This window comes from Myroides marinus (genome assembly GCF_900109075.1).
Taxonomy (GTDB): Bacteria; Bacteroidota; Bacteroidia; order Flavobacteriales; family Flavobacteriaceae; genus Flavobacterium; species Flavobacterium marinum_A.
The window spans coordinates 1-57,671 of record NZ_FNYS01000013.1 but is presented as its reverse complement, the minus strand read 5'-3'; the positions used below and the strand labels follow the sequence as shown (position 1 = coordinate 57,671).

Below are 57,671 nucleotides of genomic sequence, written 5' to 3'. Positions count from 1 at the left end.
TCATGAGTTTTCAAAACAAGATAAGCACAATCTTTTAAAAACTGGTAATATGGGTAGAGTAGTGGAACTAACACATCCTACTACTAAAGAGAAGATTCCATCCGTGGTAAGTGTGGACAGACTCACTAATAACCTTGTAGTTACAAGAGTTGAAAAAATGCAACTACCTAAGGAAGTAAAAGGAATTATACTTAGTGAAGAACAACTTCAGACTTTGAAAGAGGGTAAACCATTACTTGTAGAGGGAATGACCTCAGCCAAAGGAAATCTATTTAATGCAGAAATTCAGTATAATGCAGCTAAGGGACATATTGAGTTTTTATTTGATAATACCAACAAACAATCGCAAGCACAGAGTCAAACATCAAATCAATCTCAGTTATCAGATAATTTGAAAACCTTTAGAGGAAAAGAACTTACTGATAAAGAACAAGCAGAATTATTAGAGGGAAAATCGGTTTATATCAAAGATCTTATTGACAAAAGGGGTAATCCTTATCAAGGCTATGTGACGTATAACAAAGAAACTAAGAAAGCTGATTTTTCTTTTCAAAACCCAATCAAAGAAGAACAATCAAAAACTCAGTCGAAATCGGAAAAACAAACGGATGAGCCTAAAAAATCAAAAGGGCGTAAAATCTAACCTTGAAAACTATGATTGTAATTCTTGCAGAAAAACCAAGTGTAGCTAGGGAGATAGCTATGCTTGTTGGAGCCAAAACAAAAAAAGATGGATATATAGAAGGCAATGGATATTGTGTTACTTGGGCTATTGGTCATTTAGTTTCACTTGCCATGCCTGAGGATTATGGGTTTCAAGGTTTTAAAAGAGAGGCTTTGCCAATCTTACCAAGGTCATATTTGTTACTTCCAAGAAAGATTAAAAAAGTAAACAAATATACTTCTGATCCAAGTGCTTTAAAACAGCTTAAAGTCATTGATAGACTCTTTAAAAGGTGTTCTGAGATTATTGTAGCTACTGATGCAGGCAGGGAAGGAGAGCTTATCTTTCGCTATATCTACCAGTATCTAAATTGCGATAAGCCTTTTAAAAGGTTGTGGATAAGTTCACTAACTGAAAAAGCTATTAAAAATGGTTTACAGAATCTAAAAGAAGGAAGTGAATTTGAAGGACTTTTTAGAGCTGGCCACAGTAGAAGTAGAGCAGATTGGCTTGTAGGTATAAACGCCTCACAAGCACTAACAGTTTCAATGAATGACTCAGTGTATTCAGTTGGTAGAGTACAAACTCCAACGCTCAGTCTTATCTGTAAACGGTACTTGGAGAATACTTCTTTTAAAAAGAAACAGTACTATCAAATAGAGCTTCAACACTCACAGGATGGTGTTTTATTTAAATCATTCTCAAACGATAAATGGGATGATAAACAAAGGGCAGAACAAACGTTTAAACTCATTCAAAAACAAAGTGAAGTTAAAATACAAAAAGTAGAAACCAAGACAATCAAGGAAGAGTCCCCACTTCTTTTTGATTTAACCTCACTTCAAAAAAGAGCCAATGAACTCTTTGGATTCTCAGCAGATGAAACACTCAGTATTGCTCAGAGCTTGTATGAAAAGAAGTTTATAACCTATCCAAGAACTTCAAGTAAATACATTCCAGAGGATTTATGGTCTGAGGTTGCTAATCTATTAAAGGTTCTCTCTGATGATAGTAGATACAGTAATCTTCTTTTAAAACTAAAGCTATCAAGGCTTAATAAGAAGATAGTTAATGATGTAAAGGTAACGGATCATCATGGACTATTAACCACAGACAGACTTCCTTCAGCTATTAGCGCTAAAGAAGAGAGTATTTATCATTTGATTGCTCAAAGAGTATGGGAAGTGGTATTTGAACCTTGTGTAAAAAAGCAAACAGAGGTAACTTTAAATATTTTAGATTATGAGTTTAGTTTTAAATCGTCTTCAATAATAGAGTTTGGATGGAGAGAAGTAAGAAAGGAGTTATCTACCAATGAAGAGGTAGTAATAGATCTACCTGATTTAAAACAAGGAGATAAACTAAAGATAAAAGAAGTTAAAACTCTTGAGAAATCAACAAGACCAAAAGCTTTATATTCAGAGAGTACACTTTTATCAGCTATGGAAAATGCCTCGAAAGAGGTCGAAAATAAGTCACTTCAAAGTGTCATTAAAGACGTTGGAATTGGAACAGCAGCAACAAGAGCGTCTATTATTGAAACGCTTTTAAATAGGGATTATATTATAAGAAAAGCCAAGTCACTTGTTCCAACAGAGAAAGGACTCAAAGTATATGAAATAGTCAAGGATAAGCTTATCTCAGATGTACTGTTAACCGCTAAATGGGAATCAGCTTTTAAAGATATTGAAGAAAATAAGATCAATATGGAAGATTTCCACAGACAGATTGAAGATTATACTTCAGAGATAACATCGGAGCTTTTAGCTATCAAGCCAGTCACAGAAACAGATGATCTATCTTGTCCAAAGTGTAAACAAAATACACTTCAATTAAGAGAAAAGGTCGTTAAATGTTTGGATACTGATTGTAATTGGGTGTTGTTTAGAGAGATTTGTGGCGTTAAGCTCTCCATTGATGATATCACAGATTTACTTGAACAGGGGAAAACCAAACTGCTAAAAGGATTGATAAGTAAATCAGGAAAGAAATTTGAGGCTTATATTAACCTAAAAGAAGATTGTACTACTGGATTTGAGTTTAAAAGTAAGTAATTAAAACTAAATATACCAAAAGAAGTTATCTAATTCAGATAACTTCTTTTGGTATATACTAATCAAAGAATGATTAGCTATTTCTAAATATATGACCATTTTCATAGGTATAATCACCCATAAATAAATCTCTAGCAAAGCTCTCATAATCAAAATATGATTTTACAAAATCAGATAAATCATAGCATTCATCAATGATTTGATAAGCGAAATCTTCTTCACTATTGTAATATCCTTGATAATCATCTTCAAATGATTCAAATAATGAGTCTATATCATCAGAATCAATATTTGGATTACTAATGCTTATCCAAGCTGAAAAAGCTTCTAAGGTTTTATAATCTAAATCTGATACTTTTTCAATGATTGAAAAGATATTTTCTGAAAGACTATTTTCAGAGATTAATTCAGAAGGAATGTTTTCCCAATCTTGAAACATAAATTCAGGATCTGTTTCATCAGCGTGTAGTTCTGAGCAGAACTCATAAAACTCCTCAATAGAACTAAAGTTATTAAGCTCTATCCATTGTCCTTTAATTGAACCATTGTTATACTTAGCATAAGTACCAACATAAACTTTTGAGTGCATTAAATTTTCCAAGATAAATAGTTTTATGACCTTAGGGTCTGGTTAATTTCATGGCACTTATGTTTTGATTTTTAGCTATGAGCATGTTTTACAAAATAAATACGCTCATAGGATGAGGAAGATTTATTGCAGTAATCCATAGGACTTGAACTTACAATGGCTAAAAAGCTAAAAAACTTTGCCAATTGAAATACCAGTGCTAAGTCATTGACTAATACTGTCTGAATTTTAATACTTCTTATGTTTGTAGTTAATTTTAAATTTAAATAAAATGAATAAAGGAGTATTATTTCAAGAATACAAGGGGTGTTATGATAAAGCTCGGTCGAGAAATACTGTATTGACTGAATCAGAGAAAAAAAGGAAAAAACTATTTCTTTGGATAGGTGCTATTTTGGGAGCAATTGTAGGTTTTTTCTTTGCTAGAACTTATTTTAATGAAGAGCCGTGGTCATATCAAGGTCTTATTACTCAGCTCGGAAGCTTTGGATTTATTTTTCTATTACTTTATTCTTTCGATGTACATAAAGCAATTAAGGTATTTAAGAATAATTGGATAGAGAATTTGAAAGGTATACTTAAAGGGGATTGGAGAACCCAATGTATGAAGAAAGATGAGCAAATTAACTTTAAAGAAAATTTAATTAAACATAAGATTCTATTAAATGGTAACGAGCAAAAGAATCATGAAATATTAGAGGCAGATATACAGTGTTTTTTATCAATTACAGGAAGAAAAGCATTAGGGTTTAAAGAAAATTTTAGTGTAAATACTAAGATCATAGTATTTTTTATGGGAGGTTTATGGGCTACATATATAAAAGATATTAGTGAAAATAACTCTTTACTAAACGCAATATTTATCAGTCTTATGTTATTAGTTCTAATACTTGCTTTTCGGATATATATTAATAGAGTAGTTTTAGATGAAGCACGCGAATGTTTGGTTATTTGTGATGAACTGACTGAAATTAAGAATGATATTATAAGAAAAGAGAACTAAATTAAATGAAGGCGTCATAAGACGCCTTCATCTGCAAAAGAGTAGTAACTCTCAGAAGTAATTATTAAATGGTCCAAAAGAGCTATATCAAGTATTTGACTTGCTTGTTTAATCTTTTGTGTGATTTGTCTATCTGCATCACTTGGTTGTAATTTTCCTGATGGGTGATTGTGTACTAAGATCATAGCTGTGCTCTTAGTTTTTAAAAGAGCTGCAAATATCAATCTAATATCTACTATTGTTCCAGTAATACCACCTGATGATATCTCAAGTACACCAAGTACTCTATTATTGTTTGAAAGCATAAGTACTTTAAATTGCTCTAATAGTTCAATTTTATTCTCATCCCATGCTTTTAAAGCTACTTCAAAAGCAGAATAAGAAGAGTCAATTCTTGGTCTTTGTGATGCTTTAACTTTAGATTTGTAGATTAGTTCTATCTCTGATGCCACTAACCAATTGCTGTTTAAAACTGTAGATTCCATAATATTATATTTTTAAATTAATTATGGAGCAGCTATAGGTAATGCTTAAGCAAGCTCAAAAAGCAACGCAATAAAGCGAAGACAAGGTCAAGCATTTATGGGGGAATTTTTTGGAAGCGAACCGCGGAGTATTACCTTGCTTAGTGAGATAATTGATAAAAAATAAAACCCTATCTAAGAATAGATAAGGTTTAGTAAGTTTATTGTTTTTCAAGTTTAGAAACTTCTTCAATTATAGAAAAGTATTTATTCCATAATTCTTTACTAGCATTTTTCCCTGTTGGATTTAATTCATCATTGTAAAAGTATATACGGTATATTTCTCCCTTATCATCTCTTTGGATCCCATTCTCTCCATAAGCTAAAGAGATTAATTTATTTTCTGTTAATCTTTTATACTCTGTGTAGAGAGGGAGTTGTTTTATTAAATCTTCATTTAAAGAATTAAAATCGGATTGATTTATACCTAGTGGCTGGTATTCTCTATTAAATGCAATCCATTGATTTTTTTCATTTTTCATTATACCGTAAGGTAAATTGATTCTAAAGAAATTGTTTAACATAACTATTTAATTAAGGTTAATTTAGTTCTATAAACATATATAAAGATTTTCAATTTCTTCAATTATATTTTAAATCACTTCTTCTTATTAATCAAATGAGCTAGTTCAGGATCGTTCTCAATGCGTTTTAATTCTGATTCAATAATTGATTCAACATCAAGCTTCACTTGTTTGTAATTTGCTTGAATTGTTTCATTTAAGGTATTATTACCATGAGCATTTAAGAACGAAGTTATCTGAGGTATCTTTTGATAGGATTTCATTTCTTGACTGACTTTTTCATTATCAACCACTATTTCAGAGTGAAATATCTTTTGCTTTATTCGCTCATCAAAATTATCAGAGACTGCCCCTACAAACATTCCTTGGGTAAGAGTAGAAATTTTAGAAGCAGGAATAAGCGTATCAAGTTGAGTAGAGAAGGAGGTAGAACGGTCGTTTCTATTAATGGATATACTTTGACGCTTTTGAAGTATTTTTCCAAAGCGTTCTGATAGTGCTTTAGCTGTATCTCCAACTACTTGACCTGAGAAGATATTTCCGACTGTATTTTGAATAACCTTACTTTCTTTATCTCCATAATCTCTGTTAAGTTGAGAGAAATCTTGAAATCCTAAGCACACCGCTACTTTATTACTACGGGCAGTAGCAATAAGATTGTCAAGTCCTCTAAAGTAGATTGTTGGTAGCTCGTCAATGATAACAGAACTTTTAAGTTGACCTTTTTTATTGATGAGTTTTACAATACGTGAGTTATAAAGTCCAAGAGCAGCAGAGTAAATATTTTGACGATCAGGATTGTTTCCGACACAAAGTATTTTAGGTGCTGCTGGATTATTAATATCTAATGAAAAATCGTCTCCTGTCATTACCCAGTATAGTGAAGGTGAGATCATACGAGACAGTGGTATTTTAGCCGAAGCTATTTGCCCTTGTAATTGATCTTGTGCTCCACCTTCCCAAGCATCCATAAAAGGAGAGAGGTAGTTCTCTAAATCAGAATAGGAGGTAAGGATAGTAAATACATCAGCATACTTCTTATTTAAAAGTTCAATAGCATGAGGGAATGTACAATACTTACCATTTTGATAAATCTTCAAAAACCAAATAATAGCTGCTAAAAGGATGATTGGAGACTCAACAAAAAAGTCTCCTTGTTTTTGTATCCACGAGCGGTTAAGGTTAAGCATAATGGTATAGGCTGATTCATAGGCATCAGATATATCTGTCATAAACGATGGGTTAATCGGATTACAACGATGACTGAGACTTGGATCATCAAAGTTTATAACATAGAACTTGGGAACAATAGCGTATTTATCTTTGTGTAATAACAAGTGATTATAAGCTATAGTTGATAAGTCATGAAACTTAAAATCGTAAATGTACATGGAAAATCCCTTTTCAATTTGTTGTTTGATAAAGTTATTTACCACAGCATAGGATTTACCAGAACCAGGAGTACCAAGTACAATAGTTGCTCTAAAAGGATTAACAATGTTTATCCAACCACTATTCCATTTTCCTTTGTAATAGAACCTTGAAGGAAGGTTAATGGAGTATTCATTTTCAATAAGGCGAGTCTCTTGCATAAAACTTTCATTCTCAAAGTTGAACACATCTTGCATGAGGTTATCGTTTAAGAGCCTACTAATCCAAGCGCCAGATACCAAAAGTAGGATATAACCTAAGAAGGTACTTAATATATAGAGCATAGCGCTCCAAGAATGTCCAAAATCAAGTAAAAAGAAATTGAAAAAGAACAGATTAAAACCAACTGTAAAAACACCTATGATTTTAGAGACTGTAATCTTTTCATGTTTTACGCCTTTGCCTCCCCACAGGCTTAAAGAGAGTAAAACCAAGCAAAAAAGTTTAGTATAAAGTAAATGAGAAAACAGTCCTGCTGTTTGATTAAAGTTAATTAGTATTCTATCTACAACAGTATGTGTTATTCCAAGGTTTAAAAAGAAAGAATAACAATACCAGTATAAGTGCATAAGCATTATTATAATACTTACTGCTCGCATAAATGCTAAGATTTTAGCAAGCGCTTTTAAATCGTCTTCTGATTGCATAGTTTATTAAATTAAAGGTTAACTATTAAAAATAGAGGAGATTGTAGCGTGAAGTATTTAATGGAATAGAAAGGTGGTAGTTGGCTTAAAATAACAAAATGATAAAGCGTTAACTTCTCAAAGTATAATTCTACCATCTAATGCCAAGTTAAAAAAGGATAGTGTTTTATCAGCTATTTTGACAAGAATCAAGATAAGAAACTATGCAAACTACCATTAAAAACAAAGGAGGAAGGAAACTTAAATCCAATCCTAAAAAATACAGACATGTTTTCAGACTCACCGAACCTGAAAATGAGAGACTGCTTGCTTTGTTTGCATCATCAGGAATGACAAACAAAGCAAGCTTTCTTGTTTCTATGCTTTTAGATAAACAAGTTAAAACAGTCAAAGTAGATGTAGCAGCACTGCAATATCAAGCTACACTTACTAAACTATTTAATCAATTTAGAGCAGTAGGAGTGAACTACAATCAAATAGTAAAACTCTGTAACCAATACTTCTCTGAAGTTAAAGCAAAACAATCTATTTCAAAACTTGAAGAATATACCAAGGATTTATCCAAGTTATGCTATTATATTGTCAAGCTAACCAAAGAGTTTGAAGACAAGCACTTAAATACTAATCTATAAGTTATGATAGCTAAGATTGGTAAAGGAAGTAATCTTATAGGAGCTTTGTCCTACAATCAATTAAAAGTTGATAAAGGACAAGGTTCTGTTTTGTTTACAAATAATCTACCAGAACCAAATAACACTTCAAACTACATCACTCAACTTTATAAACACCTTGAGCCTTATCTACTTTTAAATAACAAGACAGAGAAAGTTGTAAGACATATTTCTTTGAATCCGAATCCCAATGATAAATTAACAGACGAGACCTTAAATGAAATAGCGAAGCAGTATATGAATAGTATGGGCTATGAAAATCAACCTTACATTGTCTATAAACACAGAGATATAGAAAGAGAACACATTCATATCGTAACAGTCTGTACAGATTTAGAAGGAAAGAAAATTGATGATAAATATGATCATTTAAAATCAATGAAAGTTTGTCGTGAAATTGAAAAGCATTTTAACCTTACTTCTTCTGTGAATCAAGCAAACAAAGAATCCAAACAAATTCAATTTAAACCAGTTGATTATACTAAGTACAATCTAAAAGCTCAAATAGCTTCAGTTATGCGCTATTTACCTAAGTATTATCATTATGATAGCCTAACAAGTTACAATGCTTTATTATCACTCTTTAATATCAGAGCAGAAAAGGTAGAAGCCTTTTACAATGGACAACCAAAACAAGGTTTAGTGTATTTTGTCTTAAATGAAAAAGGGGAGAAGGTAAGTAATCCTTTTAAGGCATCACTATTTGGAAAAAATGCAAGCTATCAAAATCTTGAAAGTCACTTTAAATCTTCAAAAGAAAACTTAAAAAACTCCCCAAGTAAAGCGGGTTTAAAACATACCATTAAAATAGCTTTAAATACAGCAAAGTCATTACAAGAATTTAAAGAAGAACTTTTAAATCATGGAATAAACCTTATTATCTTCCAAAACAAAAACAATCGTATCTATGGTGTAACTTTTATCGACCATAACTCTAAAAGTGTCTATAAAGGCTCTGATTTAAGTAAAGAGTTATCAGCTAATATACTGAATCAAAAGTGGAGTAGGACAGAAGATCATACCAATTCAATTTTAATACCTTCTCAACAGATTAAGATAAATGAATCTATTGAATTACATCCCATATTTGAGTACCTAAATCTTGATACCACCAATTTTAATAATAATGAGTTTATACCATTATTCAATCTTTTAAACAATAACCAAGAGTTAGATTATGAGGAGTTATGTTTTGAACAAAAAATGAAACGAAAAAAGAAAAAAAGAAATTTATGAGATAATATAGTATTGAATTTTGGTATTATCCTAAGTTCATTTAAGAAGAGTTGAGATAGTTAATCTCTATATTAGACATTTAACTCTGTAAAATAAATTAACTTACAGAATTTTGCTTTTTTTTGAGACCTTTACAGGGTAGTAATTCAGTAATGTCTCTTTTTTGTGTTATAATCTTTCTTTAATAAATGTGGGACTTAAAAAAGTTTATTTAAGTTACTTATTTAATTCAATTTATAATTTTTTACATTAATTTCATGTAACATACCTAAAACAATTATTAACCTAATCTAAAGGGATGTGTTATATTTACACTATTAAAATATTCTATTATAAATATAAGGTAATAAACCAATGAATAAGCAACAACTAGCCGCTAAGATTTGGGCATCAGCCAATCAAATGCGTTCTAAAATAGAAGCAAACGAATACAAAGATTATATATTAGGTTTTATTTTCTATAAATACCTATCAGAAGCACAGATAAGATTTACCCTTAAAGAAGGTTTTTCTCAAGAAGATATTAGAAACCTTTCAGAAGAAGAGGGAGAAACAATGAAATACATTCAAAAAAATGTAGGGTATTTTATTGCGTATGAAAATTTATTTTCAACTTGGATTGAGATGGGAAGTGATTTCGGTGTAGCAAATGTACATACTGCTTTGTCTGCTTTCTCTCGTCTGATTGATCCTGTACATAAAAAGTTATTCGAAGGAATTTTTGATACCCTACAAACGGGATTAAGTAAATTAGGTGAAAATGCCAATGCACAGACAAAAGCAATTAGCGATTTATTATACTTAATCAAAGACATCCCAATGGATGGCAAACAAGATTATGATGTGTTAGGTTTTATCTACGAATATCTAATCAGTATGTTTGCTGCAACTGCTGGTAAAAAAGCAGGTGAATTCTATACACCACACGAAGTGTCTCAGTTGATGTCAGATATTGTTGCCCATGAATTACAAAATCGTGCTGAAATACAGATTTATGATCCTACAAGTGGTTCGGGATCTTTATTAATTACTATAGGTAAAAGTATTGCGCGTTATATGGATAATGCAAACAATATAAAATACTATGCACAAGAATTAAAACAAAACACTTACAACTTAACACGTATGAACTTAGTGATGCGTGGTATTTTGGCAACCAATATTGTTACTCGTAATGCCGATACTTTAGAAAGCGATTGGCCATATGTTGACGAAAACAACCAATTTAATCCGTTGTATGTAGATGCTGTAGTATCTAACCCTCCATACTCTCAAAAATGGGATCCTGAGGGTAAAGAAGATGATCCCCGTTATCAAAATTATGGATTGGCTCCTAAATCTAAGGCTGACTTTGCTTTTCTTTTACATGATCTTTACCACTTAAAACCAAAAGGTATTATGACCATCGTCTTACCACATGGGGTTTTATTTAGAGGAGGTGAAGAAGGAACCATTAGAGAGCGTTTAATCGAAAATAATAATATCGATGCCGTAATTGGTTTACCATCAAATATTTTCTTTGGTACTGGTATTCCTACGGTTATTTTAGTAATTAAACAAAAGCGTGAAGGTAACGACGTTTTAATTATTGATGCATCTAAAGGATTTGAGAAAGTTGGTAAAAATAATAAATTACGTACGTCTGATATTAAACGTATTGTAGATACTTACGTAGAGCGTAAAGATGTGCCGAACTATGCAAAAGTAGTATCTAAGCAAGATCTACGTGATAACGAATATAATCTAAATATTCCTCGTTATGTAGACAGTAGCGAGAAAGCAGAGAGTTTTGATATTTATGCCACGATGTTTGGTGGTATTCCCCAACAAGAAATAGAAGAGTTAAAAGTGTATTGGGAAGCTTTCCCAACATTGCGTGATCAGTTGTTTGAAACGGTATCACCAGAAATGGCTCAGTTAAAAGCTGATGATATAACAACTACCATTCAATCAAATACAGAAGTACAAACATTCAATCAAAAATATTATGATGCGCTTAGTTCTTTCCCTTTACATTTAAAGACAAGATTAATCGATGGGTTAGAAAATGTTAGTATTGGAAAAGAAGAAGCTGCTTTGAGTACCGAAATATTTGATCGCATCAATCAGGTTCCATTAATTGATAAATATGTAGCTTTTCAAATGTTAAGCAATCAATGGGAAACCATTGCTGGAGATATTGAGATTTTACAAACAGAAGGAATACAAGCAGCTAAAATTGTAGAACCTAATTTAGTCATCAAAAAGAAGAATAACAAAGAAGTCGAAGTACAAGACGGTTGGAAAGGACATATTTTTCCGTTCGAGTTGGTACAAGAAGTGTATTTACAAGATGAAGTAGAAGCTTTAGAAACTTTACAGAATCAAGTGGTAGAGCTTACAGCTGAAATTGACGAATTGTTTGAATCTTTATCTGAGGAAACTAAAGATAGCGATTTAACCAACGAAACAAAAGATAAATTAGTAGCTGGTGAATTAACAAAAGCTGTAAAAGAAATTACTGCCGATATTAAAAAAGGAATTGTTTACGGAGAAGATGATGACGAAAAAAAATTGGTACGCATTAGTAAGTTACAATCAGAGCTAAAGACAGTTAACAAGAAAGTAACCAATCAAACAGCGGCTTTGCATTTACAAACTAAACAGCTAATTGAAAACCTATTAGACGATCAAGTGACTAATCTATTAGAGCAAAAATGGATTACACCTTTAACAGTCAATTTAAACGAAGTTCCTACTAATAAGTTAGACGAGTTATCGCAAAAAATTAACCATTTAGTTACGAAGTATGAAACCACATTGTTAGAAGTAAATGAGCAATTAAAAGAAAGTCAAACTGCTTTAGCAACCATGATGGACGAGTTAACAGGATCAAATCATGATCTTGAAGGTATTAAAGCATTACAAAATTTATTAAATATTGAATAGTATGGAGCAAAATAAAAAGGTGCCTTCTATTCGATTTAAGGGGTTTGAGGATGAATGTGTATTTAAAGTTTTGGATTCAATCGCATATTTTTATAAAGGAAAAGAACATTCATGGAAAGATATAGATGAAAAGGGGATATATAAAGTCATATTATATGGAAACCTTTACACAAACTATGGAATGATAATATCCGATGTGATTTTGAAAACAAATTATATATCAGAAAAGACATTTTTTGGTAAAAAAAATGATGTGTTAATTCCTAGCTCAGATACTACCCCGATAGGGATTGCTAGAGCTTCAAGTTTAGAAATTGATAATGTAATTTTGGGAGGTGATATAAATATTATTAGACCAATTGGAATAGATGGGAATTATCTTTCACTTAATCTTAATTCAAATAAAAATAAATTAATCAGTTTAATTAAAGGATCTACAGTTAGACATATAGATAATTCAGATTTAAAAAAAATTGATTTATATATTTCTGATTCCATTATTGAACAAACCAAAATCGGTAATTTCTTTAAAACAATAGACGATCAAATCAACGCACAGGAACAAAAGCACCAAAAGTTGGTGAACTTGAAAAAGGCAATGCTCGAAAAAATGTTCCCAAAAGAAGGTGCTGATGTACCCGAAATTCGTTTTAAAGGTTTTACTGAGAAATGGAAAGAAAAGAAGTTGGGGGATTTCGGAAATGTTGCTATGAATAAAAGAATCTTCAAAAGTGAAACATCAATAATTGGTGAAATACCTTTTTATAAAATTGGTACTTTCGGTTCTATTCCAGATTCATATATTACTAGAGAAAAATTTCTTGAGTATAAATCTAAATATCATTATCCACAAAAAGGAGATGTTTTAATCTCAGCCTCTGGAAGTATTGGACGGTTGGTTGTTTACCAAGGCAAAGAAGAATATTTTCAAGATTCAAATATTGTTTGGTTAAACCATGGAGGAAAATTAAATAATAAATTTTTAAAACAATTTTATTTAATTGTAAAATGGAATGGATTAGAAGGAAGTACTATAAAGCGATTATATAATAGTAATATATTATCAACTAATATATCAGTACCAAGGGTTGAAGAACAACAAAAAATAGGGGAGTACTTTGAAAAATTAGATAACCTAATCGAACAAAGCCAAGAGCAAATCAAAAAAATCAAAAACATCAAACAAGCCTTATTGCAAAAAATGTTTGTTTAAGAATATCCAAAAACTACTAAGCGTATGACAACTTTTACATCTGAATTGGCTTTTGAAGAGGCACTGGTGCAGAGTTTGGCCAATCAAAAAGGTTGGGAAAATAATATTTTAAAAAATGTTACCGAAGAAGATTTAATTAAAAATTGGGCTGATATACTATTTGAAAATAATAAAGACATTGATCGTTTAAACGATGTGCCTTTAACGGATAGTGAAATGCAACAAATTTTAACGAAGATACAAGAGCTACGTACACCACTTAATTTGACTGGTTTTATAAATGGTCGTACTGTTACCATTACCAGAGATAATCCAGCTGATGTGTTGCATTTAGGTAAAGAAGTAAGTTTGAAAATGTACGATCGCCGAGAAATTTCAGCAGGTCAAAGCCGTTATCAAATTGTTCAACAACCACGATACAAACGCAAGTCAGATTTACGTAACGATCGTCGTGGAGATGTATTGTTGTTAATTAACGGGATGCCTTTAATTCATATCGAGTTAAAGCGTTCAGGTGTACACATAAGTCAAGCAGTAAAACAAATTGAAAAATATAGTTACGAAGGACATTTTACAGGAATATTTTCACTTATCCAAATCTTTGTGGCTATGACCCCTGAGGAAACGCTATATTTTGCCAATCCAGGCGTGGATGGTAAATTTAATAGCGATTACCAATTTCATTGGGCAGATTTTAACAATGAACCTATAAACGATTGGCGTAGTATTGCTTCTCAATTTTTATCTATACCTATGGCACACGAATTAATAGGATTCTATACCATTGCTGATGGTACAGATAATATTTTGAAGGTGATGCGTAGTTATCAAATTTATGCAGCAAGTGCCATTTCTTCTCGTGTAGCTCAAACCGATTGGAATAAGCCAGATATTCGTGGCGGATATATTTGGCATACTACGGGATCGGGAAAAACTATGACGAGTTTTAAATCAGCTCAACTTATTGCATCTTCTAAAGATGCTGATAAAGTGATCTTTTTGTTAGACCGTATAGAATTAGGTACACAATCTTTAGAGCAGTACCGTGCATTTGCAGACGAAAGTCAAAGTGTACAAGCAACTGAGGATACTTATGTTTTGATTAATAAATTAAAAAGTAAAGATCCAGCAGATACCCTAATTGTTACATCTATTCAAAAGATGAGCAATATTGAAGACGATACCGAAGGGCTAAAAAGTCATGATTTAGAAATCATGCGAAGTAAGAGAATTGTAATCATTATAGATGAAGCACACCGTACTGTTTTTGGCGATACGATGCTACCTACAATTAGAAAAACTTTTCCAAACGCTGTGTTTTTGGGTTTTACAGGTACACCAATTCAAAGTGAAAATAGCCGTAAAGATTCCGATACATCTACCATTTTTGGTAACGAATTGCACCGTTATAGTTTAGCTGATGGAATTCGAGATAATAACGTTTTAGGATTCGATCCATATAAAATTTTAACGTATAAAGACCGTGATTTACGTCGTGCAGTAGCTTTACAAGAAGCTAAAGCAATCGATGAGGCAGATGCGTTAAGTGATCCTAAGAAAAATGAAATCTATAGCAGATTTATGAATCCAGCTAAAGTAAGAATGGCAGGAGATTATAATAGTGCAGGTAAGTATCAACGTGGGATTGAAGATTACATAAAAAGTATTCAATACGAGAGGGAAGAACATCAACGTATTGTAGTTAAAGATATAAAGGAAAATTGGGTTACTTTAAGTAGAAATAGTAAGTTTCATGCGATATTTGCTACAAGTAGCATTGCAGAATCTATTGAGTATTTTGCTTTATTTAGACAAGAATTTCCAGAATTAAAAATATCAGCGTTGTTTGACCCAAATATAGATAATAATGCAGGGTTTCAATTTAAAGAAGAGGGACTGGAATTAATCTTAGAACATTACAATGCGCTATACTCTAAAAATTTTAACATGAGTTCTCACGCTTTATTTAAGAAAGATATAGCCAATCGTTTAGCACATAAAAAGCCTTACGATAGAATAGATACTAAAACAGAAGAGCAATTAGATTTATTAATTGTTGTGGATCAAATGTTAACGGGATTTGATTCAAAATGGTTAAATACGTTGTACTTAGATAAGAAATTAGAATACGAAAACATCATACAAGCATTTTCACGTACTAATAGATTGTTTGGTATAGAGAAACAATTTGGCACTATCCGTTATTACCGTTATCCACACACTATGGAGCGTAATATAGATCGTGCAGTTAAACTATATTCAGGCGATCGTCCATATGGTTTATTTGTAGAGCATTTAGACGAAAATTTAGACCGTATTAATTTCATTTTTAACGAAATTAAACTATTGTTTGAAAATGCAGGTATTTTTGAATTCGAAAGACTTCCAGATGATGTAAGTGAACGTGCTAAATTTGCGAAAATGTTTAAAGATTTAAACAGCATTTTAGAGGCGGCTAAAGTTCAAGGCTTTTATTGGAGTAAATTAGCGTATGTATTTAACGAAGATAAACCAAAACTAAAAAAAGTTATTGAAGTCATTTTAGATGAACGTACTTACAATATACTTTTAGCACGTTATAAAGAACTATTTCAAGAAGGTGATGGTATAGGAGGTTCTTCAGATCAAGTTCCTTTTGAAATCGATAATTATATCATGGAAATTGATACAGGAGTTATTGACACGAATTACATGAATAGTCGTTTTGAAAAATTTCTGAAATCATTAAATCAAAGTGAGTTAACGCAAAAGCAAAGTCAAGCTATTTTAGATGAGTTACATAAGTCTTTTGCGACATTGAATCAAGAAGAGCAAAAGTTTGCAAACATATTCTTAAATGAAGTGCGAAGTGGAAATGTAACCTTAGATCCGAATAAAACTTTTAGAGATTATATTTCTGATTATCAATTTAAAGCAAAAAATGCGTATATCAATAAATTGGTTGATGCGATTGGAGTTGATGTAGTAGCACTTAAAAATCTAATGAATACATTTAGATCTGAAGCTAATTTAAATGAATATGGACGTTTTGATGCATTAAAAGAGACTGTTGACCGCGAGAAAGCTAAGGTTTATTTTGAATCATTGGAAGGTACAACTTTGCCTCCTTTCAAAATAAGTATTCGAATAGATACACTTTTGAAAGAGTTTATCTTAAAAGATGGGTTTGATATAAATTAACTCTTATTATTGAAGAACTAAGCTTTTATTTTATTTGTAAGTCTTTAGTAGATATATTGCCCTTCGAATTATGTGTTCACATTTTGAGTACTTTTAAAACAAATGAGCAGCTAAGTTAAATATAAAAGCCTGCAAAATTAATCAATTTGCAGGCTTTTGTCTTGTTTTGAATCCTATATAAGGTAATAATTTTAATTATGTTGTGGAGAAAGTTTGAACTGACAAATAACTCCATTAGATACCCGTTTTTAGTTTATATAATATATTATTTATTATCTCATAAAGTGCAGCTTTTGATTTAAATTCTCTTTTTGGAAGTGCTAAATGAGGTACTATATTTAATTATATACTATTTTTGTGGAGTACTTGTTACACTAGGTTGTGTTTTGTTTGTTGAGCGACACAAATTTCTATAACCCTTATTTATTTTACAAAAGTCAAGACGACTTCAATAAGTTGTGCTTATAAATATTTTGATAAGTAATTGATTTTTTAGTAATTTTATTCTAATATTAAAAAATTAAATTTCATGACTAGTAAAATTATCGGCTCAGGTAATTGTATTCCATCATTAAAGATTACGAATTCTTACTTTAACAATCACAGTTTTTTAGATACAAATGGTTTAATTTTAAAAGATAATAATTATATCATTCAAAAAAAACTTCAACTAATTACTGGTATATCTGAAAGAAGATATGCAAACAATTCTCAAGTTTCTTCTGATTTAGGATTTATCGCAGCTCAAAAGGCTATCGAAGATGCTCAGATTGATCCTGAATCTTTAGATTACATCATTTTTGCTCATAATTTTGGCGATGTACATCATTTTAGTAATCAAATGGATAGTGTTCCTAGTTTAGCAGCAAGAGTTAAAAACAGATTGAAAATTAAAAATATTTTTTGCGTTGCTTACGATTTATTATTTGGTTGCCCAGGTTGGATTGAAGCATTTATTCAGGCTAATTCATTTATAAAATCAGGATTAGCAAAAAGATGTTTAGTAATTGGAGCAGAAACATTATCTCGTGTTGTTGACGAACATGATAGAGATACGATGATATATTCAGACGGTGCAGGAGCTATAGTTATAGAGGCTACGGATGAAAACAAAGGTATTCTTTCTCATATTTCAGCATCACATACGTTAGAAGAATTAGATTATTTATATTTTGGGACATCAAATAACAAAGACAAAGAATGCACAAATAAGTACTTGAAAATGAATGGTAGAAAAATTTATGAATTTGCTTTAACAAATGTGCCTTCTGCTATGAAAATGTGTCTTGATAAAGCAGATGTTGAAATCAAAGATTTAAAGAAAATAATCATTCACCAAGCGAATGAGAAGATGGATGAGGAAATTTTAAAGAGGTTTTATAAACTTTATGACTATCCAATTCCCGATCATATTATGCCAATGGTTATAAGTACATTAGGAAACAGTTCTGTAGCGACAGTACCAAGCTTACTATCTATGGTTTTACATGATGAATTAGAAAATCATAGCTTAGAAACAGGTGATGTTATACTTTTAGCATCAGTAGGAGCTGGAATGAATATAAATTCGATCTTGTATAAAATTTAAAAAAAAGGCATGTAAAAAAAATTACATGCCTTAGATATAAAAACTCTTTGGGTTATTTTTTTCTAACATTAACAGCCATAAGACCTTTTTGTCCGCGCTCAATGTCGAAAACTACGTCATCGTTCTCACGTACGTTTTCTATTAAACCTGAGTTGTGAACAAATACGTCATCATTACCATTTGTTTGAGAAATAAAACCAAATCCTTTAGTTTCATTGAAAAATTTTACTGTACCTTCTTGCATTCTTGTTATTATTTAATTTATTATTTTTTTAAATCAACTGCTTGGTAACCCTTCGCACTTAATTCTTTTTTATATGTTACTTTATTGTTTTTTTTAAAAGTTTGAGTAAGTTGACCTATATGAAAAAAAACACTTTCACCTGTTTCATCTTCTGTAATAAAACCAAAGCCTTTCTCGCTTATGTAATTTACAATTCCTGTGAAATCATCGTTATGACGTGTAGCAGATTCTTGCGCTTTCTTAGCTTTTTCTAAGTCAGCATCTCTATTCTGAAGATGAGGAGGAACAGCTGTAAAATGGCCATTCACGTCAACATAAACAATCATATCTTCAAAATTTTTGCCTTTATTGTTGTTCTCTTTACGATCGTCTCTTCTAAGCTGCTTATCTTTGAATCTTTTTAATTTTTTCTTGGTATTCTCTTTTTTAGTGAAAGATTCTGCCATAATTTATCTTATTTGATTATTAATTAAACTTTATTGTATGGCAACAGCCATTTTAAAGCCAATTAGTTTTTGTATACTTTGTAATTCTTTCTTTTCTTGGCGATCACAAAATGAAACCGCTGTGCCCTGATATCCAGCACGTCCTGTTCGCCCTATTCTGTGAACATATGTTTCAGGCACATCTGGTAATTCATAATTAATCACATGTGGTAATTCGTTAATATCAATACCTCTAGCAGCAATATCAGTCGCTATTAAAACTCGTATTTTAGAACTTTTAAAGTCATCTAATGCACGTTGTCTTGCATTTTGTGATTTATTACCATGTATTGCAGATGCTTGAATACCAGACAATAATAAGCTTTTAACTAATTTGTCAGCACCATGTTTAGTTCGTGCAAAAACTAATGAACGATTAAATTTCTTATCCTCAAGAATTTGAACAAGCAAATCGAATTTCTCATTCTTCTCTACAAAATAAACGGACTGCTTTACAGTTTCTGCTGTTGAAGATACTGGCGTTACGTTAATTTCTATGGGTTTTTTAAGAATTGACTGAGAAAACTTTCTTATTTCTTGTGGCATTGTTGCCGAGAAAAAAAGCGTTTGCTTTTTTACGGGTACTTTTGTTAGTATCTTTTTTACATCATTTACAAATCCCATATCTAACATACGATCAGCCTCATCAAGTACCATTATTTCAATATGTGCTAAATCAATGTAACCTTGAGAGATTAAATCCAATAAGCGTCCAGGTGTAGCAATCAGTATGTCAATACCTGCATTTAGTGCCTTTACTTGTTTACCTTGAGGAACACCTCCAAAAATAGCTAAGTGTTTGATATTTAAAAATTGTCCGTATGTTTTAAAGTTTTCACTTATCTGTACGGCTAATTCTCTAGTTGGTGTCAATACCAGCGAACGGATTCCTTTGCTTTTAATCTTTTGTTTATCGAGCAATTGTAATACTGGGATAGCAAATGAAGCTGTTTTACCTGTACCTGTTTGTGCACATCCTATAAGATCATGTCCGTTAAGTATATGTGGTATTGATTGATATTGTATTTCTGTAGCCTTTGTATATCCAGCTGTTAGAACAGCTTTCATAATTGAAGGTATAATATTTAATTGTTTGAAATCCATGATTATTTGTATCGGAAAACCGATGTTATTTACAATTTCCGTTCTGTACACAAGCGGCAAAGTAATTGTTGTTGTATAATAGAAAGTTTTAAATTGTAAACATGTGTAAAATTTAAAACATATCAAATGATAAGTCATCGTAATGATGTCTAATAATTTACAAATCCTAATTACGCACGCACTGTACTATGAATGAATATTCTAAATAACGTTTCAAAATGCATGTAAGAAATATTAGTTAGTACCTAAATAGGTCTGTAATGATTTTATTCTGATTTTTTCTTATTCTGAAATGTTATATCTAATTTGTGCTGGTTATTAATGCACATTAGATTTGCCGATGAAATCTCATTTTAAAAATAAAATGGCAAGTGAGGAAGGTCAAAACTGAGAGAGAAATTGTTAATTTAACTTTATCAGAAGAGGCGAATACTAAAAGCCTTAAATAAATTATACACAAAGATATTTATTTTTTTTAAACTTCCTATCTAATTTAATGTTTTTTTAAAAATATTTGATAATTAGTATGTGTCTTATAGTTATTTTTAAATTCCCTATTGCACAATTTTTATTAATTTAAATTTTACTGCAAGTTCCGATTCGTTATAATAAAATCTTGTTTCTCGTTTTGTTGTGAATTCCTTTTCTTCAAATTATCTTCTCGATAAACCACTGTTTTATTCGAAAAACTATCATCAAATAATCTGGATTGTGGAATGATATGCTCAACATCAATATCTTTTGAAAATAGTTTTTCTCTTAGAATATATTTGTTGTTATACAAATCTCGGTAACCATTGGCATTCAGTTTTTTATATGATTTATATCGAATAATGTCATTTCGAGTTGGATTGGCTAATCCAAATTCAGATTGAAGGATTTTATAAAACTTTTCATGCTCAATTTTAGAAGCATTGATATTGGTTGTCATTTCTGCTCTTTCTTTCGCATTCTTCTTTAGTTCACGAGTCAAATTCAGTTCTAATTTCATCAAACTTAAAACCCTTAGCTTTTCCTTCTTTTTTTAAAACGTTATTTTCTTTTTCAATAAGCGTATTCACTACATTCACCATTTGATTGAGAATTTTCTCAACCACAGGATTTCTTAAACTGTTCTTTTTAATTAAATCTAATTTGGGTTTTAAGATTCTGTTTTCCAATTCTTCTTTGGTTAAAGAATGTTTAGAATGACGATATCCCGCCAATTCGCAATCAGTACTGTAATTATTCTCTTTGACGTACGGATAAATTTTTCGAATAGCTTTGGCAGAAAGACTTTCATAATCATCTTGAAAAGTTACACTGCTTAAAATTTTAGCGTGTTCCGGTTTGAAATCAAATTTTTGACACAATTGTTTTTTCAACCCGATGTTATCATTTCCGTATATCACTTTTTCTTTATCGCTGTACTTATTTGTATGATCTTCTGCCGAATATAGCATATGCCAAAACTGATAAGAAGCTTGTTCTTCAAAATCTTTTCCTTCCAAGAAAGCATCAAATTCTAAGATTTCGGTATTAATTTCCAAACCTCAAAAACTCGTTGTACCATATCTTTTATTTCGGAAGCTGGTGTTTTCAACTTCGAAACATCAATATTGTCTTCGTCCGAAAGTTTCAATAAATCTTCATTATACCCTTCTGTTTAAGGAATACATTATAGAAAGTTTGATTGGTTTTGTTTCCTTCAATTTCCAAATAATTGATTTCCTAAATCTTTTGGTTTATAACCTAATATTTCGATAATGCGATCTGTTTTCAAATTATCTTTTAAGTTCAACTCTTCATAAACCGTATCTTTAGCATTTAAGTTTAATTTAAAAATTTCCTTTTCTTCTTCAAACAAAGTTGATTGTTCATTTGAACTTACCTTTCTTTTTCTGCTTCCCTTTTTACGAATCAAAATATTACTTAAAACTTGCCAGATTTTAAACTCTTGAAATAAGAGAGAAGATTTTGGAGCCACTCTTGGTCCGATTTCCGTTTCTTTGTTGAAATACAAACTTTTTCTTCTGTCTGAAATGGCTCCTAGATAACCGCTTGAACTGTTTAAATTGTTATTTATTTCTGTTAATATATAGGTAACTTCTTCAATTTTTAATTGTTTATTTAAAGCATCATTTCGCCATTGATATGATTGAATTTTCTTGAAAAAACCAACGACTTCGGAGTAGTTTTCTAGCCCTCTGCAAGAGCAAGTCGTTTTGAAAGCCCGAATCTCAATTTCGAGTGCCTCAAAACATAACTTGCTGTAATCTTTCGATTACTAAATACCCCAATTTTATAAAGTAAAATCTAAAGTGATTTCATACTAGTAAATCACCTACTATTTGACACTAAAGTGCCAAATATAACCTTAAAATTCCATTTAAAGTTTTCAATCTGTATATATACTTTCTTTGCTGTAAGATAGTAAAGTAAGTTTTGCAATTGTCTTTTAAATAGCGCTTTAAAGCTTTTTTATAATGATTTTTTAGTAAAAAATTAAAAGCGTAAAGTTTGAAAACGATAAAACAGTTTTTACAGCTTATACTTTTTAAAAGAACCTGTTTACAAGGTTGTAAAAAAACGAAGAAGCTAAAGTTTAAAGTAAACATTGTTTTTGTAAAGTAAGAAGCATCATTTTGAATTAGCTCAGTTAATTGATAAATATTGCTTATTTAAAACAAGGTTTAAAATACTACTGTAACAAAACAGTGAATCAAGTATTACTTAGTTAAAACAAAACGCTATGTTTTAAACGATCTAAAATTTACAACTATCCATAATGTAAAACGTAAACCATTAAAAATGTACAATATGGAAACAGTAAAACAACCTTTAAAAATTAGCTTTTATACACAAAAAGGTGGAGTAGGTAAATCTACTTTAACAACACTGTTAGCTAGTCAGCTTCATTATCGATTAGGCTATAATGTTCTTGTTATGGATTGTGATTTTCCTCAGAACAGTTTGGTTAATATGAGAGAGCGTGACAAGGATAGTATCATGCAAAATGAATATTACAAACAAGCTGCTATTAAGCAGTTTCAAAGATTAAAAAGAAAAGCATACTCGATTATCAAATGCAAGGTTGAAGAAGCCTTAGAAGTTGCTGAGACTACTATGCAAGAATTAGATCAAACTTTTGATGTAGTTTTTTTTGATTTACCAGGAACAGCTAACACTAAAGGAGTACTGTCAACTTTAAATCAGATGGACTATATCTTTAGTCCAATTATCGCAGATCGATTAGTAGTGGAAAGCACTTTAGGTTTTACCAAAGCTTTTGCGGAATTACCAAAAAGTAAAGAGAACTCCATTAAACAAGAGTTATGGCTTTTTTGGAACCAAGTGGACGCAAGAGAAAAGACGGAGCTATATAATAGCTATGAAGCAGTCATTAAACAATTAGACCTTCCTATTATGAAGGCGAGGATAAAAGACAGCAAGCGCTTTAGAAAAGAAACAGAAACTACGGGCAAGTATGTGTTTCGATCAAGTTTGCTGCCTGCCGACACTAACCTTATGAAAACAACTAATCTATCAGCATTTATAGAGGAGTTCTTAACTATTACTAATCTTTAAACTCTCAACCAATGAAAGAGCAAAACATTTCCAAACAAGAATCTCAGAAAGAGTTACTTGATGAAGACTATCTAATGAATATCATGAGTGGTGATATAGAGGTCAAGTCTGCAAAGCAAGTTAAACCTATCATAGAGGAAAAAGAAGAACCAGTACCCCCAAAACAAGTACCACAGGCAAAAGAGAAGAAACTAAAGAAAGAAGTAGCAATTACTAAATACCAAGAGCTTTTTTTGATTAATGACTTTCCATCAACAAGAGCAGGGAAGGTGGTTTATATAAGACCAGAGTACCACGAAGTACTACTTCGTATTACTCAACTGGCTAAAGAAGAAAAAACAACGCTTTATTCGTATTTAGACAATATTTTAAAACAACATCTACAAAATTACAGCCAAGAGATTACTCAATATTTTAATGAAAAATTTAAACCTATTTTATAATGAGAAAATTTAAACACTTTAGGAAAACAGCTCAAGTACAAACAACTAAGAGCAAAGAAAATTATGTCGAAACTTTTTTAAAAGAAACATCAACCAGAGCCAGAGATGGAAAAACGGTATACATCCGACCAGAGTTTCATGAAAAGCTCACTCGTATTATTCAGGTCATAGGAGAGGATAAGGTTTCTATTTATGCTTATTTAGATAATCTACTTGAGTATCACTTTGAGGAGTTTTCACAGACGATTGTAGAAAAGTTTAACCAGAAGTATAAACCTATCTTTTAATCCATGGAAATTGTAATAATAATCAGTCTTGTTATTATTATAGTTCTTCTGTTATTAAGTAGAAACAAACCAATTCAACAAGAGGTTCAACCCAAAACAGAAGAGCTACCCTTTAAACAAGATGTCCCTATAAGTATCATAGGAGAAAGTAAACCAGTCATACTAAAGCAATCACTATCTCTAACTAAAGAAGATGAAATTGATTTAGAAGAGGAAGAAAAGGAGCTAAGTGAGAGTTTACAACCTGTAGATCATGAATTTACTCAAAGGGTTAGTACTGATGAGCTTAATAGTTTTGTTAGGTCTATTGAACAAGAGTTAATCAATGAGACTATAGTAAAGACAGCTAAAAAGATTGAAGGATCTGATCTACTTGAATTACTTCAACAGGCGATTCCAAATTCAGCTAAGACAATAGCTAAATTATTAGATCAATCATTAAACGAAAAATCACCAAAAAAAGAAGAAGAAGTAATAGGTAGTGAGGATTTTAATATCAATGATTTTATATAACAAAGACAGTGTTTAGTTTTAAAAATTAAACACTGTCTTTGTTTATTACAAATTCTTATGTAGACTTAAAAGACATTTATTTCTCTACCATTTCACACTATCATAATCAAATGTATCATCGTCTAATTCCAGGTTAGGAGCTATGGTATTTAATTTTTTCGCGTCTTTTTCTAATTCAGTTTTGTATGCTAAATATTCAGATGTTCCAAAACAAGCTTTCTTTAATAGTTCAGGTAATTGTCTAAAGGCTTTTTTACCTCCATTTAATAAGAAATAATCAAGGTTAATCCTTCTCATATAGATATACAAGCAATCATTAGAAGCGTCAATACCACCTGTTATGTAATGAGACAAGTTAACTGCTCCGTTAGGATCATAACTATACATCGCTTTTTCTAACCAATATTCTAATTGCAATAGATTTGCTAATTGAAGTTTATTGATGTTAAAGTAACGTGCGTTATATCGAACAGCATGCAGAAAGAACAGTCCATCTACCCAAGATATTCGACATCCAAAATAAGGTGTATCATTAAAATGGAAATGAGTGCCTGTACGCTCTAATCTATTGCCTTGAAAAGTTTTGCGTATATCATATAACATACTGGCTATTATTGTTTCCCGTGATTTAAAACCAGGCTGATCTAAGAAATCTTCATTATTCCATAATCCATCAAAGGAATTATATAAAGAAGATAAATCTTCATAAGATCCCCACAATTCAAAACCAATACCGTTTTTGGTTGCTAATAGATAAAACATATTACACCGTTAGTTTAAAAATAAATACCCCACTTGTTGCTTGTTCTCTTACAATGACTACATCAATCCTTATACCTGTTGCTAAAAAAACGGAATTATTCTTTTTGTAATTAAAACAAAGTAAGTGATAAACAAACCTACAAAAAAAGATTGACCTGTAATTATAGGACTACCTAAAAGCCAAACATAACCCCAAACTTCCACAATCAAACCCTCAAGCAGTTTTCAAAAGACATTTACCAAAGTATCATGTAAAGGGCATGATTATAACGTACTAAATGTCATTTTTATGAAAACAAAAACAATCAAAAAAAGGCTTTTTTTACTACTTATTGTACTAAGTAGTTTGCCACTCTTAGCTCAAGGAAACGGAGCTGCAGGAATTACAGAAGCTACCCAAATGGTTACTTCTTATTTTGATCCAGCCACCAAGCTTATCTATGCTATTGGAGCAGTAGTTGGTCTTATTGGAGGAGTAAAGGTTTACAACAAATTCTCCAGTGGTGATCCCGATACAAGTAAGACAGCTGCAAGCTGGTTTGGAGCTTGTATCTTCTTAATTGTAGCAGCTACAATTCTAAGATCATTTTTCCTTTAAAAGATACGCTTATGAAAAAGTATAGTATCAACAAAGGTATTGGAGCGAGCGTAGAGTTTAAAGGACTCAAAGCGCAGTACCTGTTTTATTTTGCTGGTGGACTCTTAGGAACGCTAATTCTTGTTATGGTCATGTATATGGCAGGGGTAAACAACTTAGTTTGTTTAGCCCTTGGCCTTAGTACATCTGGCTATCTTGTTTACAAAGTATTTTCATTAAACAAGAAATACGGTCAGTATGGACTTATGAAGCTTCAGACAAGGAAGTACTTTCCAAAGTATATCATCTCAAGAAAGGATGTCAAAGGGTATTTCAATACAAACTTAAAACTAACAGGCTATGAGAAATACAGCTAAGACAAATACCTTAGAAAGGATGTTTCCGATTTTGGCGGTTGAGAATAACTGCATTGTCTCAAAGCAAGGGGATATTACGGTTTGTTATAAAGTCATTTTGCCTGAGATATTTACCATCTCAGACAAAGAGTATGAAACTATTCACAGTGTGTGGCATAAGGCGATTAAAACCCTTCCTGAGTTTACTGTGATTCACAAGCAAGATTGGTTTGTAAAACAGAGTTATGAGGCTGATTTTAAAGACGAACAGCAAAGCTATTTAAGTAGAAGTTTTGAAAGACATTTTAACGAGCGTCCCTATCTGAATCACAGTTGTTATCTCTTTATCACAAAAACTACCAAAGAACGAATCAAAAGTCAGAGCAACTTCTCATCCCTTACAAGAGGAGAACTCATCCCAAAAGAAATTAGAGATAAAGATACCGTTCAAAGCTTTTTAGAGGCTACAACCCAACTTGAAAAGATTGTCAATGATAGTGGGCTAATAAGCTTAATTAAACTATCTGAAGAGGATATCATTGGTTCACAAGAGAGAAGCGGACTATTAGAGAAGTACTTAACGCTAAGCTCAACTCAAAGAGGAAGCCTTCAAGATATAGCTATTAGTTCGGATGAGGTTAGAGTAGGAGATAATAGAATTTCAATGCATACTCTTTCAAGTACAGATGATTTACCTACTGAGGTGTCGTATTTATCACGTTATGAAAAACTATCAACGGATAAAAGCAGTATGGCTTTATCGTTTGCATCTCCTGTTGGACTCTTGCTTAATTGTAATCACATTTATAATCAGTATTTGTTTATAGAGGATAGTGATTACAATCTAAAACAGTTTGAAAAGTCAGCTAAGAATATGCATTCGCTTGCCAGATACAGCCGTGCTAATCAAATAAACAAACAGTGGATTGAAGAGTATTTAAATGAGGCTCATAGTAAAGGTCTTACTTCTATAAAAGCTCATTTTAATGTAATGGCATGGTCTGATAATCATAGTGAGCTTAAACAGCTTAAAAACGACACAGGAAGTGCTATTGCTTCTATGGAGTGCGTACCAAGACACAATACAGTGGATGCTGCGACGCTTTACTGGGCTGGTATGCCAGGGAATAGCGCAGACTTCCCAAGTGAAGAGAGCTTTTATACCTTCATAGAGCCTGCACTGTGTTTTTTATCGGGGGAGACCAACTATCAAAACTCGCTATCTCCCTTTGGTATTAAAATGGCGGATCGCTTAACTGGAAAACCAATTCACTTAGATATCTCAGACTTGCCGATGAAAAAGGGAATTATCACTAATCGCAACAAGTTTATCTTGGGACCTTCGGGAAGTGGTAAGAGCTTTTTTACCAATCATATGGTACGGCAATACTATGAGCAGAATGCGCATGTCTTGCTTGTTGATACAGGGAACTCTTACCAAGGCTTATGTGAACTAATTAATGGAAAAACAAAAGGGGAGGATGGAGTGTACTTTACCTACACGGAGGAGAACCCAATTGCTTTTAATCCTTTTTACACTGACGATGGGGTATTTGATATTGAAAAAAGAGAGAGTATTAAGACTCTTATCTTAACGCTTTGGAAGCGTGATGACCAGCCGCCCTCACGAGCTGAGGAAGTAGCGCTTTCAAACGCAGTAAGTGGATACATTCAAAAACTTCAAAATAGCAATATAAAACCAAGCTTCAATACTTTCTATGAGTATATCAAAACTGATTACAAAGCTGAGTTAGAAAACAAACAAGTTAGAGAAAAAGACTTTGATCTGGCGAACTTTTTAAATGTGCTTGAACCCTACTATAAAGGAGGTGAATACGACTATTTATTAAACTCCGAAAGCGAGCTTGATTTACTTAACAAACGCTTTATCGTCTTTGAAATTGATAGCATCAAGGATCACAAAATTCTGTTTCCCATTGTGACAATTATCATCATGGAAGTGTTTATAAATAAGATGCGACGTCTTAAAGGACAACGTAAACTAATCTTAATAGAAGAAGCTTGGAAGGCTATAGCCAAAGAGGGGATGGCAGATTATTTACGCTACCTTTTTAAAACCGTTAGAAAGTTCTTTGGTGAGGCAATTGTGGTGACTCAAGAGGTGGATGATATTATCCAATCTCCAATTGTAAAGGAGAGTATCATCAATAATTCAGATTGTAAGATACTTCTTGATCAGCGCAAATACATGAACAAGTTTGATGATATACAAGCTATGCTTGGACTTACTGACAAAGAAAAAGCTCAAATCCTCTCTATCAACTTAAACAACAATCCAAACCGTCTTTACAAAGAAGTATGGATTGGTTTAGGAGGTACTCACTCTGGTGTGTATGCTACAGAAGTGAGCTACTCAGAGTATTTAGCTTATACCACAGAGGAGACTGAAAAAATGCAGGTCATGAACCTAGCCAAAGAACTCGATGGTAATGTAGAGATGTCTATAAAACGCCTTGTACAAGAAAAACAACAAGAGTATAACCAGTAATACTTTATCCCAATTTCTTTAAAGGGAAAACAGAGTAGATAATTAATAGAATAAACAATCAATTAAAACATATCACGATGAAAAAACTATTACAGGTAGTAATGGTAGCTATGCTACTTATTCTACCAATACAGATAAATGCTCAGTGGGTAGTTACCGATCCCACTAATTTGGCATCTGGCATATTAAACAGTGCTAATGAAATTATACAGACTTCTTCAACAGTTAGTAATGTCATTAAAAATTTTAAAGAAGTAGAGAAGGTCTATAAACAAGGGAAGGAGTACTATGATAAGCTCCAAGCAGTAAATAATCTTGTCAAGGACGCAAGAAAGGTTCAACAAACGGTACTCTTAGTAGGAGACGTTTCAGAGCTATATGTCAAGAACTTTGGCAAGATGCTTAATGATCCTAATTTCTCTGCTCAAGAACTTGTAGCTATTGCTAATGGATATTCAGTGTTACTTCAAGAAAGCACAGAACTAGTCAAGGAACTCAAGCAGATTGTAAGCGCCTCGAGTCTTTCTTTAAATGATAAAGAGCGTATGGATATTATAGATAGAGTTTACAAAGAAGTAAAAAACTATCACAACCTTGTTAGTTACTATACCAGAAAGAACATTGGCATCAGCATCTTAAGATCGAAGAAGAAAAATAATACTCAAAGAGTACTTGATCTATATGGAACCTCGAATCAAAAATACTGGTAGTTATGGGAGATAGTAATTTACATGAGGTACTTCAGAACCTCTATTATGATATGATGCCACTTACAAGTCAGATGGTATCTGTGGCTAAAAGCTTAGCAGGTCTTGGTGCTCTTTTTTACATTGGTATAAAAGTATGGCAAGCCTTAGCAAGAGCTGAGCCAATTGATGTGTACCCGATGCTCAGACCCTTTGCTTTGGGCATGTGTATTATGTTTTTTCCAACCCTTGTTCTTGGAACATTAAACACGGTCTTAAGCCCTGTGGTTAAAGGTACACATCAGATTTTAGAACGTCAAGTGATTGATATGACTTCTTTACAAAAGCAAAAAGATATTTTAGAAAAAGAAGCGATGCTAAGAAATCCTGAGACAGCTTATTTAGTTTCTGATGAAGAATTTGATAAAAAGCTTGATGAGCTTGGGTGGTCTCCATCTGATTTAGCTGCTATGACAGGAATGTATTTAGAGAAATGGCAATATGAGTTTCAAAAAAACCTAAGGGATGGTTTTAGAGAGATATTAGAAATGCTCTTTCAAGCATCAGCTCTTGTTATTGACACGATTCGGACTTTCTTTTTGGTAGTGCTGTCCATACTTGGTCCAATTGCCTTTGCTATTTCAATATGGAGTGGTTTTGAATCTATGCTTCTGCAATGGCTCACACGGTATATCAGTGTGTATCTCTGGCTTCCCGTAGCCGATTTATTTAGTGCAATGCTAGCTAGAATTCAATCTCTAATTATCGAAAGAGATATGCAGATGCTTTCAGATCCAAGTTTTGTCCCTGATACCTCTAATACTGCGCATGTTATTTTTATGATCATCGGCATTGTAGGATATTTTACTATTCCAACAGTTACGGGTTGGGTAATTCAAGCAGGTGGAGCAGGAAACTTTATGCGCAACATGAATAAGACTGTATCTACTACTGGTAATATGGCTACAGCAGGAGCAGGGGCAACAGTAGGTAATATTTCAGGACAACTAATTAAAAAATAAAGGTATTATGGAATTTAAATCACTTCGAAATATAGAAAATAGTTTTAAACAGATTCGGCTTTATGCTATTGTATTTGCATCGGTTTGTCTTTTAGTAGTTGGATTTACTATCTACAAAAGCTATGACTTTGCTAAAGAGCAACGAGAGAAGATTTATGTGCTTGACAAAGGTAAATCACTTATGCTTGCCCTATCTCAAGACGCAAGTATAAACAGACCAGTAGAGGCAAGAGAACACGTAAGGCGTTTTCATGAGCTATTCTTTACCCTCTCACCTGAGAAGGCAGCAATAGAAGGTAATATGCAAAGAGCGTTTAACCTTGCTGATAAAAGTGCTTTTGATTACTACAAAGATCTTCTTGAAAAAGGATATTACAGTCGGGTAATTTCGGGAAATATTCAACAGCGAGTTGAGGTAGATAGTATTAAAATAGACTTTAATAATTATCCCTATAAAGCGATGACCTATGCTACCCAGTATATCATACGATCAAGTAATCTCACCAAGAGGAATCTTGTAACAAGTAGTCAGCTTATATCTGCGGTTAGGTCTGATAATAACCCGCAAGGATTTATTATAGAAAAGTTTACCGTTGTTGAGAACAAAGACTTAGAAGTTATTAAACGCTAAAAAAAACATGACTATGAATAAGTTACAACTTTTAAGATATAGCTATTCCAGTAGGCTACAGACCTATTGGAATAACCTCTCAGTAAAAATACAACAAGTTTTATTACTTACTGTATTTACATTCTATAGCCTTGTTTGCTTTTTTATTGTAAAGACAAGCTTTAGTTCTAAACTAACATCAGATAGTCAAGAGAAACAAAACAATATCAGACCTGTTAAGTATTTGCTTGAAAAGCAAAAGGTAAAATCAAAATCAACTATTAAAATCAAGAGTTATGAATCACAATCAAACAGATAAAACCCATCAGATAGAGAAAGTGCCTAAAGAAAATAAGGTATTTCAAGGTATAATTGAAAAACACAAAAAACACATTGTCTTTGCTTTAATGGGCATTGTGTTTTTAGGGGCTATGTATCTTTTGTTTAAACCAGAAGATAAGGAGCTTATCACACATAATGACTCAGTTCCCGAAGCAATAACACAGGGGATGCCCACAGATAAGGTCAAAGCTTATGAAAAAGAGCTATGGGAGCAGAAACAACAAGAAAATGAAAACCAGATGCAGTCCTTAGCGGATTATTGGAATGAGTCTCAAGAAGAGTCTAATAGCACTTATAATCACCAAGATTACAACGAGGAGCCTACTTACACGCCTTATGAGAGATCTTATCAGAACTATAAGCAAAACCAAGAGGTGCTGAGTAGTTTTTATGATAATACAGAAAATCCTGAAACTGATAAGCTTAAAAAGCAAATAGAAGAGTTAGAGAAACAATTAGAAGAAAAAGATACTCCAACGCCTATTACAATGGATGGTCAATTAGAGCTTATGGAAAAGTCTTTTCAGATGGCAGCTAAGTATTTGCCAGGTGGTCAAAATCAAACTGAATTACCATCTTCAAATGAAACTACGAATGTGAAAACAATTTCAAGTAAAAAACAGGCTATAACAGTGGTTGATAAAACCAGTAAAGATATTGTCTCTTCACTTGTAAAACCGATGAGTTTACAGGATTTCTTACCTATCAATATTCAATCAAATCAAACCTTTTATACTGCTGAAGGAGAACGTAAAACACAAACTCATAAAAACAGTATAAGAGTCAGTATCAAAGAAGATCAGGTTATTATAAACGAAGGTTACATCAAACTAAGACTCTTAGAGAGCATTGTTATAAACGGAGCTCTATTATCTGAAACAAGTACGCTGATTGCTAAAGTCAAAGTAAACAGTGGACGATTAGAGCTAAGTGTAAACTCTATTAAAATCGACGATATCATCATTGATACAGAGCTTATTGGTTATGATAACTATGGGCAAAAAGGACTTGAGGTACTAGACCTTCAAGAGATAAGCGCTTCAAAAGAAATCATCGCCAATATGGGACAAACAGCTGGCACGAGTATATCGATGAGTAAATCAGCTTCTGACCAAATAGCAGGAGATCTAACCAAAGGACTCATTCAAGGCGTATCAGGATACTTTTCAAAGAAGGTAAAAGCTCAGAGAGTAACGCTAAAACAAGGGCAAGAGCTATTTCTTGTTCCAAAAGAATAATAATCAAGTAAAAAAAAATCATTATGAAAACAATTATTAAATATATGCTACTGTGTTTGCTAACTGTAAATACAGTAAACGCTCAAGAGAATAATAAATCTATCAATCTATCTAATGCTGAGGTAACACCATATAAGATAGAGCTTACCCAAAACAAAACAACTCACATACTTTTTCCAAGTAGTATTGAATATGTAGACTTAGGAAGCAACGAAATTATAGCCAATAAAGTAGAAGCTACCTCTAATGTACTTCGATTAAAAACTGTAAAAGAAGCTATCTCTTCAACAAACTTTACAGTTATTACAAACGATGGTAAATACTATAGTTTCAATGCTAGCTACAATGAAGAGCCCATGTTACTTAGTTATGATTTAACCAAGTTTGAAAAACAGAATAGTAAACAGCAAAGTGAAGTTCTATTCAAAGATTTAGGTAAGACAGCTCCAAGTTTAGCTTATCTTTTGATGAAAGCAATTATCAAAAAGAATAAAAAGGAGCTAAACATTAAAAGCAAAACATACGGGGTAGAAGCAAGGTTAAAGAGTATTTATACTCAAGATGGTAAACTTTACTTTCACATCTCAATTACTAACAAAAGCAATCTACCCTATGAAGTTGAGTATATTAGTTTTAAAATCAAAGATAGAAGAACCTCAAAGCGAACTACAATTCAAGAAGTAAGTTTAAAACCGATTAGGATTTATAGTGATTTTCAAACGATTAGTAGTCATAGTAAACAAGATAATGTTTTTATGTTAGATCAATTTACTTTGTCTGATAAACAGGTACTTTTGATTGAGATTAAGGAGAAGAGTGGGGTGAGGAATCAGCTTTTGAAAGCAAAGAGTTCGGATATTTTAAAATCAAAGCAAATAAAGAATTTAAGTATTAAACATTAGAGTTAAAAGGCAGTTAATTGATTTTCAATTAGCTGCCTTTTTTTAATGAGGGGTATATTTAGAATTAACTAACCATTAACTGTACTAAATGCTTTACATCAAGTATTAATTCAGAATGATGATTAACTAAATATAGCCTTTCACAGTCTTTTTACATTGGCTATATTTACGCCAAATTGAATAATTACAATGGCAATTAAAAAATCCGAATTATATAGCTCACTTTGGGCATCTTGTGACGAATTACGTGGTGGAATGGATGCATCGCAATACAAAGATTATGTATTGACGATGTTGTTTGTGAAGTACATTTCAGATAAATACAAAAACGATCCCTTTGGTGCTATAACTGTTCCAGCAGGTGCTTCGTTTGATGATATGGTAGCTTTGATTGGTAAAACAGAGATTGGCGACAAAATCAACAAAGAGATTTTGAATCCTATAAAAGAAGCTAACAAACTAAACGAGTTTCCTGATTTTAATGATGAGAGCAAGCTAGGAAAAGGAAAAGACTTAGTAGACACCGTTTCTAACTTAGTTCGTATTTTCAACGATTCAAGTTTAGATTTTTCGGGTAATACGGCCGAGGGTGATGATATTTTGGGGGACGCCTACGAATATCTGATGCGCCATTTTGCAACAGAATCGGGTAAATCGAAAGGACAATTTTACACACCGGCCGAGGTATCGCGTGTGTTGGCAAAGGTAATTGGTATCAATCCCAATAATGCAACTAACCAAACGTCAGCTTACGATCCAACCTGTGGGTCGGGATCGTTGCTTTTGAAAGTAGCTAACGAATCGGGTAAAGATATCTCGTTATACGGACAAGAAAAAGAAACAACAACCGCCAACTTGGCACGTATGAATATGATTTTGCACAATAGTCCAACAGCGATAATTGTAGCAGATAATACGTTGTCGCGTCCAGCCTATAAAGAAACAGATGGCAATTTGAAACGTTTTGATTATGTGGTTGCCAATCCTCCGTTTTCACTAAAAAGTTGGAGCAATGGCGTGAGTATTGACAGCGATGAATACAATCGATTTATTTTGGGTGTACCGCCGGAGAAAAATGGTGATTACGCCTTTCTACTACATATTATTACTTCCCTAAAAACAACGGGTAAAGCGGCTGTGGTATTGCCACATGGTGTTTTGTTTCGCGGAAATGCCGAAGGAGAAATTCGTAAAAACATTCTAAAGAAGGGCTATATCAAAGGAATCATTGGATTGCCTGCCAACTTATTTTACGGTACGGGTATTCCAGCTTGTATTGTTGTGTTGGATAAAGAACATGCTGCACATCGCAAAGGTATATTTATGGTAGATGCCAGCAAAGGCTTTGTGAAAGATGGAAATAAAAACCGTTTGCGCGAGCAAGATATTCGCAAGATAACGGATGTATTTACTGCTGAATTAGAAATTCCGAAATATAGCCGTATGGTATCTATTACTGAGATTGCTGATGCCAAAAATGATTACAACCTAAATATTCCACGTTATATTGATACGCAAGAAGCAGAAGATATACAAAATATAGAAGCCCATCTAAAAGGGGGAATTCCAGAAGCTGATGTACTTGCATTGAGCAGCTATTGGCAAGTATTTCCAACCTTGAAAAACGATTTGTTTCAGCAACTTAGAACAGATTTTTTGGAGCTTAAAGTACCTGCTAGTGAATTGAAAACTACGATTCTGAATCATCCTGAATTTAAAGCTTTTGATAGCCAAGTAAAAAACACGTTTAACACTTGGTTAGCCACGCAAATGCGCCAATGGCAAAGTTTGGAGCAAGGAGTACAACCCAAACAGGTGATTGATGAGGCGAGCCAAAGTTTATTGGCTGCGTTTGCGGATAATGCATTGTTGGATACCTACGATATTTACCAGCATTTGATGAGCTATTGGAGTGATACTATGCAAGATGATGTGTATTCGTTGGCAATAGATGGCTGGAAGGCTGGAAATGAATACCAACGCTTGGTCATAAAAGGTAAAAAAGGCAAAGATGGCAAAAGTAAAGGCGATAAAGAAATAACAGGATTAGCAGGAATTGAAGGACGTATGATCACGCCTAATTTGTTGATTTCGGTATATTTTACAGCTATGCAATTGGCTATTCAGGAACAAGAAGCGATAGTAGAAACAGCGCAAGCTCGAATGACCGAAATAGAAGAAGAACAAAGCAGTGAAGAAGGCTTATTTACTGATTTAGAAAAGGTGAATGCCACGGAAATTGGTAAACTATTGAAACAATTAAAACCTGTTAAGAAAGTAAAAGTTCCTGTAGAAGAAACGTATGGTATGGTGGCTGAATCTGCGGCATCTTATGGGGTACAAAATAATTTTGAAATTTTAGAAGAATATTTACTTCAAGATATTACCATTAAAGGTGCCAATGCCAAGATTAAAAAATTAAACGCGGATTTAGAAAAAGCGGTACTAGCCAAATATCCAGCATTGAGCGAATCCGAAATCAAAGACTTGGTTTTGGTACATAAATGGCAAGCCCATTTAGAAAATGCGCTACAACAAGAGCAAGAACGCATTAGTCAAAACCTTACCCAGCGTATCAAAGAACTAGCAGAACGCTATGAAACTACTTTATCAAGCTTAGAAACTGCTGCAAATGACGCTGCCTCGAAAGTAAAGTCTCACCTGGAAAAAATGGGATGGACATGGTAAAACAAGGTTATAAACAAACAGAAATTGGCGTGATTCCTGAGGATTGGGAGATGTTCACAATACGAGATTTAATAACTCTTCTAACTGACTATGATGCTAATGGAAGTTTTTCTTCTGTTGCTGAAAATGTTAAATCATATAATTATCCTGAATATGCTTGGTATGTTAGATCAACAGATTTAGAAAATAATACTGATTTATCTAATGTGAAGTATGTTGATAAAGCTTCATATTCTTTTTTAAAGAAAACATCTTTGTTTGGTGGAGAATTATTATTTCTTAAAAGAGGAGATATTGGAAATGTTTATCTTTTTGAAATGAAAACAAAGAGAGCAACGTTGGCACCTAACTTATATCTTTTAAAACTAAATGATATATCTTCTTCTAAATATTTATACCAATATTTTATTAGTGAAACGGGACAAAAGCAATTAAAAAGAAAAAATGCTGGTTCAACATTGGGCGCTTTATATAAAGATGATGTAAAGTCAATTTTAATACCACTTCCTCCGCTTGCTGAGCAACAAGCAATAGCAACAGCTTTGTCTGATGCCGATGCGTGGATAGAAAGTTTGGAACAACTTATCGCCAAAAAACGCTTAATTAAACAAGGTGCTATGCAAGAATTACTTACTCCCAAGGAAGATTGGGAAGTGAAAAAGTTGGGGGAGGTTTTATCCCATAGACCCGATTATGGTATAAATGCACCTGCTGTCGAATTTAGTAGCAGCCTTCCAACATATATAAGAATTACAGATATTGGTAGAGATGGAACATTTATGAACGGAAATAAAGTATCTGTAGACAGCCTGTTATCAGAAATGTATGTATTGCAGGATGGAGATATATGCGTAGCTAGGACAGGTGCAAGTGTAGGGAAATCTTATTTTCACTCATTTTTAGACGGTCAATATGTCTTTGCAGGCTTCTTGATCAGATTAAGAGTTGATTCAAAAGTACTTTATTCAAGATTTTTATTCTATCTAACCAAAAGTAAGAATTATGATAATTTTATTATCTCTAATTCTATGAGAAGTGGTCAGCCAGGTATAAATAGTAATGAATTAGAAGCGTTTATAATTCCATTCCCACCCCTTCTTGAGCAAACCCGCATTGCTACAATCTTATCGGATATGGATACCGAGTTAGAAGCCTTAGACAATCAATTAGCCAAAGCCCGTCAAATTAAACAAGGGATGATGCAAGAGTTGTTGACAGGGAGAGTGCGGTTGGTGTAAGAGTAAAATATAAGACTCATAGTTTAACCAGCTGTGGGGTTAACTAAACGAATAAAAACGATTAATTATGGCAGTGTTTAAAGGAACTCTAAGAGAGTTTAATGATTATGTTGGACCATTAGCTCGAAATATTGTAGCTAATATGGCCAGAAAATTAAAGGCACACACAACCTGTCGTGAAAAAGGTTGTAATAAAAGAAAACCATTAGAAGCAGCCCATATTAAAGGAAAAGACAGACCTACTATTATTGCAACTATTCTATCAGATTATAAAATAGACCATGATTTATATGAGGTAGATTTGGAAGAGTTTAAATCTAAATTTATAGCTCAACATCAACCAATTGAAGATGTTATTTTACCGATGTGTAAGGAGCATCATTTGGCGTATGATAAAAAACATAAAATAGAAAGTGAACTTCCAGTTGTAATTGATGAATTAGTAAATGAAGAAGGGCAAAATACGTATACAGAAGCTGATTTAGAAAACATTTCCTCTTTAGAGTTCAAATCTTTAGAAAAGGCGATTAAAAAGTTTAGTATATCTGATATAAAAGATAAAATAAGTAAAGAATTAAATCTAGCGAAGCAACAAATTTCTGTTTCTAATATTTCTGATTCAAATGGATTATGGAATTTTGATATTAATAAGAGCAAATTTGCTCAAGATTTCGCCTTTGTTTTTTACGATCAGAAAGCTCAAACCTATAAAATTTCAATTTTTGAAGGAAATAGTTTAGAACTTAGCAATTTCGGAGAAAAGAATGATGGGCAAGTAGTTCGCTTTTTTGTTGATGCTAATTATCAAGATAAATCAGGGTTTAAATTTAGTATTCAATAATCTCAAATAACCCAAATCAACTAAATTAAACAAGATATGAGGTAAGTCTTTGCAGAGTTTAATAAAAGATATGATGAACTTAATGATAGTTTAGCATTATTAACGTTAACTACAAATATTAGTGAACTTAAAAAAAACTATAGATACTAATATAGGTAGTAAATCGCTCTACAATGAATTAATAGATTATTTTAATCTATGTTCCAAACAATATTATTAGTATAAAAAGGGCAGGATTTCTAATGCATGGCATTAAGGTATGATGTATTATTATAATACATTTCCTGTTGTTAAAGAATTGTGGGAAGAAGAAACAAAAGAAGAAGGTTTCAAATCATATTATTTGAAAGACAAACTTGGGTTTTTCAAGTAAACTATTTTAAGGATAAGTTGAACTAATTATATCTACATTAATCAAGGCATGATGCAAGAGTTGTTGACGGGGCGAGTGCGGTTGGTGTAAATATAATAATAAACCTTACGGTTTAACCAGTCGTGAAGTTTTTAATTAAATATTGTAAATAATAAAACTTATGGATGCTAAGCATGATTCTATGGTCGCTATTAAGAATTTTAAAGGTAAAAACTTTTTAATTAACAAGTATCAAAGGGGATATCGTTGGGGTAAAAGAGAAATATATGCCCTACTAAAAGATATTTTATCTTTTGATATTACCAGAGACGGTTTTTACTGTTTGCAACCGCTGGTAATGCTATATAAGGGCGAGAATAATTTCGAATTAATTGATGGACAGCAAAGAACTACTACTATTTTCTTGATTATAAAGCATTTACTAAAGGAAAATTATTTCCATATTCATTATGAAACAAGGAATTCAATAGAAGATGGATCTAATGATTTTTTAACACGTTTGCATACTTTAGATTTCTCAGCAGTTTTACAATCTGAGTCAAAAGATATTGAAAATCATATATGGACTGTTTGGAAAGAATCCTTTTGCTATGAAAATAACATCGAAGATACGGTAGACAATTTTTATTTCTTTAAAGCATACTGCTTAATTCAATTATGGTTTATTAAGAATGGCAATGAAGACTTTATTAAACATAATCTTTTAGAGTATACTAAGGTGATTTGGTATACTGAAGAAGTAGATGATAAAGATGTTGCTTTTACTTTTATTAATTTCAATGATGGTAAAATTCAATTGGATCAAGCAGAATTAGTGAAAGGTTTATTTGTGTTGGATATGAACAAGATAAGTGATTTTACGCGAAAGTCTTATGAGTTAAATCAATTTGCTGATGAATGGAATGCAATCGAACAACATTTACAAAGACCTGATTTTTGGAATTTTATTCAAAATAATCGATCAAATAAAGAATTAGCAAATAAAATTACCATCTTATTAGAAATTGAGAAAGGAAAGGGTGCCAAGGAAGAAGATTTGTATTACACTTTTCGACAGTATGAAAAAGCTTTTGAACGTGAAGAAAAACCAGAGTGGAGAAGCTTAGCAACATTATATAATTTATTAGATGAATGGTACCATGATAGAGAAACATATCATTTAATGGGTGCTGTGGTGCATTTAACTACCAAAACTATACATACAGTTTTAGAAGAATATAGATCTTCAAGTAAGAAAAATCAATTAAAAAACTATTTAAAACAGATTTTAAAAGATGAGTTTTTTGAAGATAAAAAACAAAAGTTTAAGAGTAAATACGATATTAATGAGATTAAGTATGGTAAAACAGGAGTTTTTCCAATTTTATTGCTATACAATATTGCGGTAGCACAATTACAAGATAAAAAGTATTTGTTTCCATTTGATTTGTTTAATTTGACACGAGCCTGGAATATAGAACATATCTATGCAAAAAACTCAATGGGTTTTGAAAAGAAGGAAGATTTGCAAGAATGGATGAAAGAGATAGAAGAACTATTTGCTGAAAATGCACAATTAAAACAGAATGAAGAATTAGAAGCTAAATTTAAGCAGATAAAAGTAGATGATTTAGAAAGTGCTAATTTAAAGGTTAAGGACATTGAAACGCTTCTGGGAGATATTATAGATAAAGATCATTTATCTAATCTTTGTTTGTTGGATGATAAAACGAATATTCAAGTAGGAAAAAAAGTATTTAGAAAAAAGAGAAATATGATTCTTGAAGTGGATTCGTGTTTGGATCCAGAGGCTTATGTACCAGTTGCCACAAAACAAGTTTTCCAAAAGGCACTGACGCCATCAAATGAGTTAACACTGAACTATTGGAATACAAGAGATAGAGATGCATATATGAGTGATATCTTGAATAAAATAACTACTTTTTTAAATTAAAGTTATGATTATAAAATATACATTTCATCAATTATTAGCTAACCATATTATTGAGGTACCTATTATCCAAAGGGATTATGCACAAGGACGTCTTTCTGATAATGTAAATTATATTAGAGAACGATTTGTAAAATCATTAGTAAATAATATTGTTCAAAAGGAAGATTTACATCTTGGTTTTGTTTATGGTAAGATTGAAGGGAAAGAGCGCCAAAGAGAAGCAAAGCTTCATCAGGATTCAGTAAAAACCTTATTGCACACTGTAACACAATATGCGCATCAATTTAATATAGATGTAGAGACAAAGATTAATATTAATGAAATTGATGAAACGAGTAGTTTAATTTTTATACCACTTGATGGGCAACAGCGTTTAACCACTTTGTTTTTGTTGTATTGGTATATTTCCATGAGAAAAGGAGAGGTCTCTAAAGAGTTATTAAATTTTAAATATAATAATAGAAAACTAGCTTTAGCATTTTTCGAGGAGTTAACTGCTAAAGGTAATATCGAAGTTATTCATAAAGAGTTAAGCGAAGAACTGGACAAACAAATAACAAAATATACGTGGTATTTAGATAAATGGAAATATGATGCCACTGTAAGTGGAGCTTTGGTAATGCTTCAAACTATACATAAAGAGTTTTCTACTCATAAAGAATTCGATTTTATGTCAATTAATCTTAAGGATTTACCATTTAAGTTTGATTTTTTAGACCTAGATGATTTAAGACAGTCTGATGAATTATATATAAAAATGAACGAAAGAGGTAAACAATTGACCGATTTTGAGCATTTTAAAGCATGGCTTCAAGATTGTATGAATAAAAAACAACTTTCAATTGATGATAAGGCCTTTTTGGAAAGATTTTGGAAAAAGATTGATACAGATTGGTTGAATTTCTTTTGGAAAAAAATAGATGCTGATTTTAGATCACTAGATGATTTCTATTTTAATTATTTAAAGACATTGGCAATAAATTTTCATTTATCTACTTCTAAGAATACGGCTTTACCTAATCATTTAAAGGAATTATTACAAAAGATTAGGAATAGTGATACTTACAACAAACAATCTGTAAAATATATTCCCCTAAGTCAATTTATAATTGAATTAAAGAATGACAGTGGTATATTGGAAATTTTTGAGCTATTTTCTATTGATTGTTTAAGATATATTGATAGTACAATGTCAACCTTAATTGAAGTTGAGGAAGATATTAAATATAAAATAAATTCGATTGTCAAGGAACCGTTTATTTCGAAGGGAAAGAATATTTTATCACTTTATCTCAAAAATAATGCTTTCACTCCAAACTATTGGGACCAAGTTTATTATTACTTTATTTTAGAACTTCTAAAGTCTAATAAAATAAATATTGATTTTTGGATACGTAGTATGAGGAATATTATTTACAATACCTACATACAAAGTCCAGATAATGTATTCGATGCACTTAAAAGCATAGGTACATTACTGTCTTCAGACATACTAGATTTAGAAGAAGCTTTGAAGTCAGAAAAATTTAGTTTATCATTTTTCGATAAAAGTCAAATTACCGAAGAGAGATATAAATGTACGTTGGATCCTACAGTATGGGATTTTAATAAAATTCACAAGCTTGAAGATCATGAATATTTTATGGGACAAATTCAATTTGCGTTTGACTTAGCCACTAGTGATAAAGATCTATTTACAAAATACTCTGATTTACTTTCAGAGCTGTTTTCAACAAGAAATAATGAAATTTATTTGCAGCAAGCATTACTAACAAAAGGGGACTACCTTGTTGAAAGAACAAATCATTCATTTTGCCGTATATCTTATGATTCTTTAAGGAGTCGTAATGACAATTGGAGACAAATATTTGATGATGAAAAAAGAAGAAACCTATTAAGGAGTTTGTTGGATAACTTATTAGATCTTTCAGATCTTGATCTTGTAAATAAATTAAATACAATAATTAAAAACCATAAATTTACTAAAGAAGATTGGGAATACTACTTTGTGGAAAACGGAGGAGCTATAAAAGAGTGTAAATACAATGAGATTAGATGGTTTTCGGCAAATGATGTTCGACTTTTACATTCCACAGCTATAACAGGATATCATTTAGAATTGAGAACTATGTGGCTATTTCAAGAATTAGAAAATCTTAAATTTGATATAAATCCGTTTGAAACTAAGGAATATTTGTGGGATAAAAATACAGGTGGATCTCCTGGAATTAAATTATCTTCTTTTAAATTAGGAGAAAAGGTCTATGACCTAGACATCAGATTTGCAAAAGATGGGGCAGGATATGAATGTTGCTTTTTCCATAAGGCAGCCACAATTAATGATAGATCTGCTGATGAAATAGTGATTAAATCACTGGGTGATTTTATTTACGATGATGAATATAAGCATTATTTTAAAAAAGTAGATAAAGAGAAAATAATAGAATATTTATCTATATTAACGAGTAAATTGTCAACACTATGATCAACCCAATAGAACGCATCACTCAAAATCGTATCATTCAATTGTTTCAAGAACAGTTGAATTATTGCTATTATGGCAATTGGGAAAAACGAGAGCATAATAGCAATGTAGAGCAAGAGATCTTAAAGAGAAATCTACTCAAGCGTGGTTATTCAGAAACCTTAGCGAATAAAGCAGTAAAGGAAGTGTACGATTTGGCAAATACCAATGCAGGTGGATTGTATCAGCGCAATAAAGAAGTGTATTCGCTATTGCGTTATGGTGTGAAAGCTCGCCCTGAATTGGGAGAGAACTTTGAAACCATTTTTCCGATTGATTGGCAGAATTGGCAAAACAATGAATTTGGTATAGCGGAAGAAGTTACTTTGGCCAAAGGGCAAAATGTACGCCGCCCAGATATCGTGTTATATGTCAATGGAATTGCGTTGGGAGTTTTAGAATTAAAACGCGGAACAATTGATATTTCGGAAAGTATTCGGCAATCTATTTCCAACCAAAAAGAATTGTTTAATGAGTGGTTTTATAGTACAGTTCAATTCCTTTTTGCAGGAAATAATACACAAGGTTTACGATATGGAACTATTGAGACACCAGATAAATATTATTTGTCTTGGAAAGAAGATGAACAAGAAAACGAAGATTATAAATTAGACAAATACCTCAAAAAACTTTGCGACAAACAACGTTTATTGGATATTATCTATAATGGTGTTGTGTTTGATGCAGGTGTGAAAAAACTACCTCGTCCACATCAATATTTCGCCTTGCAAGAAGCCCAGCCATTTATCAAGCGCAGAGAAGGCGGAATCATTTGGCATACCCAAGGTTCGGGTAAATCCTTGATGATGGTGATGTTGGGCAAGTGGATTTTGGAAAATGTTGCCAATTCACGTATTGTTATTTTAACAGATAGAACCGAATTAGATGACCAGATAGAACGAGTATTCAATGATGTAGGTGAAACTGATATTGCTAAGACCAAATCAGGAAAAGAACTGATGGATTTCCTAACCTCGCCACGTCCTCGATTAGTATGTTCGTTGATTCATAAATTCGGCAATAAAACAGAAACTGATTTTGATGCTTTCATTAAAGAATTGCAAGATAATCCTGTAAAAACGCAAGGTGAAATTTTTGTATTTATCGACGAATGTCACCGTACGCAAAGTGGTAAGTTAAACCAAGTAATGAAGGCAGTATTACAAAATGCGGTTTTCATCGGTTTTACAGGTACACCTTTGTTGAAAGAAGATAAGAAAACTACTATGGATGTTTTTGGAAGATACATTCATACCTATAAATTCAACGAGGCAGTAGAAGATGGAGTGGTAAAAGATTTGATGTATGAAGGGAGAAATATTGAACAAAACCTGACTTCACAAGCTAAAATCGATCAATGGTTTGAATCAAAAACGGCTGGTCTGAATGATTTCCAACGAAATGAACTGAAGAAAAAATGGGGAACCATGCAAAATGTCTTGAGCTCTAAAAGTCGCATGGAAAAGATTGTAGCTGATATTATTTTTGATTTTCAAACCAAAACACGTCTGCGTTCGCAAATGGGAAATGCTATTTTGGTGGCATCGAGTATATATGAAGCTTGCAAGTATTACAATTTGTTCCTGCAAAGTGAATTAAAGAATAAATGTGCGATTATTACCTCATATAATCCCAATATGCGTGATGTATCAACTGAAGATACGGGTGCTGATACAGAAACGGATAAAGAATATATTTTTAATACATATACAGAGCTATTAAAAGAAGTTCAGTCCAGTGGTAATAAATCGAAGACAGAAACTTACGAATCTGAAAGTAAAGAACGTTTCAGAAAGGAACCAGCCAAAATGAAATTACTTATCGTAGTTTCTAAATTATTGACCGGTTTTGATGCGCCACCTTGTTCGTATATCTATATCGACAAAAAGATGCAGGATCATACCTTATTTCAAGCCATTTGTCGTGTGAATCGTTTGGATACCGATGATAAAGACTATGGTTACATCGTCGATTATATGGAGTTATTTGGCAATGTAACCGATGCCATTAATGTTTATACGTCCGAATTGGATAGTGAAGGATTCACAAAAGAAGAGGTTGAGATTAATCTAAAGGATCGATTAAAGATTGCTGTAGATCGTTTGTTAACAGCGTTGGAAACGGTAGAGTTCATTTGTGAATCAGTAGAATTTCCAAAAGCAGATATTGATTTTATTCGTTATTTCTGTGGGAATACGGAAAATCCGGAAGATTTAAAATCGAATGAATATAAACGCATGGCCTTATACAAAGCTATTGTAGAATATATAAGAGCTTATGCGAATCTAAAAGCTGATTTTGTCAATACTAATTTTACAGAAGCTGAAGTGAAGCGTTTTCATCAAAAGATGGAAGATTATTTGAATTTGCGTGAGATCATCCGTAAAGCTTCAGGTGAAACTATTGATTTGAAAGCTTATGAAGCTGATATGCGTTTTTTAATTGACACCTATATCAAAGCAGAAGAGTCTGAAAAGGTGTCTCCCTTTGATGATATTTCCCTATTAGATTTGATGGAGACTGATATGGAGAAGGCTATTGATTCATTGCCAAAAGGAATTAAGGGGAATAAGGAAGCCGTTGCAGAAACCATTGAAAATAATGTACGAAGCAAGATTGTAGAAGAGCATTTATTAGATCCAAAATATTTCGACCAAATGTCCGTTTTATTACAAGAATTAATAGAACGCAGAAAACAAGAAACGGTTTCTTATCAAGAATACTTGGTAAAGATGGCAGAGCTAATCCGACAAGTTAATCGAGGTAAAAAGGATGATATCCCAGTTTCATTAAACACAAAAGGTAAAGTAGCCTTGTATCATACTTTAGGTAATGAAGAAATGGCTTTGGCTTGTGAAGAAGCAGTCCAATATGTTAAACAGGAAGGATTTAGAGAGAACTTAGCTCGCCAACGCATGGTGAAGAAAGCTATTTTTGATGTAGTTAAAGATATCGATAAGGTAGAAGAAGTTTACAAAATTATCGAAGCACATAAAGACGAATATTAAAAATGACAGAACGTATAGAGATAGGGGAAGTAGAGATAGAGGTGACGTTCAAAGATATTAAGAACTTGCATCTGAGTGTGCATCCACCTTATGGACAAGTAACAATATCTTCTCCATTGTTTTATGATTTAGAAAAAGTGAAGATTTACGCTGCTACTAAATTAGGATGGATTAAAAAAGAGCAGCGTAAATTTTTAGAACAACTGCGAGAAGAGCCGAGAGTATTTAAAAATCAAGAGAGTCACTTTTTCTTTGGAGATCGTTATTTATTGAAGTTAGAAGAGAGTACGAGAAATAAAGTTGAAATCGCTGGTAAAAAGATTGTTTTAAAATCTTCAGATTTGAACAATGTTAAACAACTCCAAGCTACTCTGTATGCTTTTTACCGTAAAGAATTACGAAAGTATTTAGAGGCTAGGATTGTTTATTTTTCGGCTTTGATGAATATCAAATCACCTAGCTTCAAAATTCGAACTATGAAAACCAAATGGGGGAGTTGTGCTACAGATCAGCAACGAATATGGTTTAATATCGAATTGGCTAAAAAGCCTTTAGATTGTATTGATTATATTGTTGTTCATGAACTAATTCACCTGATAGAACGTCATCATAATAAACGATTTGTGTTGTTAATGGATCAATATTATCCTTCGTGGCGCACCCAGAAAAAGAAATTAAATGAGTTGCCTTTGTAATAAAACTATGTTTACATTATTACAAAGATCAAACACTTATATTACGTGATGTATGGAATAATTAGAGAGACTCGTAGGCTTTTTAATTAAATTGTTTTAAAATGAGTTTTTTATATATTAATGAATTAAGTATAGTTGTATAGATTTTTTTAGTATATTTAGTATTAAATTAATACACTAAAAATCATCGATTTAAAAGCTCGGCTATTTCATGGCACAAAAAGTTACAAAAGCCTGAAAGTCACTATTTATAGGACATACGGAGTAGGGTGTAAATCCCTCTTTCTCCGCAATAAACACTGATACTTAGTCAGTTAAAGCATAATCACCCAATTTTACACCCAAAAATGTAAAGTTGGGTTTTTTATTTTAGGTTACAAAAAATCTAATGGACTTGGTGTCGATTTCTTATCTATATCTGTAATATGAGTGTAAATCATGGTTGTTCTAATATCACTATGTCCTAATAATTCTTGTACAACCCGAATATCAATTCCGCTTTTTATTAAATGTGTGGCGTATGAATGACGCAAAGTATGCACACTGCCTTTTGTTGCAATATTGGCTTTTTTTATTGACTTTTTCAAAACTAACTGAACACTTCTTTCGCTGTATTGCTCATCTTTAGTTCCTTCGAATAAAAATATTTTGGGTTTATATTCAATATAATATTCTCGCAACAAACTTAATAACTTATCAGGTAAAGCTACTAGCCTATCTTTATTCCCTTTGCTTTGTTGTATTAACAGTAAATTACTGTCGGATTTTACATCGGTTAGTTTAAGATTTTTTAACTCACTTAAGCGTAATCCACAACTGTAAATAGTGGTAAGAATTGCCTTATACTTTAAATTATCTGTAGCATTTAATATTTTTCTCACTTCTTCTTGAGAAAAGAAAGTAGGCAGTTGGGTTGATTTTCCTTTAGGATATAAATAATTCTATTCTATCGTTTGATTATTGACCAACTCATAAATCTTCTTAATTGCCCCAACTAAAGAGCGTTGATAAGATGCACTAATATTGTCTTGAAATACTTTTTCATTAATAAAACCCTCTATTTCAGCAATAGGTATTTCGTTGAGTGTACGATATTTATTCATATACTCTAAGAATATTTGTGCATAACCACAATACGATTTTATGGTATTATTAGCATAGCGTTGCACTTGCAATCGGTCATGTAAAGTTTTTAATATTGTTTCGCTATCCATAAAAAACAACTTACTAAGTATCTAGTTTACAAAAAAATAATTATATTAGTAACAGATTTTACGAAATGCGCATATAGGTGTTATTTTACGAAACTACACCTTATTTTATTTCGGAAAATAACAATGTTAGTTACAAGTTTATAAAGATTATGCGGAAAATTGAGTATTTGAAAAAGGGTCAATGCATTTGGTGTTTACTTTCCAAACCTATTGTGAAATTTAAAACTAAACCTCATACAATCCCTAGAACTCTTAATAATGAAAACATTGGATTTGACATATGCGATTCTTGTAATAGTTTTTTCGGGACTGATAATAATGGAAGTATAGTTTCATATTCTCTTGACAAAATTTCAAAAGAATTTTTTAATGTTCATAAGTTTTTACTTACTAATAAAAACTCGGAGTCTTGGAAAGAATTTAAGTCTCAATTTTTTAATTATTATCATAAAAGTGGTAAACTTAAAATAAAAGTTGACTACATACGTAATCCATCGTATGCAAATGAATTTACCAGGAAGTTTAAACGAGGTATTTATAATATGTTTCTTCAAGAATATCATCGAATTACTGAAAATGGTCTTGATGAAAAATTCAACAAAATTAGGGAATTTGTAAGGAACAATAACGGAGACATTCCTTTATATTATCTAGTTTCAAATAATGGTATTAGATTAACTGAAAATATTGATGAACCTTTGGAAATTCATTTCAATGATTTGAGTCTTAAAATAATTGATAATTATGGCTATTATCATTTTACAATGACTGGATTAAATTTCTATCTTTTTGTAACTGATAAAGCTTATGAGAATATTGATTTTATAGAAAAAGAAGCTAATAAATTAATTGGCTCAGGTTTCGTTTTTATAGATTTCATTGAACTTAAAAGAATAAATCAAATTGATTTCACTTTGAATAATTGGGGTATATAAACCTATAGCTAACATGTGTTTTGCAAAATTGTGGGTTTGAGGCAGAACTCAAATTTTAGGATAGATTCCGCAAAAGCCAATTATATTGGCTTTTTTATTAAATTAGCAAATATTATTGGCTTTTGCTACGTTTCGGCTGAATTGAAACTTAACGCTTCAATTCACCACAACTTCGCAAAGCACAGAAACGTTAGGTGAAAGCAATCCAGAAATTTCCGCATAAATTTAAAATTATGAAAATAGATATTACGTTTAATGTTTATTCAGACGCAAATGGTGGCGATCCTGATAGTACAAGTGCTACATTAAGAAAATATCACAAAATTTTGTGGGATAAAAAACTACCAAACGGAAAAAATTTTGAACTTTTAGACAATGTAAAAGGAAAATATCTTTATCATAAATCTGAATTTGGTGAATTTAATTTAGGAAGTGATGCTATAACTCATTCTTATCGAAATCAATCAAGAAAACAATGGCTAATAAAACAAATTCCTTCAGAAGTTGATGAACTTTTTGAATTAGGTTCAACAATTGGAGCTTATATTGTTTATCCAAAAAATAAAATTGAAAATAAATTTACTATAAATCAAGCACGTGGGGTAAATCCATTTATCGATGATAGATTTGATTTAACTTTAGAATGTATTAAATTATTTTATAATGGTCAGAAAAGTCCTTTGTATGAAACTTTATTACGATATAAGGATTTTTTTGATTTATTTCTTGACTTTGAAGGGTATACAAAATACTTTTTGCTTGAAGATTTACTTGATGAAAATAATAATGTAAAATTTTATCTACCTTTTGATAACTTCAAAACAAAACCTTCTTTTTCTAACATTGAAGATTATGTTATTTATAAAAATGGTGTGAAAAACTTTATTGAATCTAGAAACTTAAGAATTAAAAATTATACAGACAATATTGCCAGCACCTAACACCGGCTTCGCAAAAGCTTTTTGCTTTTGTTTTTTTATTAAATTTACAAAAAGCCAACAGCTTTTGCTACGTTCGGTCTGAATTGAACTTTAGCTCAATTCAAGCCCGCACTTCGCCAAGCCGTGGCTCGTTAGCAATTCTTTTAAAATAGCATAAAATATTCCAACAAAGTTATTTCCATGAAATTTCGAACCCTCCCAGCTCTAAAAATCTTACGGAAATAACTTTGATAAATACTTTCGAATTATTGTTTTTGACTCCACTCTTTGAAAAACTTTGTTGTCTTAGGATTTTCGATAAAAAACTGATTTACATTTTCTAATTGATTCCTTAATTTAGCTTTTTCATTAACTATAAGTTCATACTCCGATTTATCAATAGTATTCTTAACAGCCATATACAAGGAAAAACCTGTTATTAAAAATAGAAAAATGTTTAGTATTATTAAGTACAGCAACCTTTTAGAACTAACAGCTTTATGAACTTTTAAAAGCTCTTCATTATTTTTTGTTATCTCTCGATTAAATTGTTTGAAGTCATCCTGTAATCGTTGTCGTTGTTCTTTTTCTATCTGTCGGAGTTCTGCAACATTTACGGTTACTTTGATATTGCTCAATTCTTCGATTGTTTCTAAATGAGCTTTTTCGCTTTGTTTTATCGTTTGTTCTAATTGTATGACTTGCTGAAGTAATATTTCGGTCATATCCGTGAGTTTTGGTTGGTTCTTTGCCATAATTTATCTTTTTAATGTTCTTCGTTTGCGTTTTTTTTGTTCATCGTCTTCATCGTTATCGCCAAACTGTAAAGCAGATAGCATCCCAAATAAAACTGACACATCAATTTTCCAATTCTGTATTTGCGGTTCGTATGATTCTTGACTTGTAAATAGTTTATTTACTTCATCTTTAGGCTCCATACTTGTTGTATTTTTAAATAAATCATTTAGCTTCATATTTCTGTCAATTTCACTTGCTTTTAGGTTTGCACCTGTTGGCAAATGAATAAAGCGGTATCCTTGTATATTGCCCTGTTTATTAATCGTTGGTTTAACTTCAACCTCTTTTTCCAGCATTAAGCGAATGTACTCTTGTAAATCATTTGGCTTCTGCTTTAAAACTTCCCTGTGAGCTGTTTTAATATCATTTTTAACCATTAAGTTTGTGTTATCAGCTCTTTGCTTCTTGTTCTTATTTTCTTGTCTTATAGAAGTCCATCCGTATTTTAGAGCTGTTTCGTGAGCTACTCTTTGAGCTTCAAAACCAATGTAATTATCCTTTAATGCCTTTCCGTTTTCATCTATGCGATTGGCGATGATGTGAATATGTTTATGTTCTTTTTCTGTATGAACAAAAGCAATGAATTGAGCTTTGGTAGGATCGATTTGTAAACCAAGTAAAAACTCAACCGCTAATACCCTTAAATCTCTATCACTCATCTTTTGACTATCTGCAATAGTTGGAGATATAACAGCCGATATTGTGTTGTTTTTACATCTGTTGTTTTGATTTTGTAGTATCTGCATCGTTTGAAATAGTTCTTTAGGACTTTCTCCAGAAAGGTTATTGCGAACCAATTCATATCCTTTCTTAGTATCAATCACATAATTAAATAATGCTGTACCACCAATGCAGGATTTTGCTTTAGCTATCATAATTACAGTAGTTTTTGTAAGTGAGTCCGAATTAGATTAGCTGTTTCAATAGTGTATTCTTTAACTCCTGTTGTATCGCCAAGTTTAAAAAGGTTGCTTATTCGCCTAAAATTATCAGCGTATTTATTCAGTAATTTGTAAACTTCAATTTCTTCAGGAGTTAATTTATACGCTAAAGAATAGTCAAGTGCGGTGTTTCGGATGTATTCTGAAACGCTACAACCTACTTTTTCTGCTTTGTTTTTTATGATTAGAGCTTCTGTAAGACTAACTCTAAATTCTATCTTCTTTGTTTTTTTCATCGTCTTACCATTTTGCGACCTTCGGGAGAAAAACGAGTGGTCTTTGATTGTCAAATTTCCAATTTGTAAGGACAAAGACACATCTCGATAATTCTTACGTCAAATCATTGCGGTTAATAGTTAGTAAATAATCATTCAAATCTTTGTGATTCTCGTACAGTTTTCGTCCATCAACAACGTTTGTATAGGTCTGAGCTACTTTTTGAAAGGCACTTTCTCCAGCTTTATCATTGTCGAAACAACAAATAATACTTTCATACTTTAATTCTTTGTACAAAGTATTATTGATACTTTTATCCATTTGTACATTGATACATTTATACAATTCCCCATTTGTACATTTGTACAAATAATTATTTGGTGTTTTAATTATTGTATTATTCAACATTGATACGGAATTAAGAATCAAATAATCATATTGCTTTTCTGCATTTGGATAAAGGGTTAAAAAGCTGATGTAATCACTCCAAGATTCAAACAAGACAATATGTTTACTTTTGTTGTCAAAGTAGGTTACTGCCTTTTTTCCAAGACACATTTTTATATAAACGTTTCTTAGCTCGAAACCATTTATGGTGGTATTGGGAAAACCAACAGCGTAATATGATTTGTTGTTTAGAGTATAGTGTACTTCCTTACAATAAGTTTGAGCTATTTTAAGGCTAAGATTACGCTCAGTGATATATTGTATCAAGTTTGGATGTGTTAATGGCTTAATCGCTTGAATTGTATATGTTGGTTCTTGAATAATGTTAGAACTCACAATAATTGGCTGATGAAAAGAAAAAGAATCGTTTTTGAGCAATTCTAAAGCTGATTTAATATCGCAATTATTGTACTTTATCACGAAATCAAGTGTTGTTCCACCAAATCCCTCCGCGTGGTCATAAAACACATTTTTAGCAATATTCACTTTAAATGATGCTGTTTTTTCAGTTCTAAAAGGACTGAGATACCACCAATCAATTCTCGTTGTTTTAGTTGGGGTATAACCTAACTTTTTAAGTAAGTCTGTTAGGCTAATTTGTTTAGCTAATTCACAATTCATACGTTTTGAAATAGTCGGATTAAAAATCTGTTTTTTTTTGATGCAATGATGCAGAAAGGTGTTAATCAATTGTATTTCAATAAAATACTCTGCATCACTCTTGCATCACTGCATCAAACTCATTTTGTTTCTTGCATCACTCTTGCATCAAACTTGACGTGTTTTTAGTTTGATGCAAACTTTGATGCAGTATAACTTGTTAGTAAACAATAGTTTAATCTATTCTTGCATCATTGCATCAAATATTTTATAGAATAAATCTTTTTTAATGATGTAGTAACGTCCTCTACGTTCTATTTTAACAAATTCTCCGTGAGATAAAAGCTCTATTCCTTGATAAGATTTTGTGTTGTTTTGTGGTTCAAAATCCCATTTCTTTAAAATCTTTCTTATTTCACTAGCAGATATTATTAGTTTTGGGTTTGTCTTGCGTAATAACAAGAGTAAATCATTGGGAGCTACGCAAATTTCATCCTCGGCAACCTTTTCAAAGCACAGGTTTAAAAGTTCTAAAAGTGAAATCTCTATTTTGTTTTTACTAATTAGCTTTAAAAGGGAAGCTGTAAGTATCTGTTTAGGTGTAAACCACATTCGGGTTTGTTGCGTGGTGTAATAAGGTCGTAGAAGTAAGTATTTGATGAAATAAGGAACTTCACTTGTTAGCTTCTTGATAAAGTGAACGTCTTCTGATTCAATAGGTTTAATCTTTCGAATCCAAAAACGTATTTCTTCTTCGTCTATTTGAATGAAATCATCCTCATTGTTAGAGCAAAGAATAAACTTGGCGAAAAACTCTATTTCCTGTCTGTCTTTTCCCTTTGCTTCAACTTTGTCTTTGTCAGTAGTAGAAAGGTACTTTAAACGCTCTGTAATCTCTTTCTTATCAAAGAATACTTCATCTATGGCAACTAATAACATACTTGCCCAATCAGCGTTAAATTGAGAACCAAAAGAATCTCCTTTGATATAAGTCATATTGAGTCCAAAGATATTTTTAAGCCATTTAATAAAAGAGCTTTTTCCTGTTGCACGTTCTTTACTAACAAGGCACAATATTGGTAAGGTTTGCGTTGGCTTCTCATACAATAGCTTTAGATAGTCTAAACCATATTCGTATTGTTCACTTCCGAAGATGTGCTTTACAAAGTGTAGTGAGTTTGGAATCAATTGTTCTAATTCATTTATGCTAAAGTTTTCTTCTATTGGTTTCATATTTAATTCATTATAGGTGTTAAAAAAGTTTTCTACGATTGGTTGATAGTTAAGATGGTCTGGAATACAGCAAAAGCCATCTAATTTTAAGACGTTCTCTAAGTAGGACTTTCCGTGATCTGATACAATCGTTTCACGAGTCCAACGCACCATTACTTTAACTTTATCACCTGATATCAAAGGTTTTTCGATGATTTTAAAGTAAGCAGTTCCTACTCGGATATAGGGTATATCTAAGCTCATATTTACTTGTGTTTTAATAATCCTTATCTTTGTACGATAAGAGTTGAGTTATACTTTAATTGGATATTAAGGGACGATTTGCACAAGTTGTCCCTTTTATTTTTTAGCGAATAGTTCTAATGCCAAGTCAGCATCGACTATAATTTTTCTACCTCTTTGGATAATCGCTTTTTTGATATGACCTTCTTTCTTGATTTTATTAGCAGTGGTAATACTGCATCCAAGTAGGTCTGCTATACCACGTATTCCGTAAACATAACGCTTTGTAGATTGTTGCGTTTCTTGCGAAGTATTGAGTTCTTTAAAATCCTTTATAGATACTGTTTGTAATAACTGTAATAGTTCTTCTCCTGTCATTTGCCAAACAGGCTTTTCTTTTAGTTCATTTATATACATAGTTTTAGTTTTTAAATAATACGATTTTGTGATGTTCGAACAATTCAAAACTACGATGTGTGTAAGGTGGAGAGGGGGTGGAAAAACACACTTTATTGCACAAAAAAACCACTTTAGTAAAATTCTAAAGTGGTTCAAAGGTGGATTTATAAATTTTAAAGGCTTTTATAGTACTTTATTGTTTAAAAGCTGAATCAATGAGATTGCGATACTCTTTTAATGTATCATTGGCACTGCTACCTGTTATGTGTTTATACTTAGAGTCATAAGTTGCTTTCTTAATCTTAAATTCTTTTAATATTTGAGCAAACCACTTTTTCTTTAAACTTTTGTTTTCTATGTTATTATGTAAGCAATGAATTACATAAAAGAAAGTGTATAGAAAATCCTCTTTGATTTTTATTTTATTCACTGTATGTAAGATATTTATCTCTCTATAAAAATCATATTCTGATATATCTTCAATAAATTGATTGTTTACAATACTATGTAGTTTACTAATAAGTCTCATTGAAAATATAGGCTTGTCATTAATAAAAAGATAATCATTGTCATACATTTCATAGTCCTTAAAATTTGATTTCACATCTTTTAAAAGCCTTTTACTATGATTATATATCTCTTGGTGGTAGTCGTAGTTTAAAAAACCTATCTCTTTGTAAAAACTTGACTCAAAGTAGGTTTTACGTTCAGGCAATTCCGTTTCTCTATACAATTCCATTGTTAAATCATTATCTGACAAACTATTTTTATTTCTTTCTCGGTATTTCTTTAACCGAAGTCCATCTCTATCAAGATTAGTGAAGAAATCAGAATTTTTTTCATACAACTTAATTATTGTCTCCAAATTTTCTCTAACAATAGATAAAATTTCTTTTCTTTCTTGTGTGTCTTTTGCAGAATCTATTCGGTCTTTAAAATCAAACATTAAGATATTAATCATATATTGTCTATAAATATCTTGGGAATCGAAATTAAACGAATTTCCTGATGTGTTTAATTCTTTTTCCCACATCACTATTGTGTTATCAGTCATAAATCTTGTTAATTCTAATTGGGCATCTACTGTATTCATATCATATCAAATTTAGTCATTGCATTCGCTTTAATCGTATCAGCTACATCAATATAAGGTTTCATTGATTTGTAGTCTGAATGTCCTGTCCATTTCATTACAACCTGTACAGGTATCCCCAATGATAAAGCGGTACAGATAAATGTTCTTCGCCCTACGTGAGTGCTTAAATGTTCGTATTTGGGTTTTACTTCATCTATTCTTTCATTGCCTACATAGTAGGTTTCTCTAATCGGTTCGTTAATCTCTGCTAACTCTCCAAGTTCTTTTATGTAGTCATTCATCTTTTGATTAGAAATAACAGGTAGAGCCTTTCCTTTTTCAAAAGGTACATCTTTGTACTTCTCTAATATTGCTCTACTGTGTTTGTTTAATTCAACTCTCAGCATATCATTTGTCTTTTTAGTAACAAACTCAATAGCATCATTTTTAATGTCGTGTCTTGTTAGGCTAAAGGCATCTGAATAGCGAAGTCCTGTATAGCAACAGAAAAGCAATACATCACGAACACGTTCTAAGTACGATTTGGTACCTAAATCCGTTGATTTAATCTGTTCGATTTCCTCTTGGGTTAAGAAGATTATCTTTTTAGAGGTTTCTTTTAGCTTTGGTTTAAAGTCTTCAAAATTATAGGCAATTGTATAATTGTTGTTTTTACACCACTTCAAAAACCACTTTACAAAACTAATCTGCTTTTCGATGGTACTATTACGCATCTGCTTTTCAATACGTAGAAATGAAACGTAGTCTAATAAGGTCTTTTCATTAATATCAGTAAACTGAAAGTTGCTTTTGAAAGAAAAAAGATGTGAACGAACAGTATTAAACTTGGTATAAGTAGCCGATGTCCAATCGTTGCGTTTTCCACTGTTTTTGACAAACTCGTCAAAAGCTGTAAATAGGTTCTTTTCTGTCGCTGATATGGTTTGTTTATCTGAGTAGCGTTTTATCTCATCTTTTAAGAGTTCAAAAGAAGGTATTTCATTCTTCAATTCATACTCTTTAAAGATTCTATCAATTATAGTAGATAACTCCTGTATTGCTGTATTGATTTCGGAAGAGCTTTGTTTTAGCTTATTGGTACACCCATTGCGTACCTTTTCTTTTGCTTCATCCCATTTAGAAGCATCAATTCGGTAGCCTGTAAAGAGTTCTATACGACCACCATTATATACCACTCTTGCACGAATTGGAACGTTCTCTGTGATTAATACACCATCCTTTTTTCTCTTTTCAATAGCAATAGTTATTTTTCTTTTTATAGTCATAGTTATTTGTAATAGCACCCAAATATACACCCAATTTTAATACTATCATATACTATTTTATGATATTTCACCGACTTAATAAAAATATAACTATCAATAAATCAAAACAATAACATTACAAGGTATTCTATTTATATATAGGTTATATTCCCTCTTTCTCCGCTGATTTATAAAAGATAACTTTTT

52 protein-coding genes (1 of these 52 running past the window's edge) are annotated in these 57,671 nt (G+C 31.9%); 31 read left to right on the top strand and 21 right to left on the bottom strand.

All coding sequences use genetic code 11. The annotated features are described in order from the left end of the window. Positions 1 to 643: the 3' end of a DUF3945 domain-containing protein gene (locus BMX53_RS13030; RefSeq protein ID WP_074746809.1), read on the top strand. Its footprint begins 677 nt before the window's first position; 643 of the gene's 1,320 nt are visible here — the last part of the coding sequence; its start codon lies beyond the left edge, outside the window; its stop codon occupies positions 641 to 643. A gap of 11 nt (positions 644 to 654) precedes the next feature. Beyond that, positions 655 to 2,718 carry a type IA DNA topoisomerase gene (locus tag BMX53_RS13025; protein ID WP_074746807.1) on the top strand — a complete coding sequence of 688 codons (2,064 nt, stop codon included), beginning with the start codon at positions 655 to 657 and terminating at the stop codon, positions 2,716 to 2,718. A gap of 73 nt (positions 2,719 to 2,791) precedes the next feature. On the opposite strand, the gene BMX53_RS13020 is transcribed toward BMX53_RS13025, so the two are convergent. Next, entirely contained in the window at positions 2,792 to 3,319 is a 528-nt protein-coding gene (locus BMX53_RS13020; protein ID WP_074746805.1) for an antirestriction protein ArdA, read from the bottom strand. A gap of 259 nt (positions 3,320 to 3,578) precedes the next feature. Here BMX53_RS13020 and BMX53_RS13015 point away from each other — a divergent pair, with 259 nt between their 5' ends. After that, positions 3,579 to 4,310 carry a hypothetical protein gene (locus BMX53_RS13015; protein WP_074746803.1) on the top strand — a complete coding sequence of 244 codons (732 nt, stop codon included), beginning with the start codon at positions 3,579 to 3,581 and terminating at the stop codon, positions 4,308 to 4,310. A 14-nt stretch (positions 4,311 to 4,324) separates the two neighbouring features. On the opposite strand, the gene BMX53_RS13010 is transcribed toward BMX53_RS13015, so the two are convergent. The 3 genes from BMX53_RS13010 to mobC all read right to left on the bottom strand — a co-directional run bounded on the left by BMX53_RS13010 (position 4,325) and on the right by mobC (position 7,436). After that, on the bottom strand, positions 4,325 to 4,795 hold the full coding sequence (locus BMX53_RS13010) for a JAB domain-containing protein (protein ID WP_074746801.1): 471 nt from the start codon (positions 4,793 to 4,795) through the stop codon (positions 4,325 to 4,327). 200 nt (positions 4,796 to 4,995) lie between these two features. Then, positions 4,996 to 5,316: a hypothetical protein gene (locus tag BMX53_RS13005; protein ID WP_143061426.1), complete on the bottom strand. Its 321-nt coding sequence runs from the start codon at positions 5,314 to 5,316 to the stop codon at positions 4,996 to 4,998. Positions 5,317 to 5,432: 116 nt separating this feature from the next. Then, entirely contained in the window at positions 5,433 to 7,436 is a 2,004-nt protein-coding gene (gene mobC / locus BMX53_RS13000) for a conjugal transfer protein MobC (RefSeq protein WP_074746799.1), read from the bottom strand. Between the two features lie 203 nt (positions 7,437 to 7,639). Between mobC and BMX53_RS12995 the strand changes: the two genes are divergently transcribed. The 6 genes from BMX53_RS12995 to BMX53_RS12965 all read left to right on the top strand — a co-directional run bounded on the left by BMX53_RS12995 (position 7,640) and on the right by BMX53_RS12965 (position 18,252). Then, positions 7,640 to 8,068, top strand: a complete 429-nt coding sequence (locus BMX53_RS12995) for a plasmid mobilization protein (protein WP_006256841.1) — start codon at positions 7,640 to 7,642, stop codon at positions 8,066 to 8,068. A 3-nt stretch (positions 8,069 to 8,071) separates the two neighbouring features. Beyond that, positions 8,072 to 9,343: a conjugal transfer protein MobB gene (mobB, locus tag BMX53_RS12990; protein WP_074746797.1), complete on the top strand. Its 1,272-nt coding sequence runs from the start codon at positions 8,072 to 8,074 to the stop codon at positions 9,341 to 9,343. Between the two features lie 354 nt (positions 9,344 to 9,697). Further along, entirely contained in the window at positions 9,698 to 12,271 is a 2,574-nt protein-coding gene (locus BMX53_RS12985; protein ID WP_074746795.1) for a type I restriction-modification system subunit M, read from the top strand. Between the two features lies 1 nt (position 12,272). Continuing rightward, positions 12,273 to 13,484 carry a restriction endonuclease subunit S gene (locus BMX53_RS12980; protein WP_074746793.1) on the top strand — a complete coding sequence of 404 codons (1,212 nt, stop codon included), beginning with the start codon at positions 12,273 to 12,275 and terminating at the stop codon, positions 13,482 to 13,484. A gap of 24 nt (positions 13,485 to 13,508) precedes the next feature. Further along, the gene (locus BMX53_RS12975) at positions 13,509 to 16,664 is read left to right on the top strand and encodes a type I restriction endonuclease subunit R (RefSeq protein ID WP_074746791.1); all 3,156 of its coding nucleotides are present in this window, start codon (positions 13,509 to 13,511) and stop codon (positions 16,662 to 16,664) included. A gap of 529 nt (positions 16,665 to 17,193) precedes the next feature. Next, positions 17,194 to 18,252 carry a 3-oxoacyl-ACP synthase III family protein gene (locus BMX53_RS12965; RefSeq protein ID WP_074746789.1) on the top strand — a complete coding sequence of 353 codons (1,059 nt, stop codon included), beginning with the start codon at positions 17,194 to 17,196 and terminating at the stop codon, positions 18,250 to 18,252. Between the two features lie 52 nt (positions 18,253 to 18,304). Here BMX53_RS12965 and BMX53_RS12960 read toward each other — a convergent pair whose 3' ends face one another. The 6 genes from BMX53_RS12960 to BMX53_RS19270 form a co-directional block, all read right to left on the bottom strand. After that, a complete protein-coding gene (locus BMX53_RS12960; protein WP_074746787.1) occupies positions 18,305 to 18,496 on the bottom strand; it encodes a cold-shock protein in 192 nt (63 codons plus the stop codon). Positions 18,497 to 18,516: 20 nt separating this feature from the next. Continuing rightward, the gene (locus tag BMX53_RS12955) at positions 18,517 to 18,942 is read right to left on the bottom strand and encodes a cold-shock protein (RefSeq protein WP_074746785.1); all 426 of its coding nucleotides are present in this window, start codon (positions 18,940 to 18,942) and stop codon (positions 18,517 to 18,519) included. Between the two features lie 30 nt (positions 18,943 to 18,972). Beyond that, on the bottom strand, positions 18,973 to 20,085 hold the full coding sequence (locus BMX53_RS12950; protein WP_074746861.1) for a DEAD/DEAH box helicase: 1,113 nt from the start codon (positions 20,083 to 20,085) through the stop codon (positions 18,973 to 18,975). A gap of 583 nt (positions 20,086 to 20,668) precedes the next feature. Further along, positions 20,669 to 21,076: an HNH endonuclease domain-containing protein gene (locus BMX53_RS19280; RefSeq protein WP_074746783.1), complete on the bottom strand. Its 408-nt coding sequence runs from the start codon at positions 21,074 to 21,076 to the stop codon at positions 20,669 to 20,671. Further along, positions 21,048 to 21,614, bottom strand: a complete 567-nt coding sequence (locus BMX53_RS19275; protein WP_074746781.1) for a hypothetical protein — start codon at positions 21,612 to 21,614, stop codon at positions 21,048 to 21,050. The genes BMX53_RS19280 and BMX53_RS19275 overlap by 29 nt, the downstream gene beginning before the upstream one ends. Before the next feature lie 158 nt (positions 21,615 to 21,772). Next, positions 21,773 to 22,087, bottom strand: a complete 315-nt coding sequence (locus tag BMX53_RS19270; RefSeq protein WP_244154509.1) for a hypothetical protein — start codon at positions 22,085 to 22,087, stop codon at positions 21,773 to 21,775. A gap of 797 nt (positions 22,088 to 22,884) precedes the next feature. Here BMX53_RS19270 and BMX53_RS12930 point away from each other — a divergent pair. The 4 genes from BMX53_RS12930 to BMX53_RS12915 are packed head-to-tail and all read left to right on the top strand — an operon-like array spanning position 22,885 to position 24,895. Beyond that, positions 22,885 to 23,652: a ParA family protein gene (locus BMX53_RS12930; protein ID WP_074746860.1), complete on the top strand. Its 768-nt coding sequence runs from the start codon at positions 22,885 to 22,887 to the stop codon at positions 23,650 to 23,652. Positions 23,653 to 23,663: 11 nt separating this feature from the next. Beyond that, on the top strand, positions 23,664 to 24,095 hold the full coding sequence (locus BMX53_RS12925; RefSeq protein WP_074746776.1) for a DUF3408 domain-containing protein: 432 nt from the start codon (positions 23,664 to 23,666) through the stop codon (positions 24,093 to 24,095). Next, positions 24,095 to 24,382 carry a DUF3408 domain-containing protein gene (locus BMX53_RS12920; protein WP_074746773.1) on the top strand — a complete coding sequence of 96 codons (288 nt, stop codon included), beginning with the start codon at positions 24,095 to 24,097 and terminating at the stop codon, positions 24,380 to 24,382. Before BMX53_RS12925 ends, BMX53_RS12920 begins: the two co-directional genes overlap by 1 nt. Before the next feature lie 3 nt (positions 24,383 to 24,385). Next, positions 24,386 to 24,895, top strand: a complete 510-nt coding sequence (locus BMX53_RS12915; RefSeq protein WP_074746771.1) for a hypothetical protein — start codon at positions 24,386 to 24,388, stop codon at positions 24,893 to 24,895. Between the two features lie 84 nt (positions 24,896 to 24,979). Here the strand turns inward: BMX53_RS12915 and BMX53_RS12910 are convergent, their stop codons facing one another. Continuing rightward, positions 24,980 to 25,657: a DUF6904 family protein gene (locus BMX53_RS12910; RefSeq protein WP_074746769.1), complete on the bottom strand. Its 678-nt coding sequence runs from the start codon at positions 25,655 to 25,657 to the stop codon at positions 24,980 to 24,982. 289 nt (positions 25,658 to 25,946) lie between these two features. On the opposite strand from BMX53_RS12910, the gene BMX53_RS12905 reads away from it, so the two are divergent. The 16 genes from BMX53_RS12905 to BMX53_RS12830 all read left to right on the top strand — a co-directional run bounded on the left by BMX53_RS12905 (position 25,947) and on the right by BMX53_RS12830 (position 47,199). Next, positions 25,947 to 26,255: a DUF4134 domain-containing protein gene (locus BMX53_RS12905; protein ID WP_074746767.1), complete on the top strand. Its 309-nt coding sequence runs from the start codon at positions 25,947 to 25,949 to the stop codon at positions 26,253 to 26,255. A gap of 11 nt (positions 26,256 to 26,266) precedes the next feature. Next, a complete protein-coding gene (locus tag BMX53_RS12900; RefSeq protein WP_074746765.1) occupies positions 26,267 to 26,611 on the top strand; it encodes a DUF4133 domain-containing protein in 345 nt (114 codons plus the stop codon). Further along, entirely contained in the window at positions 26,595 to 29,099 is a 2,505-nt protein-coding gene (locus BMX53_RS12895; RefSeq protein ID WP_074746763.1) for a TraG family conjugative transposon ATPase, read from the top strand. Before BMX53_RS12900 ends, BMX53_RS12895 begins: the two co-directional genes overlap by 17 nt. Before the next feature lie 77 nt (positions 29,100 to 29,176). Continuing rightward, positions 29,177 to 29,809, top strand: a complete 633-nt coding sequence (locus tag BMX53_RS12890; protein WP_006266617.1) for a DUF4141 domain-containing protein — start codon at positions 29,177 to 29,179, stop codon at positions 29,807 to 29,809. A 2-nt stretch (positions 29,810 to 29,811) separates the two neighbouring features. Further along, positions 29,812 to 30,807, top strand: a complete 996-nt coding sequence (gene traJ, locus BMX53_RS12885; RefSeq protein WP_006266618.1) for a conjugative transposon protein TraJ — start codon at positions 29,812 to 29,814, stop codon at positions 30,805 to 30,807. Between the two features lie 7 nt (positions 30,808 to 30,814). Beyond that, complete coding sequence (traK, locus tag BMX53_RS12880; protein ID WP_006266619.1) at positions 30,815 to 31,438, top strand: conjugative transposon protein TraK; 624 nt, start codon at positions 30,815 to 30,817, stop codon at positions 31,436 to 31,438. Positions 31,439 to 31,451: 13 nt separating this feature from the next. Next, complete coding sequence (locus BMX53_RS19440) at positions 31,452 to 31,736, top strand: hypothetical protein (protein WP_006266620.1); 285 nt, start codon at positions 31,452 to 31,454, stop codon at positions 31,734 to 31,736. Beyond that, on the top strand, positions 31,714 to 32,997 hold the full coding sequence (gene traM / locus BMX53_RS12870; RefSeq protein ID WP_006266621.1) for a conjugative transposon protein TraM: 1,284 nt from the start codon (positions 31,714 to 31,716) through the stop codon (positions 32,995 to 32,997). Before BMX53_RS19440 ends, traM begins: the two co-directional genes overlap by 23 nt. Positions 32,998 to 33,020: 23 nt before the next feature. Next, positions 33,021 to 33,899, top strand: a complete 879-nt coding sequence (gene traN / locus BMX53_RS12865; RefSeq protein ID WP_006266622.1) for a conjugative transposon protein TraN — start codon at positions 33,021 to 33,023, stop codon at positions 33,897 to 33,899. A 189-nt stretch (positions 33,900 to 34,088) separates the two neighbouring features. Beyond that, positions 34,089 to 36,587 (top strand): type I restriction-modification system subunit M, encoded by a 2,499-nt coding sequence (locus BMX53_RS12860; RefSeq protein WP_006266623.1) that lies wholly within the window; start codon positions 34,089 to 34,091, stop codon positions 36,585 to 36,587. Further along, on the top strand, positions 36,581 to 37,825 hold the full coding sequence (locus BMX53_RS12855) for a restriction endonuclease subunit S (protein ID WP_167357250.1): 1,245 nt from the start codon (positions 36,581 to 36,583) through the stop codon (positions 37,823 to 37,825). Before BMX53_RS12860 ends, BMX53_RS12855 begins: the two co-directional genes overlap by 7 nt. 67 nt (positions 37,826 to 37,892) lie before the next feature. Then, positions 37,893 to 38,666: a hypothetical protein gene (locus BMX53_RS12850; RefSeq protein ID WP_006266626.1), complete on the top strand. Its 774-nt coding sequence runs from the start codon at positions 37,893 to 37,895 to the stop codon at positions 38,664 to 38,666. A gap of 533 nt (positions 38,667 to 39,199) precedes the next feature. Next, positions 39,200 to 40,972: a DUF262 domain-containing protein gene (locus BMX53_RS12845; protein ID WP_006266627.1), complete on the top strand. Its 1,773-nt coding sequence runs from the start codon at positions 39,200 to 39,202 to the stop codon at positions 40,970 to 40,972. Between the two features lie 4 nt (positions 40,973 to 40,976). Beyond that, on the top strand, positions 40,977 to 43,457 hold the full coding sequence (locus tag BMX53_RS12840; RefSeq protein WP_006266628.1) for a GmrSD restriction endonuclease domain-containing protein: 2,481 nt from the start codon (positions 40,977 to 40,979) through the stop codon (positions 43,455 to 43,457). After that, entirely contained in the window at positions 43,454 to 46,504 is a 3,051-nt protein-coding gene (locus BMX53_RS12835) for a type I restriction endonuclease subunit R (protein ID WP_006266629.1), read from the top strand. The genes BMX53_RS12840 and BMX53_RS12835 overlap by 4 nt, the downstream gene beginning before the upstream one ends. 2 nt (positions 46,505 to 46,506) lie before the next feature. Next, positions 46,507 to 47,199: a M48 family metallopeptidase gene (locus tag BMX53_RS12830; protein WP_006266630.1), complete on the top strand. Its 693-nt coding sequence runs from the start codon at positions 46,507 to 46,509 to the stop codon at positions 47,197 to 47,199. A 374-nt stretch (positions 47,200 to 47,573) separates the two neighbouring features. Here BMX53_RS12830 and BMX53_RS19265 read toward each other — a convergent pair whose 3' ends face one another. Together BMX53_RS19265 and BMX53_RS19260 are read right to left on the bottom strand one after the other, a co-directional pair. Further along, entirely contained in the window at positions 47,574 to 48,107 is a 534-nt protein-coding gene (locus BMX53_RS19265; RefSeq protein WP_262492913.1) for a tyrosine-type recombinase/integrase, read from the bottom strand. Positions 48,108 to 48,140: 33 nt separating this feature from the next. Then, complete coding sequence (locus BMX53_RS19260) at positions 48,141 to 48,413, bottom strand: phage integrase N-terminal SAM-like domain-containing protein (protein ID WP_244154507.1); 273 nt, start codon at positions 48,411 to 48,413, stop codon at positions 48,141 to 48,143. Between the two features lie 212 nt (positions 48,414 to 48,625). Here BMX53_RS19260 and BMX53_RS12820 point away from each other — a divergent pair, with 212 nt between their 5' ends. Together BMX53_RS12820 and BMX53_RS12815 are read left to right on the top strand one after the other, a co-directional pair. Further along, positions 48,626 to 49,348: a hypothetical protein gene (locus tag BMX53_RS12820; protein ID WP_167357249.1), complete on the top strand. Its 723-nt coding sequence runs from the start codon at positions 48,626 to 48,628 to the stop codon at positions 49,346 to 49,348. Between the two features lie 233 nt (positions 49,349 to 49,581). Then, a complete protein-coding gene (locus BMX53_RS12815) occupies positions 49,582 to 50,289 on the top strand; it encodes a DUF6994 family protein (RefSeq protein WP_074746760.1) in 708 nt (235 codons plus the stop codon). Between the two features lie 245 nt (positions 50,290 to 50,534). Here BMX53_RS12815 and BMX53_RS12810 read toward each other — a convergent pair whose 3' ends face one another. From BMX53_RS12810 to BMX53_RS12775, 8 genes are all read right to left on the bottom strand, one after another. Continuing rightward, positions 50,535 to 51,023: a hypothetical protein gene (locus tag BMX53_RS12810; protein WP_074746758.1), complete on the bottom strand. Its 489-nt coding sequence runs from the start codon at positions 51,021 to 51,023 to the stop codon at positions 50,535 to 50,537. A gap of 3 nt (positions 51,024 to 51,026) precedes the next feature. Then, positions 51,027 to 51,941 (bottom strand): relaxase/mobilization nuclease domain-containing protein, encoded by a 915-nt coding sequence (locus BMX53_RS12805; protein WP_074746756.1) that lies wholly within the window; start codon positions 51,939 to 51,941, stop codon positions 51,027 to 51,029. 2 nt (positions 51,942 to 51,943) lie between these two features. Continuing rightward, the gene (locus BMX53_RS12800) at positions 51,944 to 52,243 is read right to left on the bottom strand and encodes a plasmid mobilization protein (protein ID WP_074746754.1); all 300 of its coding nucleotides are present in this window, start codon (positions 52,241 to 52,243) and stop codon (positions 51,944 to 51,946) included. 94 nt (positions 52,244 to 52,337) lie between these two features. Beyond that, positions 52,338 to 53,291 (bottom strand): toprim domain-containing protein, encoded by a 954-nt coding sequence (locus BMX53_RS12795; protein ID WP_074746752.1) that lies wholly within the window; start codon positions 53,289 to 53,291, stop codon positions 52,338 to 52,340. 219 nt (positions 53,292 to 53,510) lie between these two features. Further along, positions 53,511 to 54,746 (bottom strand): primase-helicase family protein, encoded by a 1,236-nt coding sequence (locus BMX53_RS12790; protein ID WP_074746750.1) that lies wholly within the window; start codon positions 54,744 to 54,746, stop codon positions 53,511 to 53,513. 96 nt (positions 54,747 to 54,842) lie between these two features. After that, complete coding sequence (locus BMX53_RS12785; RefSeq protein WP_074746748.1) at positions 54,843 to 55,142, bottom strand: DUF3853 family protein; 300 nt, start codon at positions 55,140 to 55,142, stop codon at positions 54,843 to 54,845. Positions 55,143 to 55,317: 175 nt separating this feature from the next. Continuing rightward, the gene (locus tag BMX53_RS12780) at positions 55,318 to 56,217 is read right to left on the bottom strand and encodes a hypothetical protein (RefSeq protein WP_074746746.1); all 900 of its coding nucleotides are present in this window, start codon (positions 56,215 to 56,217) and stop codon (positions 55,318 to 55,320) included. Continuing rightward, on the bottom strand, positions 56,214 to 57,485 hold the full coding sequence (locus BMX53_RS12775) for a site-specific integrase (RefSeq protein WP_074746744.1): 1,272 nt from the start codon (positions 57,483 to 57,485) through the stop codon (positions 56,214 to 56,216). The genes BMX53_RS12780 and BMX53_RS12775 overlap by 4 nt, the downstream gene beginning before the upstream one ends. Positions 57,486 to 57,671 lie beyond the last annotated feature (186 nt).

Excerpts from the sequence above, each read along its gene's own strand:
- BMX53_RS13025 (WP_074746807.1), top strand. The coding sequence starts at position 655 with ATGATTGTAATTCTTGCAGAAAAACCAAGTGTAGCTAGGGAGATAGCT.
- BMX53_RS13015 (WP_074746803.1), top strand. The coding sequence starts at position 3,579 with ATGAATAAAGGAGTATTATTTCAAGAATACAAGGGGTGTTATGATAAA.
- BMX53_RS13010 (WP_074746801.1), bottom strand. The coding sequence starts at position 4,795 with ATGGAATCTACAGTTTTAAACAGCAATTGGTTAGTGGCATCAGAGATA.
- BMX53_RS13005 (WP_143061426.1), bottom strand. The coding sequence starts at position 5,316 with ATGAAAAATGAAAAAAATCAATGGATTGCATTTAATAGAGAATACCAG.
- mobC (WP_074746799.1), bottom strand. The coding sequence starts at position 7,436 with ATGCAATCAGAAGACGATTTAAAAGCGCTTGCTAAAATCTTAGCATTT.
- BMX53_RS12995 (WP_006256841.1), top strand. The coding sequence starts at position 7,640 with ATGCAAACTACCATTAAAAACAAAGGAGGAAGGAAACTTAAATCCAAT.
- mobB (WP_074746797.1), top strand. The coding sequence starts at position 8,072 with ATGATAGCTAAGATTGGTAAAGGAAGTAATCTTATAGGAGCTTTGTCC.
- BMX53_RS12985 (WP_074746795.1), top strand. The coding sequence starts at position 9,698 with ATGAATAAGCAACAACTAGCCGCTAAGATTTGGGCATCAGCCAATCAA.
- BMX53_RS12980 (WP_074746793.1), top strand. The coding sequence starts at position 12,273 with ATGGAGCAAAATAAAAAGGTGCCTTCTATTCGATTTAAGGGGTTTGAG.
- BMX53_RS12975 (WP_074746791.1), top strand. The coding sequence starts at position 13,509 with ATGACAACTTTTACATCTGAATTGGCTTTTGAAGAGGCACTGGTGCAG.
- BMX53_RS12965 (WP_074746789.1), top strand. The coding sequence starts at position 17,194 with ATGACTAGTAAAATTATCGGCTCAGGTAATTGTATTCCATCATTAAAG.
- BMX53_RS12960 (WP_074746787.1), bottom strand. The coding sequence starts at position 18,496 with ATGCAAGAAGGTACAGTAAAATTTTTCAATGAAACTAAAGGATTTGGT.
- BMX53_RS12955 (WP_074746785.1), bottom strand. The coding sequence starts at position 18,942 with ATGGCAGAATCTTTCACTAAAAAAGAGAATACCAAGAAAAAATTAAAA.
- BMX53_RS12950 (WP_074746861.1), bottom strand. The coding sequence starts at position 20,085 with ATGGATTTCAAACAATTAAATATTATACCTTCAATTATGAAAGCTGTT.
- BMX53_RS19280 (WP_074746783.1), bottom strand. The coding sequence starts at position 21,076 with ATGAAATTAGAACTGAATTTGACTCGTGAACTAAAGAAGAATGCGAAA.
- BMX53_RS12930 (WP_074746860.1), top strand. The coding sequence starts at position 22,885 with ATGGAAACAGTAAAACAACCTTTAAAAATTAGCTTTTATACACAAAAA.
- BMX53_RS12925 (WP_074746776.1), top strand. The coding sequence starts at position 23,664 with ATGAAAGAGCAAAACATTTCCAAACAAGAATCTCAGAAAGAGTTACTT.
- BMX53_RS12920 (WP_074746773.1), top strand. The coding sequence starts at position 24,095 with ATGAGAAAATTTAAACACTTTAGGAAAACAGCTCAAGTACAAACAACT.
- BMX53_RS12915 (WP_074746771.1), top strand. The coding sequence starts at position 24,386 with ATGGAAATTGTAATAATAATCAGTCTTGTTATTATTATAGTTCTTCTG.
- BMX53_RS12910 (WP_074746769.1), bottom strand. The coding sequence starts at position 25,657 with ATGTTTTATCTATTAGCAACCAAAAACGGTATTGGTTTTGAATTGTGG.
- BMX53_RS12905 (WP_074746767.1), top strand. The coding sequence starts at position 25,947 with ATGAAAACAAAAACAATCAAAAAAAGGCTTTTTTTACTACTTATTGTA.
- BMX53_RS12900 (WP_074746765.1), top strand. The coding sequence starts at position 26,267 with ATGAAAAAGTATAGTATCAACAAAGGTATTGGAGCGAGCGTAGAGTTT.
- BMX53_RS12895 (WP_074746763.1), top strand. The coding sequence starts at position 26,595 with ATGAGAAATACAGCTAAGACAAATACCTTAGAAAGGATGTTTCCGATT.
- BMX53_RS12890 (WP_006266617.1), top strand. The coding sequence starts at position 29,177 with ATGAAAAAACTATTACAGGTAGTAATGGTAGCTATGCTACTTATTCTA.
- traJ (WP_006266618.1), top strand. The coding sequence starts at position 29,812 with ATGGGAGATAGTAATTTACATGAGGTACTTCAGAACCTCTATTATGAT.
- traK (WP_006266619.1), top strand. The coding sequence starts at position 30,815 with ATGGAATTTAAATCACTTCGAAATATAGAAAATAGTTTTAAACAGATT.
- BMX53_RS19440 (WP_006266620.1), top strand. The coding sequence starts at position 31,452 with ATGAATAAGTTACAACTTTTAAGATATAGCTATTCCAGTAGGCTACAG.
- traM (WP_006266621.1), top strand. The coding sequence starts at position 31,714 with ATGAATCACAATCAAACAGATAAAACCCATCAGATAGAGAAAGTGCCT.
- traN (WP_006266622.1), top strand. The coding sequence starts at position 33,021 with ATGAAAACAATTATTAAATATATGCTACTGTGTTTGCTAACTGTAAAT.
- BMX53_RS12860 (WP_006266623.1), top strand. The coding sequence starts at position 34,089 with ATGGCAATTAAAAAATCCGAATTATATAGCTCACTTTGGGCATCTTGT.
- BMX53_RS12855 (WP_167357250.1), top strand. The coding sequence starts at position 36,581 with ATGGTAAAACAAGGTTATAAACAAACAGAAATTGGCGTGATTCCTGAG.
- BMX53_RS12850 (WP_006266626.1), top strand. The coding sequence starts at position 37,893 with ATGGCAGTGTTTAAAGGAACTCTAAGAGAGTTTAATGATTATGTTGGA.
- BMX53_RS12845 (WP_006266627.1), top strand. The coding sequence starts at position 39,200 with ATGGATGCTAAGCATGATTCTATGGTCGCTATTAAGAATTTTAAAGGT.
- BMX53_RS12840 (WP_006266628.1), top strand. The coding sequence starts at position 40,977 with ATGATTATAAAATATACATTTCATCAATTATTAGCTAACCATATTATT.
- BMX53_RS12835 (WP_006266629.1), top strand. The coding sequence starts at position 43,454 with ATGATCAACCCAATAGAACGCATCACTCAAAATCGTATCATTCAATTG.
- BMX53_RS12830 (WP_006266630.1), top strand. The coding sequence starts at position 46,507 with ATGACAGAACGTATAGAGATAGGGGAAGTAGAGATAGAGGTGACGTTC.
- BMX53_RS19260 (WP_244154507.1), bottom strand. The coding sequence starts at position 48,413 with ATGGATAGCGAAACAATATTAAAAACTTTACATGACCGATTGCAAGTG.
- BMX53_RS12815 (WP_074746760.1), top strand. The coding sequence starts at position 49,582 with ATGAAAATAGATATTACGTTTAATGTTTATTCAGACGCAAATGGTGGC.
- BMX53_RS12810 (WP_074746758.1), bottom strand. The coding sequence starts at position 51,023 with ATGGCAAAGAACCAACCAAAACTCACGGATATGACCGAAATATTACTT.
- BMX53_RS12805 (WP_074746756.1), bottom strand. The coding sequence starts at position 51,941 with ATGATAGCTAAAGCAAAATCCTGCATTGGTGGTACAGCATTATTTAAT.
- BMX53_RS12800 (WP_074746754.1), bottom strand. The coding sequence starts at position 52,243 with ATGAAAAAAACAAAGAAGATAGAATTTAGAGTTAGTCTTACAGAAGCT.
- BMX53_RS12795 (WP_074746752.1), bottom strand. The coding sequence starts at position 53,291 with ATGAATTGTGAATTAGCTAAACAAATTAGCCTAACAGACTTACTTAAA.
- BMX53_RS12790 (WP_074746750.1), bottom strand. The coding sequence starts at position 54,746 with ATGAGCTTAGATATACCCTATATCCGAGTAGGAACTGCTTACTTTAAA.
- BMX53_RS12785 (WP_074746748.1), bottom strand. The coding sequence starts at position 55,142 with ATGTATATAAATGAACTAAAAGAAAAGCCTGTTTGGCAAATGACAGGA.
- BMX53_RS12780 (WP_074746746.1), bottom strand. The coding sequence starts at position 56,217 with ATGAATACAGTAGATGCCCAATTAGAATTAACAAGATTTATGACTGAT.
- BMX53_RS12775 (WP_074746744.1), bottom strand. The coding sequence starts at position 57,485 with ATGACTATAAAAAGAAAAATAACTATTGCTATTGAAAAGAGAAAAAAG.